Here is a 57,671-nt window from a genome sequence, read left to right on the forward strand (position 1 = left end):
TATTGATCGCCCGCACGGAAATTCAGATTTTCAGCATCCACTTCATGCCCTTTGGCACAGCGAATCCAGCCTGCCTCAGACAATACCACCGTAACGGGATCCGCTGGCAGCATTTCAGTTTCATCAATTGCAGCGGCTTCAGCGCGTTGCACGATTGGAGAACGGCGATCATCCCCAAATTTCTTGGCATCTTCTTTTAGTTCATTGATAATCAGAGTTTTTAAAGACTCAGGATTCGCCAACTGTTCACGAATCACCGCAGCTTTGGCTTCTAGTTCTTCCTGTTCGCGGCGCAGTTCCATTTCTTCGAGCTTGGCCAGATGACGCAGTTTAAGTTCCAGAATGGCTTCGGCCTGAATCTCATCGATGCCAAAACGTTCCATCAACACTGGTTTAGGTTGATCTTCCTCACGAATAATCTGAATGACTTCATCAATATTTAAGTAAGCAATGATCAAACCGCCAAGAATATGCAGGCGTTTTTCGATCTTGTTCAGATGGTATTGCAGACGGCGAGTGACGGTGGTTTTACGGATCTCGATCCATTCCAGCAGAATACGACGAATCGATTTCACCTGTGGACGGCCATCTGCGCCAATCATGTTCATATTGACACGATAGCTAGACTCAAGATCTGTAGTCGCAAACAGATGGCTCATTACCGCTTCTGCATCAATACGGTTCGAACGCAGTACCACCACTAAACGTGTTGGATTTTCATGGTCAGATTCATCACGAACATCAGTGACCAACGGCAGTTTTTTCGCCTGCATTTGATCCGCAATCTGGCTGATAATTTTTGAACCGGATACCTGATACGGCAATTCGGTGATCACGATTTCATTTTTATCAATGGTATATACCGCACGCATGCGGTAACTGCCACGACCTGTCATCTGAATTTTAAGCAGTTCGGAGGGTGGCGTAATAATTTCCGCTTTGGTCGGTAAATCCGGTCCCGGAATGTATTCTGCCATTTTGGCATCGGTCAGGTTCGGATTACGGATCAGGGCGATAGTACCTTTCACCACTTCGCGCAAGTTGTGAGGCGGAATATCAGTCGCCATCCCCACAGCAATCCCGGTGGTACCATTTAGTAGAATGTTAGGAACACGTGCCGGCAAGTTGATCGGTTCTTTCATCGAACCATCAAAGTTATCCTGCCAGTCACAGGTACCCTGTCCTAGCTCGGATAAAAGCAGTTCACTATATTGCGACAGCTTGGCTTCGGTATAACGCATCGCCGCGAAAGATTTAGGATCATCCGGTGAACCCCAGTTGCCCTGTCCCTCAATAAATGGATAGCGATAACTGAATGGCTGCGCCATCAGGACCATAGCTTCGTAACAGGCCGAGTCACCATGTGGATGGTATTTACCCAGTACATCCCCGACAGTACGTGCCGATTTTTTCGGTTTGCTGGTCCATTTCAGACCCAGTTCACTCATGGCATAGACAATACGGCGCTGTACCGGTTTCAAACCGTCACTGATATGTGGCAATGCACGATCCATAATCACGTACATGGCATAATTTAAATAAGCTTGTTCGGTAAATTCGGCTACGGAACGGTTTTCTGTCGCATGATGCGCAAGGCTTGTCATAACAACCTATAATCCTAAAATTCGTTTTTGTATCAATGTTTCTTATGCTAAGTCGCGGCTGTGTGCTGCACAAGGGCAGTAAACTACACAGCGCGACAAATCGTGTCTTATGGGCTAAAAATATCCACTTTATAGCAGCTGAGCAACTAAAAAATCATCAACCTTATAAACCCATAGATTCTAGTGTCTTGCCCTTGGTCTCTTCACCCAGGACTAAAATGACCACAGCCACTGCAATCAGCACCGCAGTAAACATGGTAAAGACGTAACTGAAACCGTTTGGCATCCCCATCAAATGGGTTACGGCAAAGGGTGCAGCAATCCCGCCAATACGGCCAATTGCACCCGCCCAGCCTGAACCAAAAGCACGGATATTGGTTGGGTATTGTTCTGGGGTATAAGTATAGAGAACGCCCCATGCTCCCAGATTAAAGAAGGACATCAGACACCCCCAGATCACAATTTCAGTAACACTGCCGGACTGTCCAAAGAAATAGGCTGAGATCGCGCACATGCCGATAAATCCAGCCAGAGTCGCCTTACGACCGAGTTTTTCCACTAGCCATGCTGCTGCAATATAACCCGGCAATTGCGCCAGAATCATAACCAGGACATATTCAAAAGACTGCACGATGGTATAGCCTTCCTTGACCAGAAGGCTTGGTAACCAGGTAAAAATACCATAGTAGGAGAAAACGATTCCAAACCAGATCAGCCACAGCATCAAGGTTCGGCGGGCAAAAATACCACTCCAGAGCTGGGTAAACGAGATATTCTGCTTGGCAGCCACAGGTTTAACTTCAAAGATTTCCATAACTTCGACGCCGCATTTGCGCTCAATCTTTTTAACCAGAGCCTGCGCTTCATCTACCCGGCCACGATTGATCAGATATGGTACCGACTCAGGTACCAGTTTCCAGATTACGATGGCATACAGTGCCGGTATCCCGCCAATCATGAATGCAGCTTGCCAGCCAAAATCAGGGATTACAAACCGCGAAACCAGCGCAGCCACCAGCCAGCCCAAGCCCCAGAAACTTTCCAACAGCACAATGAAACGACCACGTACCCGTGCCGGGATATATTCACTGACCAGTGTCACCGCAACCGGCAACTGACCACCTAATCCCAGACCGACAATAAAACGGAATACCAGTAACCAGGTCAGATTAGGCGCAAAGGCACAGGCAGCAGTCGCCAGACTATAAATCACCAGCGTACTGGCAAATACAGTTTTACGTCCCCAGCGATCTGCCAGTCCACCTGAGAAAATTGCCCCAATCGCCATACCGATAAAACCGATCGAAACCACCCAGCTTTTCTGGTCAGCGCTCATCTGCCAGTCTTCAGCCATTTTCGCCAGAATAAAGGAAATCAATCCCGTATCCATGGCATCAAACATCCAGCCAAGACCAATCACCCATAAAAGAGTGTAGTGGAACTTGCCGATCGGCAAGCGCTGTATCCGAGAAACTAAATCCATAACAAAAATCTCTGATCAGGTGAAACGGGAGATGCTGCTGTCCCAACAGGAAGTTTGATTTTTTATTTTTTTATACTATAAATACGTACGCCTGCGGGAAGTTTTCCCCTCCCGCAGTTACCATAATTCATATCAAGACTCGTCTTTGGATGAAGCGGACTGTTCGTCATCATCCTTATAAATAAACTTCGGCATTTCCAGACCGAAATAGATCGCAATCAAACGCAAACTAAAGCCAAAAATTAAGGTAGAAATAATGGTCAGTTCGAGTGATAGACCAAAATTGCTGCAGAGCCAATAGAAGATGACTGCAACAAAGGAAATACTGGCATAGAGTTCACGGCGGAAGACTAAGGGCACATCATTACATAAAATGTCACGTAAAATACCGCCCGATACCCCAGTTAGGACACCGGCGACCGCACTGACTACAAAGCCATGCCCCATTTCCAGCGCAATCTGGCAGCCAATGATAGTAAAGCCGATGAGGCCCAAGGCATCCAGTACCAGGAAGATATTGCGTAAATGGCGCATCCATTTGGCAATCAGGATGGTGACAAAGGCAGCACAGCAAGTCAGCACCAGATATTCCGGATGTTTGACCCAGGTCAAGGGATAATGGCCAAGCAGTACATCACGTACCGAACCACCACCGAGCGCCGTGACACAGGCAATAATCGTAACCCCGAACCAGTCCATACTACGCCGACCAGCGGACAAGGCTCCGGTCATGGCTTCAGCGGTAATTGCAATAATATAGATGACGGTCAGTAACATCGCCCTGCTTCCACCTGAGGCTTTGAGATGGCGGCTATTCTAAGCTAAATCTATGTGAAAATTATAAAAAATGCGCACAACATTGCTTAAATTTTTTCCCGGAGCCACAGATGCACGGCTGTTTCATTGTAAGCTGTTGATCTGTCGTTGGATCCAAAAAGTACCAGCGATTCTCGAACTTTACAAAATGTGAAATTTCATGATGAATCTGGGTCTGCTTGCCATCGTGATAATGTGCTTTGAACTCGACCAGCGCATGGGTCTTGTCCAGTTTTTCATTGGCCTGCACAATTTCCAGCTTCAGCCATTGATTGCTTCGGCTCCATTCAGCAATGGCTGGCATGTCCAAAGCCTGCTGTTGTCCAAGGGCGGTAGTCTGCTGGATATAATCAATTTCATGCTTGGCAAAGGCACTATACCGCGAGCGCATTAATTGCTCGGCGCTTTGAGCCAATTGCTGCCCCTGATGCAGTGGCTGGCAACAGCTTGCATATTCACCTTGTCCACATGGACATGCTTCTGACATTTCAATTCCATAAAAAATAGCCCGACAATGCGGACTATTTTAGCAAACTTTTAGCTGACCTCTTCGGGCGTTGAACTAGTCTTTCCGGTTCGCTGGAGCAATAATATGCACCTTATCAATCTTGTGGCCATCCATAGTAACCACCTCAAAGATATAATCATCTGCTTCGAGCTTTTCACCATTTTCCGGCAAGCGCCCCAGATGGAACAGAATATAACCCGACAATGTCGAATATTCTTCCGTTTCATTGACCAGATCGCGATCCAGAAGTAGTGACACATGGCGAATATCGGTTGAACCATCCAGAATCAGGCTGCCATCTTCCAGGCTCTCTACCGCTGCTTCTAACTGGTCTTCATCTGGGAATTCACCGGCAATCGCTTCCAGCACATCAATCGGTGTCGCCACCCCTTCAATGGAACCATATTCGTTCAATACCAATGCCATTTGTAGCGGTGCCTGACGTAGCTGATCCATGACCATCAAGACCTGAGCATTTTCATGCACAATCACTGGTTCACGCAGATGCTTTTCGAAGTCCAAAATGCCTGTTTCGATGTATTCATTCAGGACTTTATGGGTCAGCACGACCCCAGCAATATTGTCCAGTTCGCCACGCGCCACAATCAGGCGTGAATGGCTCATATGCAATAACTGCTCTTTGATGCTGGCATGATCATCTTCCAGATCAATCCATTCCAGTTCAGGACGTGGTGTCATCACCGATTTCACCGGACGTTCTGACAGGCCAAGTACACCTTGAACCATGACACTATGGTAGACCCCACTTTCGTCATCATCAAAGACTTCATCAGCAAAGGCACGAGTCGCCAGTACATCTTCCGGTTCAGAAGAATCATTGTCCTGAGCCGGTTTACCACCCAGCATACGCATTACGGCAGATGCAGTACGGTAACGCATATCAGTAGTGGTGACCATTTTTTCCTGATTGCGCTTCATGGTCTGGTTAATAAACTCGACAATCACCGAGAAACCAATCGCGGCATACAGATAGCCTTTCGGAATATGGAAACCGAAGCCTTCAACCACCAGCGAGAAACCGATCATCATCAGGAAGCCCAGACAGAGAATCACTACTGTCGGGTGCTTGTTAACGAAATCCATGAGGGCTTTAGAAGCCCACAACATGATACCGACCGCAATAATCACGGCAATCATCATCACAGACAGATCTTTGACCATACCGACTGCAGTAATCACGCTGTCGAGCGAGAACACGGCGTCCAGTACCACGATCTGAACAATCACCATCCAGAACACCGCCTGAACCGGATTTTCTTCCTTGGTCACAGGTTTGGCTTCCAGACGCTCATGCAGCTCCATGGTGCCTTTAAACAGCAGGAACACACCACCAAATAATAAAATCAGGTCGCGTCCTGAAAATGGATGCTCAAAGATATGGAATAGTGGTTCGGTAAGCGTCACCACCCAGGCAATCGACGCCAGCAACACCAGTCGCATTAATAGCGCCAAGCCCAGACCGGTAATACGCGCCGCATTACGCTGTTCGGGTGGAAGCTTTTCCGCCAGAATTGCAATAAAGACCAGGTTATCGATCCCGAGTACAATTTCAAGAACAATCAGTGTGAGTAAGCCAATCCAGGCAGAGGGATCTGACATCCATTCAAAAATCATCGCATCTGCTCCCCTAACCGAGGAGAAAGGCAAGTATTTGCATGATGAGATACAGGTTGATACCCGACTTGAATTAAAGACTTGATAATGTGACGTTTTATTAAATTAAAGCGCCAACTTCGACTACCCATGTGAGTTCTATTGTAGTAAGACAGACTTTCAGTATATCAAGAACACCATGAAATTCACCTGTTTTCATCCAGGATTATGGATGAATTTGAATGAAAGATTTTGTCCTAAAATGAGGCCAGCTCATGGAATTGTCATATTTGTTAACTAAGTTATAGTAAGTAGATAAAAAAATGATAAGGTGAAAAAAATAAATGCAAAGTGTAATGGAAATGACCGATTATTTTAATGATAATTCCCCAAAAACAACACGCCCGCTAGTGGCTTTATATTGTGGCTCTCGTGCCGGCAACAAACCGATTTATCTGGAAAAAGCGATTCAACTTTCTCAAGGTCTGGCCGAACATGGTTTTGGTCTGGTCTATGGCGGCGCCAGTATTGGCCTGATGGGCCAGGTGGCAGACACCATGATTCAGCATGGTGGTGAAGCGGTGGGCGTGATTCCGGAATTTATGCTGGATTATGAGATTGCCCATCCTCAACTGACTGAACTGCATATCGTCACCAGCATGCATCAACGTAAAGCCATGATGGCAGATCGAGCCTGTGCCTTTGTCGCCTTGCCGGGTGGATTGGGAACATTTGAAGAAATTCTGGAAATTGCGACCTGGGGTCAGCTGAACCAGCATCAAAAACCGATGATGCTGTATAACGTCAATGGCTTTTATAATCCCCTGATTGCCCAGCTTGATCTTGCGGTGCAGGAAGGCTTCTTGCCGCCCCAACATCGGGCTAAATTGATTGTCTGTGAACATGCAGATCAGATTTATACCACCTTGCTGAATCTGGATGCTCCGCAACGTTTTGTGGTTTAAATTTTCTTGTCTGCTTTAAATAGCAAATATTTAAAGCCATAAAAAAAGCGAGCTTGATGCTCGCTTTTTTTATTTATACATGCAAAGACATTAACCGGAAATCGTGTGATAGAACCATGGCAAAGTCGTCGCCAGAAATACACTAATGGCTAGACCAAACATCAGTTTCATGGCATCTTTGCTGACATTACGTGAAGTACGGTGCTTGTTGACTTCAGTCACCAGCATCGAAATGGCAAATTCACGACCGGCCAGTAACCCCAAGAATACCCAAGTGGTACTCATCGGGATGTTACTCCACTCTTTAAACACCAGCAGAATCAGCGCATAGATAAAGTCGATAATTGTAGCAGAACGGACATCGGTGACCCCAGTCTTGGTATCAACAATATTCTGGATAGCTCCACCACGCTGGTAAAGAATCATGCCTAGCAGTATCACAAAGACAGAAATGGCAAAGATCAGGAACTCAAACGGCACCTGACGCGGCACATAAACAAAGATATTGGCCAGATCCTGGATTAGCCACTGGCTCCACAGAAATGCCGTAGATAGCCATTGTAAAGCCATCCACATCGGAGAATGTTGCTGATCACGGGTTTCACTGAAATAGACCGCGAGTTTTTTCATGACCAGACGATAGATCACAATTGCCACAAAGAACGCGACGGCATAACCCATCATCGACTTGGTCAGCATGGAACCCAGACTGCTCGGGGAGAAAATCGTGAGCACCAAGAAAGTAGTACTGACCGGAATGCCATATTTGGTCAAAATGATCAGTAAAAGAGGCGGTACCACATATAGCCAGGTGACCCCATCTTCAGGGAAAGGAATGGTTTCCAGACGTCCATAAGAGGCATCCCCTACCCCAGAAGCAAACCAGCCATAAATTAACACCACAACCAGAATAGTACTGATGTAAATCCAGAGTACCCACCATGGGCGATGTGAGTTCGATGAAATAAATGTTCCTAATGTTTGCGGAACATCATTCCCCACGATGGAATAGGCGGCCAGACAGAAGCCAACTACCATCAGAATCTCGATGGTCATAAGTACAAAACCTTTTACTAGACAGTTCCCAGTACAGCAGTTCTGGAAGTTTGCCCCAGATTATGACGGTTTTATTTCATTTTCATGACATTTCCGTCATATTTTTTTGTAGCCTGCTCCTTAAAAAGAAGCTTGAAGTGTTCCAAAAATGACGTATTTATGAATCCGTATCAGTTTGAGATGTTCGCAGTATAGAAATATATCTTTTACCCTTTCTCTTCAATAACTGAAATCAGGCTGTCAGTTCATTAGCATTTCATCTACACGACTCCTATTCACAATCGTTTTTATTTCAGTCACACTGCTGCATAGATTTCTTTAAACTATTCAAAATAGATGATTTTTTAAATCCATGAATGTCACTCCTACGCATCAATCCCTACAACCTGAATTCAGACTGCTGGTCTTGCTGGTGTCGATTGGCTTTTTCATGCAGGGCCTCGATACCACCATTATCAATACCGCCTTGCCTGCGATTGCCAGCAATCTTCAGGAAGATCCACTACGGATGCATAGTGTGGTGGTGGCCTATGTACTTTCAGTAGCGGCCTGTATTCCCTTGAGTGGCTGGCTGGCCGATCGCTTTGGAGTTCGGAATATCTATTTTGCAGCGATCATTATTTTTGCTCTGGCCTCACTCGGCTGTGCCTGGTCTGAGAATCTGAATGAACTGCTGGTTTATCGGGTATTTCAAGGTATTGGCGGTGCTTTGCTGCTTCCAGTCGGACGACTGGCCATGCTGAAAATCATTCCTCGTACCCAGTTTCTATCCGCCATGAGCCTAATGAGTCTGGCTGGATTGATGGGCCCTCTGATCGGCCCGACCTTAGGTGGCTGGATGGTCGAGTATCTATCCTGGCACTGGATTTTTCTGATCAATCTGCCGATTGGTCTGCTGGGTGCATTAATTACCTTTAAAGCTATGCCGAATATCACTGAACCAACGGTACAGCGTTTTGATTTTGGCGGTTTTATTCTGCTGGTCATCGCAATGATCGGCCTGTGTCTGGGGATTGAAAACTTTGCTAATCCACAATATCCCCTCTGGTGGAGCTTAAGTCTGGTCGGAAGTGGTCTGATTGCCTCGCTCATCTATGCCTATCATTCGCATACTCATTTAAATGCGCTATTTCGTAGTAAATTATTTAAAAATAAGATTTATTCGATTGGCATTCTGGGTAATTTCTTTGCCCGGCTCGGCGGCAACTCGATTCCGTTTTTATTGCCTTTAATGTTGCAGGTCGCTTTTGGTTTTGAACCTTTTATTACCGGTTTACTGATGATTCCAACGGTACTCGGTTCTTTAGCATCTAAACCGATTATCCGCAAAATCATTCAGCGTTTTGGTTATCGTAGAGTCTTATTGATCAACACTTTGCTGGTCGGTTTATGTATCGCCAGTTTTGCCTTGACTACGGCGGAGACTCCGATCTGGTTACGTGCGATGCATTTCTTTGTGTTCGGAATTCTGAATTCGCTGCAATTTGTCTCGATGAATACGCTGACTTTAAAAGATTTAAGCCAGCAGGATGCCAGCAGTGGCAACAGTTTCCTGTCGATGATCATGATGCTGTCAATGAGTATCGGGGTGGCACTGGCAGGCACCTTAGTCAATATGTTTAGTGCCTATTTCGGCCCAGAACAGCTGGACAATGCCTTTCACGTTTCTCTGCTCTGTTTGGGCTGTATTAACATTATTGCTGCCTATATTTTCTGGCATATCCCCAAAAATACGCCAGTCTAGGGCAGAATATATACTCGATATGAATATCCGTAAATCAGGCCACCATTCACAATGAAAGCAGCTCCCACCTCTAGCAACTGGAAAAAATACTCAGTGATTGCAGTCGGGCTGCTGATTACACTTGTGGTGACGACTGTGCTTTATCTGCTGGTTTTCAAACAGCCATCAGCGCATGCAGCAGATTATCCGATTCATGGTTTTGATATTTCCCATCATCAGAAAGAAATAGACTGGAAGAAAATCCCGAAACAGAAATATAAATTTGTCTATTTAAAATCCACAGAAGGCGGTGATTTCAAAGATACCAAGTTTCAGGAATACTGGCTGCAGGCCCGCGAACAGGGCTTTCTGGTCGGTGCTTATCATTTTTACCGGCTTTGCCGTGATGGCAGCATTCAGGCTCAGAATTTTATAGAATCGGTTCCGCGTAAAACGGATGCCCTGCCTCCTGTCATGGATCTGGAATATGACAGCAAATGTATCAATCACTACTCCAAAGAGCAGCTGCTCAAGGAAATCCGGATCATGCATGATGCCTTAAAACACCATTATGGCAAGCAGCCGATCTTCTATGTGTCCAAATCTTTTTATAACATTGTGCTGGCGGGAGAGTTTGCTGACGTACCGCTCTGGGTACGTGAATACCAAGGTTTGCCAGATTTAAAAGGTCAGCCTAAATGGACTTTCTGGCAGCATAGCAGTCAGGGTGAAATTCCCGGCATTGCCCGTACTGTGGATCTGAATGTGTTTTATGGCTCGGAGCAGGACTGGATCAAATTTTTACAGCAGAACAGTATTCCCACCCCAGATCAGTCCCAGCCTCCGGCCAAGAAATAAATCCAATTTCTCCCTGATTCAACCATGAAATGGATATTGAATTATTTAGGCAGGATATGCTTCATATTGAATAATGCTTTAGCCTGTTTACTTATCAATCCGGTCTCTTCCCAATCCAACTAAAGCCACTTAAGATACTGGATATGCGCAAAATTATTCATATCGATATGGATGCTTTCTACGCCTCGGTCGAGCTGCGTGAACGTCCGGAGCTGAAAACTTTGCCTGTGGTGATTGCCTCACATCATCCCCGGGCAGTAGTGGCGGCTGCCTCCTATCCGGCCCGTGAGTTCGGACTGCGTTCTGCCATGCCGATGACTCAAGCACGTAAGCTCTGCCCTCAGGTCATCGTGATTGAACCGGATTTTGCCAAATACCGTCAGGTCTCTGGTCAGATTCATCAGATATTTCAAACTTATACCAAGGTCATCGAACCGCTTTCACTAGATGAAGCTTATCTGGATGTCACCGAAAATTTGCAGCAGATTCCGAGTGCCACTGAAGTGGCAATGCGCATTCGTGAAGATATTTTTCAAACTACTGGACTAACCGCTTCTGCTGGCGTGGCCCCGAATAAATTTCTCGCCAAGATTGCCTCTGACTGGCATAAACCAAATGGAATCTGTGTCATCAAACCTTCACAGGTACAGCGTTTTATTCAGGATCTTCCACTGAAGAAAATTCCCGGTGTAGGCAAAGTCACTCAAGAAAAACTAAAAAGTTTGAATCTGGAAACCTTGGGAGATTTACAGCAGATTGAAGAAGCGATCCTGATTCAACATTTTGGCAAATATGGACGGCGTCTTTTTCTTTATGCTCAAGGCATTGATGATCGACCAGTCGAAGCTGAACGGGAACGCCAGCAGATTTCCAAGGAAACGACTTTCGATGACGATCTGTATTTACCGCAATGCCAGCCTTACTGGCAGCCATTAATTGCCCAGCTTTGGCAGAGTCTGGAAAAAAAGCAGCTTTCTGCCCGCGGAGTTACTGTAAAACTGAGAATGAAGAATTTTCAGACCATGCAGCATAGTAAAAGTTTCAGCCAGCTGCTGCGTAGCCCGCAAGAACTGGAGCAGGCTTTATACTTACTGCTTCAAGAGATGCATATTACTCCTCAACTGCAATTCCGGCTGATTGGGCTTGGCGTTTATCAGCTCGTTGCACGTGAAACAGAAACACAATTGCCGCTGCTTTAGGCCTATTTTGTACAAGTATTAGACGTTAGTTTAAAAATACGGCAACTTTGTTTTTACATTTTGAATTTTTGGAGTACTCTATCTGCGCAATGCATTATCCATGTATGTGCTGAGATGCTGAAAATCACCTTTACTTTCAGCATACTGTCCTGTGATTGGCGTGACGATCAAATCCGAATATTACAGGGCAACTCTGATGTATCTCATGGAATCCCTCCCTGCATGTCCTCTGTAAATTCTTCTGTTATTCAAGAACGACGCGCGCGTAAAGCGGCGTTATCCAGTTTTGTTGGTGCTGTTGTCGATTGGTATGATTTTCTCCTTTACGGTATTGTTGCAGCCTTAATTTTTAAAGACCAGTTTTTCCCAAGCATTGGCGCCAATATGGGCACCTTGGCGGCGCTAGCGACCTTTGGTGTTGGCTTTCTGTTTCGCCCTCTAGGCGGTGTGGTATTTGGTCATTTCGGCGACAAGCTCGGCCGCAAGAAAATGCTGGTTCTGACTGTGGTCCTGATGGGGATTTCCACCGTCGGGATTGGTTTTTTACCTAATTTCGAAGCCATTGGCTGGTGGGCACCGGTTTTACTGGTGACCCTGCGTGCCATTCAAGGCTTTGCAGTCGGTGGTGAATGGGGTGGTGCTGCCCTAATGGCAGTAGAAAATGCCCCTAAAGGCAAAAAAGCCTTTTATAGCAGTGGTGTTCAGGTCGGCTATGGCGTAGGTCTGGTACTGGCAACGGGTGCAGTATCCATTATTATTGCCACACTGGGTGAAGAGGCTTTTGCTGAATGGGCTTGGCGGATTCCATTTATTGCCAGTATCGTACTAATCGGAATTGCGATGTGGATTCGCCGTGATCAGGATGAATCCCAAGAATTCGTAGAGAAAGTGATTAAGGCGGATCATCATCCAGAAAAACTGCCGATATTACAGGCGATCAGCAAACATCCGAAAGCTTTCTTTTATATTATTGCCTTGCGTTTGACCGAACTGCTGACCATGTATCTGGTCACCAACTTCGCCCTGAACTATTCCACCAATAACCTAGGCATGGACAAACAGTTCTTCCTGAATATCACCCTGATGGTCGGTGCGATCAGCTGTTTCAGTATTCCTTTCTTTGCTTGGCTATCCGATAAAATTCAACATAAAACCATGTGTGTCTGGGGTGGCCTGATCGGTGCACTGTCCGCCTTTCCGTTCTTTATGGCACTGGATGCACAAAATACCTGGACGATTATTGTTGGCGCCATTCTACTGGCTAATGTTGCACATGACATGGTGGTCAGCGTACATCAACCGATTTTTACCTCGCTATTTGGTACAGAATATCGCTATAGCGGTGCCGGAGTCGGTTATCAGGTTGCCAGTATTATTGGTGGTGGTTTTACCCCAATGATTGCAGCCTCCTTAGTGATTTGGGGTGATGGTTCATGGCATTATGTAGCCATCTATCTTGCGATAGGCTGCCTATTGACTGCATTAGTCGCAGCCTTGATGCCAAAAACCAAGGATTAAGCTAATGTCTGTTCAACGTTTGCATGTTTCACAACGCTTTTCTGAGATCGCCATTGCCGGCAATCTGGTTCATCTTGCCGGCCAACTGGCCACAGACCTGGATCTGGATATCAAAGGTCAAACCCAGCAAACACTGGATATCATCGACCAGTTCCTGGCGGATGCCGGTACCGATAAAAGCCAGATCATGTCGGTGACGATTTATCTCAAAGATATTGAAAAAGATTATGCAGCGTTTAATGAAGTCTGGGACGCCTGGGTATCGGATATTCAAGCCCTGCCCCGCACCTGTGTCGAAGCTAAACTGTATGATCCACGTGTGTTAGTGGAACTGACTGTCGTAGCCGTCAAACCTGAATAGACTTCTCAGGCCTAATTTCTACTCATGTAAAATAGAAAAAAGTATGCACCTGGCATACTTTTTTCGTTTAGGTTCTATCAGTTTAATGCTTTGACTTTACGTCGTTCCAGATCTGAATAAAGATGATATTTTTTGAGATCATTCACAGCGGTAAATCTCTGGTCTTTACTGGAATGCTCCTGCTCACGCAGGAAATCTCCTCGCAACTGATAATATTCCGGTACATCTTCATAGCGAATGACGCGATAACCGGCCATAGTCAACAAGGCATCCTGAAATTGCGCCTGCTGTGGACGTTTTAAAATCACCGGATCATCGACAGCTACAATGGCAACAATCTGGTATTGCTGATCCAGAATCACAAAATCTGCAATCAGATCACGATACTTGTGCCGGGTACGGCCAAATTTGGTGGTAAGTAGTGCGTCATAAGAAACATGGGCCAGTACAATATAATCTGGCAACACTTCTTTCAGGCGTGTAAACGTCAGTTGTTCATTTGGATTAAAAATAGCGCGCTGTTTTAAGGCGCTGTCTTGTGGTTTTGGGCTATTCCTTAGCTGCTTCCATGCCATGAGCACGACACAGAACACCAAGAAACTCCCTATAATCATATAGGTGGTCATGACTCAATCCTTGCATTCTTATAATCATTCTTGTTTTATTGTTATCCAGTATAAACCCATACTATTTTTAAAATTGCCCTGCTACTATTCTGTGTAGAGACCAATACAATTCGTAGCAAAACTTGATTGCCAGTTACTTAAAAACCGCTTTTTGCTATTTCAATAGAAATTAGGGTTAAATCCTTATACGCGACTGTAAAATAGTCTCCTGATAGATCGCAATATAAATCGGTTGAACTGTAAGACAATTCCGACAAAGTGTCATTTTTATATCATTTTTCAAAAATTTAAATCGACTAAAAATAAAATATTTTACATTTTAATTGAGAACCCGAAAGCTGCATCAATAAAGTCTGAACACAAAAAAAGACACCGAAGTGTCTTTTTTATCAGCTTAATCAAGCACGTGATTTTGGCTTTGATTTTCCTTTCGGTTTAGGGCCACCAAATGGCTTTTTCGCATCACCCGTTTCACGCGGTGGCAGACCGGTATGCTGGGTCAGAATCTGGCCTTTTTTCGGACGGTTATTTTGAGCCTGACTACGATTACCTGGGTTAGCAGTACGTTTCTGTGAATCGCCTGCAACCGTCGAATTCTTCTTACGTGCAGACTGGTATTGTCCATCTGTACCTGCAGGTTGATAGGTCGGAATCAGATGCTGCTTCGAGTTACCAATCAGATCCTGACGCCCCATTTCCTTTAAAGCCTCACGCAATAAAGGCCAGTTGTTTGGATCATGGTAACGCAAGAAAGCTTTATGCAGACGACGACGTTTCTCACCTTTTACGATGTCCACATCTTCAGTATAACGCGCGACTTTCGCCAGCGGATTTTTACCGGTGTAGTACATGGTGGTTGCAGTGGCCATTGGCGACGGATAGAAAGTCTGTACCTGATCGGCACGAAAACCGTTCTTTTTCAGCCAGATCGCCAGATTCATCATGTCGTAATCCGTAGTTCCCGGATGCGCTGCGATGAAATAAGGAATCAGATACTGTTCCTTGCCGGCTTCCTTACTGAAACGGTCAAACATCTGCTTGAAGCGGTCATATGTCCCGATGCCCGGTTTCATCATCTTCGATAATGGGCCTTTTTCGGTATGCTCTGGCGCAATCTTCAGATAACCACCCACATGATGGGTGACCAGCTCTCTGACATATTCCGGGTTCAATACGGCAAGGTCATAACGCAGACCTGAGCCGATCAGAATCTTTTTAATGCCCGGTAAAGCACGTGCCTTACGGTATAACTGAGTTAACGGTGCATGGTCGGTATGCAGGTTTTGACATACGCCCGGGAATACACATGAAGGTTTACGACAGTTCTTCTCAATCTCAGGATCTTTACATGCCAAACGGTACATATTGGCTGTTGGGCCACCCAAGTCTGAAATAATGCCGGTGAAACCTGGAGCCGTATCACGAATCTTTTCCACTTCACGCAGGATAGATTCTTCAGAACGGTTCTGAATGATACGACCTTCATGCTCGGTGATCGAACAGAAAGTACAGCCACCAAAACAGCCACGCATGATGTTCACCGAGAATTTAATCATGTCAAAAGCCGGGAAGCGTGCATTACCATAAGATGGATGTGGCAGACGTGCATAAGGCAGGTCAAACACATAATCCATTTCTTCGGTGGTCAATGGAATCGGTGGTGGATTGATCCACACATCACGTTCACCATGTTTTTGTACCAAGGCACGCGCATTGCCTGGATTGGTTTCCAGATGCAGAATACGGTTGGCATGCGCATACAGCACAGGATCATTTGCCACTTCTTCAAAAGAAGGCAAACGAATCACTGCTAATTCACGTGGTGGTAATTTATGTTTAATTGCTTTAGATGCCGGTTGTAGCTGCACAATTTGCGTATCTGGATCTAAATTGTCCCCTTCACGCACGATTGGATTGGCTACGACTTCTTTCTGGAAATTCTGGTATTGGCTTAAGCTGTTGCCTTTATCTTTTTCAATTTCACAGCCATCAATATCTTCGCTCATTACATAAGGATTGATGATCGGATCAACACGGCCAATGGTATCCACATCATTGGATGCAATTTCAACAAACTGAGCTTTCGCAGCACGGTTATGTTTATTAATAATGAATGCAGTACCACGGACATCAGTAATCTGATGAATCTTTTCACCTTTGGCTAGGCGATGCATGATTTCAATGATCGAGCGTTCGCCATTGCCATACATCAATAAATCTGCTTTAGAATCCATCAGAATCGAACGACGAACTTTATCTGACCAGTAGTCATAGTGCGCGATACGACGCAATGAACCTTCAATCCCACCAAGCAATACCGGCACATCCGGGAAAGCTTCACGACAACGTTGGCAATAGACTGTTGCGGCACGGTCTGGACGTTTATTCGGCTGGTTATCTGGTGAGTAAGCATCATCTGAACGAATCTTACGATCCGCCGTATAACGGTTGATCATCGAATCCATATTACCGGCAGACACACCCCAGGCAATATTCGGCTTACCGAGTACACGGAAGGCTTCTACATTGGTCCAGTCTGGCTGGGCAATAATCCCGACGCGGAAACCTTGTGCTTCGAGCACACGTCCAATGATCCCGGTCACAAATGACGGGTGGTCAATATAGGCATCACCGCAGACAAAAATAAAGTCACAACTGTCCCAACCGAGTTGGTCCATTTCCTCGCGTGACATCGGCAAAAAAGGCGCGGGTTCAAAACATGACGCCCAATATTTGTCGTAATCAAACAACGCTTTAGGCGCAGTCTGAGCGGTATAAGCAGTAGACATGGCTAGCAATTCTCGGCTGGCAGATGGAAGATCAGAAAAGTGATCAAAGATGAAAGCCGAGTATTTTAGCATGAATTCAGCTCAGGTTGCTTGATTATAATTTATACAATATTAGCTTTAAGCCCTTTATCAGGAATATATACTTATTCTATTTTTGAATGATCAGTTGCAGGTTTTAAATACTGTGTCATCCATAAGCCCAATCCTAAAATAATAGCAATAAATACACTTAGTCCTAACCATCCGGCATTTTCCCAGACCAGTCCACTTGAACTTCCGAGTAAACTTGAACCTAGGTAATAACAGAACAAATAAAGGGACGAACCTACCGCACGATACTGTAAGGATTGCACAGATACCCAGCTACTAGCAGTTGAATGAGCCGCAAAAAAGGAAAAGGTAAAAATCAGCAAACCACTAAAGACCAAAGCCAAGTTATTAATCAACATTAAGGCTAAGCCAAACAGCATGGTACAAAGCATGACGGCAAGCACCTTATAACGTCCAAACTTCCTGCTCCAAGCTGCGGCTCGTGGAGAGCTATAAATTCCGGCCAGATAAGTAATCGAAATCAACCCTATCCAGACATGAGACAGTTCAAATGGTGCTTGAATCAAACGATAACTTAGATAGTTAAATACCGAGACAAAGCCCCCCATCAGGATAAAGCCCTGTAAAAACAGAATTCTTAATTTAGGATCACTCAGATTCTGCTGAAATGCTCTGATAAAACGACTGAATTGTATTGGATAAGCTTTAAAATGCCTGGACTTCGGTAATAGAAAATAAAAAGTTGTCGCGATACATAGATTCAGCAATCCAATAATCAAAGTCGCGGATTGCCAGGAAATAAAATCGACCAATGTCCCAGCAATCAATCGACCACTCATACCACCAATCGCAGTTCCGGAAATATACAGCCCCATGGCAAAGCCCACATCCTGCTCCGCCACTTCCTCTCCGATATAAGTCATCGCCACGGCTGCCACGCCACTGACCGTGAGACCTATTAACACTCGTGTTGTTAAAAATATAGACCAGATAGGTAATAAAGCACTGAGTAATAATAAGACTGATACAGAGAATAAAGACCAAACCATAATTGGTTTACGGCCAAAACGGTCTGAAATAAGTCCTGTAAAAATCAGGCCAATAGCTAAGGCAATGGTAGAGAAGGAAAGTGGAAAACTACTTTGTGTTGGAGAGATATGAAAATAATCCGCCAGAATCGGCATCATCGGCTGGACACAATACAGCGATGAGAAAATCGCAAAACCCGCCAGAAATAAGGAGAATAAAATAGCTTTAAAAGCAGATGAACCATATGCGATATGGCTTGAAGATGAATTTGAGGACATATCCGCTCCATGAACCTGCCCAGTATACGCCTCTCAATTCGCCTTTTATGTGATGATTCAGTTTAAATAACCATCGAATAATTATTTTTATTAAATCCCACGCATAAAAAAAGCCCCCTGCTTCTGCAGAGGGCTTTTTAGGAATAATGAGCTGGCGATGACTTACTCTCACATGGGATACCCCACACTACCATCAGCGCTAAGAGGTTTCACTTCTGAGTTCGGGAAGGGATCAGGTGGTTCACTCTTGCTATGGTCGCCAGCACAACTGGTATGCTTACTCGCTATGGTCTTATTTACGTTGCTTGCGCTTCGTTTGCCTAGCTTTCTTCAAATAGAATGCATTAACAGATGTATCTGAGTCGCAGTAGTTTGTTCGATTAGCTTAACTAAATCAAGGCTTCGTCTGATCGTTAGATCAATATGAAATCAATTGATGCTTTATATACAACTGCTTGGGTGTTGTATAGTCAAGCCTCACGAGCAATTAGTATTGGTCAGCTTCATGCATCACTGCACTTCCACATCCAACCTATCAACGTCGTAGTCTTCAACGGCTCTTTAGAGGACATAAAGTCCTAGGGAAATCTTATCTTGAGGTAGGCTTCCCGCTTAGATGCTTTCAGCGGTTATCCCTTCCGAACATAGCTACCCGGCGATGCGACTGGCGTCACAACCGGTACACCAGAGGTTCGTCCACTCTGGTCCTCTCGTACTAGGAGCAGATCCTCTCAAATTTCCAGCGCCCACGGTAGATAGGGACCGAACTGTCTCACGACGTTCTAAACCCAGCTCGCGTACCTCTTTAAATGGCGAACAGCCATACCCTTGGGACCTGCTTCAGCCCCAGGATGAGATGAGCCGACATCGAGGTGCCAAACACCGCCGTCGATATGAACTCTTGGGCGGTATCAGCCTGTTATCCCCAGAGTACCTTTTATCCGTTGAGCGATGGCCCTTCCATACAGAACCACCGGATCACTAAGACCTACTTTCGTACCTGCTCGACTTGTGGGTCTCGCAGTTAAGCGCGCTTTTGCCTTTATACTCTACGCGTGATTTCCGACCACGCTGAGCGCACCTTCGTACTCCTCCGTTACTCTTTAGGAGGAGACCGCCCCAGTCAAACTACCCACCAGACATGGTCCTCGCTCCCGATCAGGGAGCAGAGTTAGAACCTCAATATTACCAGGGTGGTATTTCAAGGACGGCTCCATGGCAACTAGCGTCACCACTTCAAAGCCTCCCACCTATCCTACACAAGTAAGATCAAAGTTCAATGTCAAGCTGCAGTAAAGGTTCACGGGGTCTTTCCGTCTAGCCGCGGGTACACCGCATCTTCACGGCGAATTCGATTTCACTGAGCCTCTGCTGGAGACAGCGCCGCCATCATTATGCCATTCGTGCAGGTCGGAACTTACCCGACAAGGAATTTCGCTACCTTAGGACCGTTATAGTTACGGCCGCCGTTTACTGGGGCTTCGATCAAGAGCTTCGCTTACGCTAACCCCATCAATTAACCTTCCAGCACCGGGCAGGCATCACACCCTATACGTCCACTTTCGTGTTTGCAGAGTGCTATGTTTTTAATAAACAGTTGCAGCGGCCTGGTTTCTGAGGCTGCCAACAGCTCAAGGAGCAAGTCCTATCACCGCCGGCAGCGTACCTTCTCCCGAAGTTACGGTACCATTTTGCCTAGTTCCTTCAGCAGAGTTCTCTCAAGCGCTTTGGTCTACTCGACCTGACCACCTGTGTCGGTTTCGGGTACGATTCCAGTGTAACTGAAGCTTAGAGACTTTTCCTGGAAGTATGGTATCAGCCACTTCACCAGTAAACTGGCTTGCTATCAACTCTCAGCATAGAGCACCCCGGATTTGCCTAAGATGCATGCCTACTGTCTTCCACCTGGACAACCAACGCCAGGCTGACTTAACCTTCTCCGTCCTCTCATCGCATTACACTGAAGTATTGGAATATTAACCAATTTCCCATCGACTACGCCTCTCGGCCTCGCCTTAGGGGTCGACTCACCCAGCCCCGATTAACGTTGGACTGGAACCCTTGGTCTTTCAGCGAACGGGTTTTTCACCCGTTTTGTCGTTACTCACGTCAGCATTCGCACTTCTGATACCTCCAGCATGCTTCTCAACACACCTTCATCGGCTTACAGAACGCTCCCCTACCACTTGCAATAAATTGCAAATCCGCAGCTTCGGTACATAGTTTTAGCCCCGTTACATCTTCCGCGCAGGCCGACTCGACTAGTGAGCTATTACGCTTTCTTTAAAGGGTGGCTGCTTCTAAGCCAACCTCCTAGCTGTCTATGCCTTCCCACATCGTTTCCCACTTAACTATGATTTAGGGACCTTAGCTGGCGGTCTGGATTGTTTTCCTCTTGACTACGGACGTTAGCACCCGCAGTCTGTCTCCCGGATAGTACTCATTGGTATTCGGAGTTTGCATCGGTTTGGTAAGTCGGGATGACCCCCTAGCCGAAACAGTGCTCTACCCCCAATGGTATTCGTCCGAGGCGCTACCTAAATAGCTTTCGGGGAGAACCAGCTATCACCGAGTTTGATTAGCCTTTCACCCCTATCCACAAGTCATCCCCTGGCTTTTCAACGACAGTGGGTTCGGTCCTCCAGTTAGTGTTACCCAACCTTCAACCTGCTCATGGATAGATCACCCGGTTTCGGGTCTATACCCAGCAACTAAACGCCCTATTAAGACTCGATTTCTCTACGGCTCCCCTATTCGGTTAACCTCGCTACTGAATATAAGTCGCTGACCCATTATACAAAAGGTACGCAGTCACCACACAAAGTGGCTCCCACTGCTTGTATGCATGCGGTTTCAGGATCTATTTCACTCCCCTCACAGGGGTTCTTTTCGCCTTTCCCTCACGGTACTGGTTCACTATCGGTCAGTCAGGAGTATTTAGCCTTAGAGGATGGTCCCCCTATATTCAGACAAGGTTTCACGTGCCTCGCCCTACTCGACATCATCATATCAGCCCTTTCGTGTACAGGACTATCACCCACTATGGTTGCACTTCCCAGAGCATTCCACTAAAACTGATATGACTTAATGGGCTGTTCCCCTTTCGCTCGCCGCTACTGAGGGAATCTCAATTGATTTCTTTTCCTACGGATACTGAGATGTTTCACTTCTCCGCGTTCGCCTCATAAACCTATGTATTCAGTTTATGATACCGACCTTATAGCCGGTGGGTTTCCCCATTCAGACATCTCCGGATCACAGGATATTTGCCGCCTCCCCGGAGCTTTTCGCAGGCTATCACGTCTTTCTTCGCCTCTGACTGCCAAGGCATCCACCACATGCACTTAATTACTTGACTATACAACCCCAAACAGTCGTTCATCCCTACAAGTAGGATGAGCAACAGATTGTGATGATTACTCATCACTCTCATACAGTTGGCGTCTCGTAGATTTAACTACCGTACAGCTTCAATTAGATTCATATACCAAAACGCTTGATTCAGTTAATTTCGCTAGTTCTCATTCAATCACTTCAACTTCACAACCGAAGTCGTGTCGTTTCCGCTCTTGTATGAGTATGAACAAATTATTTCAACTCAAATATATTCTGTTAATGATTTAATGCATCCTCGTCGGACTGCATTACTGTGATAAATCACAGAGGTTAATAACAATGCCGCGCATTATACGCCGCTTTCTTACTAAGCTCTATAAGCTATCAAACCGTTTGCTTATTACGTATTCGAACGAATACGTGGTGGAGACTAGGAGAGTCGAACTCCTGACCTCCTGCGTGCAAAGCAGGCGCTCTACCAACTAAGCTAAGTCCCCAGCTTATCAATAAGTCAATGTATCGTTCCGTTTCTGTTCGCTCTGCAATTAACGCTTCGTCAGTAGTGGTGGGTCTGACAAGACTTGAACTTGTGACCCCACGCTTATCAAGCGTGTGCTCTAACCAACTGAGCTACAGACCCTCAGATACATCGTCATGAAGAACAACTTGTTGTGGATTCTTACCAATCGTCAATCTTTCGTTAAGGAGGTGATCCAGCCGCAGGTTCCCCTACGGCTACCTTGTTACGACTTCACCCCAGTCATCGGCCACACCGTGGTAAGCGTCCTCCCTAAGGTTAGACTACCTACTTCTGGTGCAACAAACTCCCATGGTGTGACGGGCGGTGTGTACAAGGCCCGGGAACGTATTCACCGCGGCATTCTGATCCGCGATTACTAGCGATTCCGACTTCACGCAGTCGAGTTGCAGACTGCGATCCGGACTACGATCGGCTTTTTGAGATTAGCATCTGCTCGCGCAGTAGCAACCCTTTGTACCGACCATTGTAGCACGTGTGTAGCCCTGGCCGTAAGGGCCATGATGACTTGACGTCGTCCCCGCCTTCCTCCAGTTTGTCACTGGCAGTATCCTTAAAGTTCCCACCCGAAGTGCTGGCAAATAAGGAAAAGGGTTGCGCTCGTTGCGGGACTTAACCCAACATCTCACGACACGAGCTGACGACAGCCATGCAGCACCTGTATCAGAGTTCCCGAAGGCACCAATCCATCTCTGGAAAGTTCTCTGTATGTCAAGGCCAGGTAAGGTTCTTCGCGTTGCATCGAATTAAACCACATGCTCCACCGCTTGTGCGGGCCCCCGTCAATTCATTTGAGTTTTAGTCTTGCGACCGTACTCCCCAGGCGGTCTACTTATCGCGTTAGCTGCGCCACTAAAGCCTCAAGGGCCCCAACGGCTAGTAGACATCGTTTACGGCATGGACTACCAGGGTATCTAATCCTGTTTGCTCCCCATGCTTTCGCACCTCAGTGTCAGTATTAGGCCAGATGGCTGCCTTCGCCATCGGTATTCCTCCAGATCTCTACGCATTTCACCGCTACACCTGGAATTCTACCATCCTCTCCCATACTCTAGCTAACCAGTATCGAATGCAATTCCCAAGTTAAGCTCGGGGATTTCACATTTGACTTAATTAGCCACCTACGCGCGCTTTACGCCCAGTAAATCCGATTAACGCTTGCACCCTCTGTATTACCGCGGCTGCTGGCACAGAGTTAGCCGGTGCTTATTCTGCGAGTAACGTCCACTTATCCCAGGTATTAACCAGGTAAGCCTCCTCCTCGCTTAAAGTGCTTTACAACCAAAAGGCCTTCTTCACACACGCGGCATGGCTGGATCAGGGTTGCCCCCATTGTCCAATATTCCCCACTGCTGCCTCCCGTAGGAGTCTGGGCCGTGTCTCAGTCCCAGTGTGGCGGATCATCCTCTCAGACCCGCTACAGATCGTCGCCTTGGTAGGCCTTTACCCCACCAACTAGCTAATCCGACTTAGGCTCATCTATTAGCGCAAGGTCCGAAGATCCCCTGCTTTCTCCCGTAGGACGTATGCGGTATTAGCGTCCCTTTCGGAACGTTGTCCCCCACTAATAGGCAGATTCCTAAGCATTACTCACCCGTCCGCCGCTAGGAATCAGGTGCAAGCACCCTATCCCCGCTCGACTTGCATGTGTTAAGCCTGCCGCCAGCGTTCAATCTGAGCCATGATCAAACTCTTCAGTTAAAATCATTTCGAGTTTTATAAGTAAAACTCTTAAACTTGGCTCATCAATTTTCTGACAAATATTTCTCAAATAAACTTCGAGTAATTTCTACCATTCAATCAATGAAAATAATTTCGATCAATCAACCAGTAAAAATCCACACAAGTTGTTCTTCATAATCTCTTAATGATCTTCTTGCTACTTCGTCAGTAGCAAGCTAGGTCGGCTATATTACTCTCTATCTCTAGAAAGTCAACCAGTAATGAAAATTATTTTTAAACTTTCTTTCTAAAACCTAACTCAACCATTTCATGCTAAGTTACTGTTTTATCAGAAGTTTTAATCTTCATCACCGCCGATGGATGTGCATTCTACAGTATTTCAGGGGGCTTGCAATACCTTTTTAGACTGATTTAATTCGGGTGTTTATTTTATAAACCAATAAATTCATAAATGACTGTTTTATATATTAAATTTATTTTAAGAAAAATATTCATTATTTTATTTAGAAATACTCAATAATATTAAGTTATTGTATTTAAATGTTTTTATAATTTTAAAAATATAAAAAGCAGAGCTTTCACCCTGCTTTTTGTATTTAATCTAATCAAATTAAAACTTCATACTGACACGTGCCCAGTAATTTCGTCCCATATTATTAAATTGCTCAGTAGCAGGTAGCCCCACTCCAGCATTGCCCATTTTATTCAAATGTTCTGTATAAGTCCGGTCGAAGACATTATCGACACCGACTGAAAGATCCACACCCTCATTCACACGATAGGTGCCATTTAAAGACAATGTACCAAAACCAGCACTCTGTTTATGATCATAACCGACAATATTGCCTTCACGTTCGCTAATACGGTTTTGACTATCCACTAAACGCCAGTAAGCACCTAAAGTGTAATTCTCCTGGATATAACGCAGATTCACCCGAGCTTCCAAAGGTGCAATTTGTGGCAACGGCGTATGATCAGTCGTGTTTTCACCCCAGGCATACATGGCACTAACATCAGCCTGAATGGCATCGGTAAACTGGTAGCCAATTCCAGCTTCTGCACCGGCAATAGCCGCATCAACATTTCTTGAATCTGCCCCATTCATTTTTGCTGACTGCATTCCTTCCATACCACTACCTATATGATGGTCATGACCTGAATTTGCAGTTTCAGGATAAGTCATCAGAATAAAATCCTGAACCATGCCAGCATAAGCCGATACCCATGAATTGAAGGCACCATGATGATGTTGATAGCCCAGATCAAGCTGTAAGGTTTTTTCAGTATTTAACTGTTTAAATGTATTTGCAGTTACCCCCTGATAATCGGTTTTAAATAATTCCCAATAATCCGGCACACGCTCGACGTATCCCAGACCAATATAAGTTTTACCGTCATCATGCTCAGGATGAGTATTTTCAAAACGGATAAAGGCGCTCGGCAAGGTTTCCTGACGGTTCTGTCCAGTTTTTAAGGCATCAATGTCCACTTGATCGACCCGCACACCAGTAACCAATTTGTTGTTATCACTGAGTTCATGACTTAACTCAGCAAACGCTCCATATGACTGGAATTTCATATCTGGCGTGAGCGGCATGTTCATATTGGTTGAAGTCATTCCCCCAGCATGCGTATTGTGCTGAGAATCCACACCCGCAATTAACTGGGTTTTATCCCATTCACTTGTTATCACCATACGGGAATTTAAAGTACGGCGTGTGACCTGCATAGCGGATGGATTGGCTTTCATGCTATGGGTGGCCATGTCATGGATCATCGGTACAGGCCGCAGACTAAAGTTATCCATGATGTGATCGTTATAGTTATAGTTAATCTGTGCCTCAACTTTCTGAATGACATCCGTCAGATTTCTCTTTTCAACACGTAAGCCGAGGCTTTCACGGGCAAACTGAGATCCATCCATATCACGGCCAGCATAAACCGCCTCGCCATCAGCTTTACCACCGGTCAGCTCGACCCAGGTATCTTCATCCGGTGTCCAGCCCAGTGCCAGATCTGCATTCCATCGTTCCCAATCTGAAGGTACAGTTTGACCATTACCATCTTTATAACTGCTTGATACCGAACGGTTGGTGTTCAGGCGGATATACTTTTTTTCATCACCAGCAGCTGCTTCAATATTCTGGTCCAGACGACCAAAAGATCCCATTAGTACACTGGCCTGACCGCGATAATGTTGATCTTCCCCAAACTGTTCAGGTGTACGTTCAAAAATGACGGTTGCTGCCGAACCGGTATTGGCATATTGAACCGTTTGCGGGCCTTTAATCACTGAAATACGATCATAACTTTCTGGAGAAATATATGAAGTGGGCGAATCCATCCGGCTTGGGCAGGCACCGAGGTTTTCAGTGCCATCAGTCAGGATTTTAATGCGTGAACCGAACATACCACGAAAGGTCACATCGCCATTGGTACCTGCTCCGCTATTGACCGAACTAAAACCTACAATACTTTGCAGATAATCTGCGCCATCAGTTGCTGGCACTGGCTGAATCGGCTGTTTCGGATCAGCACGAACAATCAGACCATTGGCATCATTACCGGCAGTTGAAGTCACCACAATCGGTGCCATGGTTTGTACAGGCATGCTTTCATTGGCCATAACCACTGATGAATAACAGGCAACACAAATCGCAGCCGCAAGGGGCTGTAAAGAAAATTTAGGCTGAGCCATTTTCTATCTCACTGAATACATAAATTAAACACGGCCCAAGTCATTCAAGACCCAGGCAAAACAACGTGGATTTATGCAAACAGTGGCGGTGCCCGTCCCTGCGGGATTAAAAAGAGTCGTTGAAGGATAAACCAGACATGCTTAAAGGCTTGTTCAAAAGCCAGGAGTCTGACCTGAATCCGGTCCAAGACTTCTTTCACCTCAAGCTCAGGCGGCAAAACCAGGTTGCCATAGACAGTACAGTACTGACACTGATGACTGGCATCGTGTTCATGCGCCATGGAGTCTGAGGAAATAGGATGCTGATCAAGGTGATGATGGGCAGACTGTTCAGAATGAACATGAGAAGAAACTAAAAGGGCGCGCGTGATGGTTTCACAGACCGGAGCAACCTGATATTGCTTCGGCAGCAAAGGCTGTAAGAACACAGCAATTTGTAGAAATACCGCTACAAAGGAAAGTAGCAGACCTCCCCGCAGAACCATAGGCAAACCCTTGAATTTGTCTAGGCTGAGTATAACAAAGCCCAATCAAAATTGGGCTTGTTGAATCATAAAAAATTGCTTGGGAAAATAATCCTAGCGTTTAACTGCAACTTTTTCTTTATTGCGCTGGCGAACCAGTTTTTCTACTTTTTCACGGGCACGCTGACGTTTCAATGGCGACAGATAATCTACAAAAAGTTTACCATTTAAGTGATCCATTTCATGTTGGATGCACACAGCGAGAAGTCCATCAGCCTCTTGTTCGAAGGGTTGACCATCCAGACCAATTGCCTCGATTTTTACGCGTGACGGACGCTCAACTTTATCGTATATTTGAGGAACTGATAGACAGCCCTCTTCATAAGGCTGTGTTTCTTCAGTCAATGGTGTGATTTTGGGGTTAATGAACACCATGGGTTGATCTTTGTTTTCAGACAGGTCCATCACAATCAGCTGAATATGACGATCGACTTGGGTCGCGGCGAGTCCGATGCCTGGCGCTTCATACATGGTTTCAAACATATCTGCAGCGAGCTGACGAATTTCACCAGTAACTTCTTCGACTGGTTGTGCAATGGTACGAAGACGGGGATCCGGGAAACTTAAAATAGGTAATAAGGCCATACTGCGTCCTCAATTATGCCATTGATCAAAAAACCAAATGAAGGGAATGCTTCATCAAAAAAATGTGTGTAAGATCGTTATTATAACGCAACTACGCACATAATTTTAGGAATTATGATAATGAAAAAGGTTTTGAAGGGCATGCCATTTTTTAGTGCCTTGGGGTTAAAAAATCAAATGCTCGCACTGGCAGTTTGTGTCGGAGTGAGTATGGGGACAATGTATTCAGCCGAGGCAGCTCCTGCCCGTAACGTCAATCCACCTGCTTTAAAAGCCAGTGCGCCCAATGTCTATGTGGTCAAAAAAGGCGATACATTGTGGGATATTTCAAAACGTTTCTTAAAAAATCCGGTGCGTTGGCCAGAAATCTGGGCCAGTAACAAGCACGTGAAAAATCCACATTGGATTTTTCCAGGTGATCGCCTGTTGATGTGTGACTATCAAGGTCGTCCAATTATCGGTAAAGACGAAGGTGATGGCTGTGAAGGTATCATCAGTCGTTATATCGGTAGTACTTCATTACAACCACAGGTTCGCGTTGAATCTTTAAATAATACGATTCCAGTGATTCCATTAGCGCATATCCAGCAATGGTTGGAACGCTATACCATAGTGGCAGCTGATTCAGTTCAGGGTACGCCTTACATTCTCGGCACTGCAGACCAGCGCGTACTGGCCGGTAAAGGCCAGAAGGTCTATGCACGCGGCAATGGTCTGGTGGTTGGTCAGCGTTATGCGGTGTATCGTGAAGCAGACCCTTATGTATTTACTGATGCCAATGGCAAGAAATACACAGCTGCTCTAGAGTTGCAACAGGTTGCTTCCGGAATCGCAGTACGTGGCGAAGGTGATGTCACCACGCTGGAATTGACAGATAGCTATAATGCAGAAGTGCGTCGCGGTGACCGTGTATTACCTGAATACGATCCGATGTTGCCTACCCTGTTCTATCCAGTGAATGCAGAAAATACGGTTGCTGGTGGTCAGATTGTGCGTGTACTGGGTTCAATTGGTACAGCAGCACGTCATAGTGTCGTAACGATTGACCGTGGTACAGCACATGGGGTTCAGACTGGTCATGTCTTCAGCGTAAACCAGAAAGGCGAAGTGGTGACTGATCCGAAAACCAAGGAACGCGTACAGCTTCCAGGTGAACGCATTGGCAATGTGATGGTCTTTAAAACTTTTGACCAGCTGAGCTATGCTTATGTGCTGGAAAGTGAATTACCAATCAAGGTGGGTGCCAATATTCAAGCGCCATTGTTAGATGAATAATAGATTGATCTAACTTTACAACTGAAAGAATAAGAAGACACAGATATAGGTCTCGATATGCTGAACTCGTTATCACGCGTGCAACTGGAAACACTGACGTTATGGTATCTGGTTCAGCATTCTCTTTCGAGCTTCTATAAAATCAGTCAGCATTATTCAAGTCTGACCACAGCCATACAGCCTGATCAGGTGCCTACCTGGCAGGCTCTTGGCATTCATACCAATCATGTCCAACGCTTAAAAGACTTCTCGCTTCCAGAATCACAGCAGAAATTTCAGCGCTGTCTGGAAAAAATTCAACGAGATAGTGATTTCATCCTGCTCTATCATGATCTGCACTATCCGCAGCAACTCAGCCACTATGTAGACAAACCACCAATTATTTTTGGTCAAGGTCAGCCGGATACATTGCTTCAGGCTCAAATTGCGGTTGTAGGAAGTCGCAAGCCGAGTCCTCACGGCCGGCAAGTAGCTTATGATTTCTCCTTTTATTTGAGTGAACAGGGTTTCTATATTAATAGTGGATTAGCACAAGGCATAGATGAAGCTGCTCATCGGGCAGGATTAAAACATCAGGGTACCATTGCAGTGATGGGGACTGGACTAGATCAGACCTACCCTTCTCAACATGCACAATTGCGCCAGGAGATTATTGCGCATGGTGGTGCCGTCATTACCGAGTTTCTACCAGAGACTCCACCCTTGCAGCATCACTTTCCACGGCGTAACAGGATTGTCAGTGGCTTAAGTCTCGGGGTCATTGTGGCTGAAGCAACCTTAAAAAGCGGCTCTCTGATTACGGCCAAACTGGCTGCCGAACAAGGCAAGACTGTATTTGCCATTCCGGGACATATTTATAGTGAATATCATAAAGGTTGCCATCAGCTGATTCGTGAAGGCGCGATTCTGATTGATCACCCGCAACAGGTGATTGAAGAACTGGCTCTGGCGACTCAATGGCAAGCCTTACAAAATGAAGTACAACATGACATGGCGGATGAACTTCCTGCACACATACCGCCTCATCTGCTCAGACTTTATAACCAGCTGGACTGGGTCGGACAGGATCTGGATCATCTCAGTCATCATCTGCAACAGGATGTGTCTTCTCTGACCAGTCAATTGATGGAACTGGAGCTACTTGGCTTTTGTACCCAGCAAGCTGGTATGTATCTACGTTGTCGTCCACATAAATAAGGTTCACAATAGACACTTCTTGTTTTGATAAGGTATACACATGATCACCACCTCTGTTGCCGAAGCAGCTGAATGTCTCAAAGCTGGACAGGTCTTGGCATACCCTACAGAGGCTGTTTGGGGCTTAGGTTGCGACCCCTACAATGAACAGGCATTTCACCAGATTTTAACCTTAAAACAGCGTCCGATTGAAAAAGGCGTGATTTTACTCGCAGCTCATATTTCACAAGTAGAACATTTACTTCAAGATCTAAGTGAAGAAATGCGTGAAAAAGTAATTGCGTCCTGGAGTAATGATCGACCTACAGACAGGGCAACCACCTGGTTACTCCCTGCCAATGACGATATTCCAGGCTGGATTAAAGGCAAACACCCTAAAGTGGCAGTGCGCGTGACCACTCATCCTCTTTGTGTAGCTTTGTGTCAGGCCTTTGGCGGTTTTATTGTTTCGACCAGTGCCAATCCTGCCGGCTTAGAACCTGCACGTTCTCTGCAAGATGCCATGCGTTATTTTGGTCAGGACCTGAATTATCTGAATGGCGATCTGGGACTGAGCCAGAAACCAAGCCGGATTATTGATGCGGTAACAGGTGAAATTATTCGTGACTGAGCCTTTGCTCAGTCATTTTTCTTTTCAAGCCGACTAAAGTTTTAAGACAAAAAAAAGCTCAACCATATAGGGATGGTTGAGCATAAAAAAGGATGTGTATTATCACATCCAGAGGGTCTGTAAATCTCTGGGAGTTTGATAAATCTAGGTTTTTTCTGATTCATCATTCTCGATGCGGGCATTATGCGAGAAATCCGTCACAACAGCAAATACAATAAAACAATGTATTAATACATTTTTTCTATTAAAAATATTTAAAATTTAATCAAAATTCAAAATATCTTGCTATTTTTGTTTCAGTTTTAAAATGAAGTTAATTTTTAATAATTTATTTTTATATCCATAAAAACTAAATTTCAGGAATAATACTGTAAAAATAATGTAATCATTTGTTCAAATATTAAACAAACAAAACTTCAGCCCTGTATTTAATAGCTTAAACCTTGGGTTTAGCAGGGTATTGCGCCAATAAAATACCTACTAGAATAATGGCACCACCAATGCTGTGGTAGATCGTCCAGGCTTCAGATAACCATAAATAAGCGATTAACGCCGTAAAGACCGGCATCAAATTCATAAAAATACTGCTGCGGTTTGGACCAAGTTGTTGTACAGCCATCATCCATAAGAATGGGGCAGCAATAGAAGGAAAAATTCCGGCATAAATAATACTTGCTGCGTTATTACTATTAATAGCATCCAGACCTGAGTACAACACTAAAGGAATGTGATAGAGAACGGCCAAAAAAATCTGCATATACAGACTAACCAATAGCGGAATCTGGATCTGCCATTTTTTGAGCAAAACGCCATAACAAGCATAGAAAAATACCGCAATCAGCATCAGCAGATCACCAATATAACGATCTCCTGCATCGAGTAAATGTGCCCATTGCCCCTGCCCCATCACATACATCAGACCAATAAAAGACAAAATACTGCCAATCACTGCCATTAAGGTGGGGCGAACATGTAAAACAAAGATCCCAACAATAATAGTAAAAATCGGAATAAAGGCATTAATCAGGCCCATATTGGTGGCACTGGTATAATGTGCTGAGGTATAAGCCAGCCCTTGATACAACACCATGCCCAATGCACTTAAGACAGCCAGATGCCCCAGATGTGGTCGAATTTCTGGCCAGGCTTTGCGAACCTTAGGCCACATTAACGGCGTTAAAATCAACAGAGCCAGAACCCAGCGATAAAAACTGATACTTAAGGGAGAAATATAATCCGCTACATAACGGTTAACGGTCATATTCAATGACCAGATCAGGACCGCAGTCAAGGGAAGCAGCATGGCCCACCACATTGTTTTTTGCTGCTGCGTCATAACTTCATCCCTGTCTCTATCTATTGTTAATCTATGCTTCTTGGCAAGTGCCTAAGCATAATTGATTTTTCAACTAAAATTAATGCTATTTGTAGCCGGCAAGTAAGCATTTCACTGATTCTGACTTGTACTGTATTTAAATACCCGTTAAAACAAATAGCCCTCATTCATTTAATAAAAAGGAAATCCGATGAGCACTTCTGTGTATGACATTCCGGTAAAAACGATTCAAGGAACGGACACGACGCTGAACCAGTATCAAGGCAAAGTCTTACTGCTGGTAAATGTGGCATCAAAATGCGGCCTCACTCCACAATACGAAGGCTTGCAAAAACTCTATGATGATAAAAAAGCCGAAGGACTGGAAATCTTAGGCTTCCCTTCCAATGATTTTCTGGAACAGGAACCTGGAAGTGAAAAGGAAATTCAGGAATTCTGTTCCCTGAACTATCAGGTGGATTTCCCGCTGTTTGCTAAAATTCCGGTCGTGGGTGAAGCTAAACATCCTTTGTATGCCACGCTGACCCAGGCTGTACCAGAACGTATTGGTGAAGGTCCATGGTGGAAAGATCTGGTCGACTATGGCCTGACTCCAAATGAACCGCCTGAAGTTCTCTGGAACTTTGAAAAATTCCTGGTGAACAAACAGGGGGAAGTCGTTGCACGTTTTGCACCAGATATCACGGCAGATGATCCCCGCATCGTAGAGGCCATTAATGCCGAACTGGCCAAATAATTTGTAACAGTAATGTAAGCATCTCTACAGCTGAGGGATGCTTATATTTTTAATTAAGATTCAAATGCTTAATATCATAAAAACCAAGTTAAACCTTCTACCAAATTTCTTCTTGATTTTAATATTTGCGCTACACTTCCTTCAATTTCAAATACATCTGCCGGCCTATGATGAGTTCATACCCAAACAAACCGCCATATTAAGGTGAAGTATGAAAACTCTAGTAAAAGCAATTGTTTTATCAATCTCAACTGCATTGATTGCTACATCTGCTATGGCTGCGCCGCAAGACCATCAGCCCCCTAAACCGCATGCTCAACAACAGCATAAAGCGCCGGCTCCACAGCATTATGCACCGCAGCCTAAACAGGCTTATAAAAAAGTTGACCCATCACGTGATTGGCGAGTAGGTCAAAAAGTTCCAAGCCAATACCAAAGCAAAATGTATAAAGTGGATCACAGCAAATATAAACGACTCAGCAAGCCTGGTAAAAACCAACAATGGATTAAAGTAAATGGTGACTATATCCTGACCAATGTAGTGAACCATAAAATCGTGAAAATTATCGCAGCTTAAACGCTGCCCTCCTCGGTGAAAAAAAGCGCTTCGGCACTGCTGTCCCATAGTTGAAGTGATTCAGTTTAAGCTACGCGCGTGTGGCAGGGATGCCACACATTACCCATCACGACAGGACGTCGTGTATGGGTAATAAAAGACTTTTGCCTACTTTGGGTCTTTCCAAAGTAGGGTGTTGCCTACACAAAGTCATTTAAACTTTTAAACAAAATATGAGGCTGTGTAATATTCAACTATAAATATTATTAAATTTCATATAGTTAAAGATATTTTTATTGCTTCATACAAATCTAGTTAAAATTGTGGGACAGTAGTGAGCGCTTTGGCGCTTTTTTTATATTTGAATATCTGTCCTCAGGCTTTTTTGTTATTCATTTGCAACTCTCCCTATTTTCTACAACTTTCATCCCTATATTAAAGTCTGTAAGCAGCGAACGATGAGCACCCCGATGAAATTTAAGCAAATTCTCCAAAATAGCGTATTACCTTTTGCCCTTTTTACCGGTGCATTGAGTTTGCTGGGCTGTGATCAGGTTGCTGCTCCTGCTTCCTATACTGAAAAACCTGACCAGCACAATGTAGAGGCTGAACAGACAGAAGTACTAAATACTGAAGTACAGCATTCTGCTGCAGACCTGAAAAGCGGCAATATGTTCTATATCGTACGTGATGTGGCCGACTTACAGTTAAAAGCTGGTGATTATGTGGCACAGCTAAAGCAAACCCAGACTGAACTGGAAACTGCAGTTAACGCCAAAGATAGCTCTCAATTACAGAGCGCCGCAATACAGTTACAGCAGCAGTTAAAAAGCTTTAACCAGACTTTAAATGGCTTGAATCTAAAGAGTCAGGAAGTCGATCAGGTACGTAGTAACCTGATAAGTGCTAACCAGCAGGCATTGGCATCGCCTTTCCTGAATGGCCAAATGGATTTAACTCAAGTGGATATTCAGAAAATTAAAAATCAAATGGGCAATATCCAACTGGAGATGGTGAAACTTGCCAGCATGATCATTTCAGATCATTCAGCTCAAGAAAAAACATCAGAAAGCTAATTTTCTCTTAGCTCTAAACATGCAAGACAGACCTTTCGATCATACTGAACTGGTCTGTCTTGATTTTGCTCTATGTTATGTTGCTGTGGGATTTTGCATTAAAGCCGCATATCAATCACGATACGGCCATCAATTTTACCTTTTTCCATACGATCAAAAATATCGTTGATATTTTCAAGCGGTTCAACATGAATATGTGCTTTGACTTTACCGCGCGCGGCAATATCTAGCGCTTCTTTTAAATCCAGACGTGTCCCAACAATTGAACCACGTACCGTAATTCCCTCCAGCACCATGTTAAAGATCGACAAGTCAAAAGTGCCGGGCGGCAAACCATTTAAGACCATCGTACCACCGCGACGTATAATCGACACGGCTTGTTCAAAGGCTTTCGGAGAAACCGCAGTCACCAAGACACCATGACAACCTTCACCCGTTGCCTGCAATACCGCCTCTTTCACATCGGTTTTTAAGGCATTAATGCCGACATCGGCGCCGAGATTTTTGGCCAACTCAAGTTTTGAGTCATCAACATCAATCGCCACGACATTAAAACCCATTGTTTTCGCATATTGCACCGCCACATGACCTAGACCGCCAATACCGGAAATGGCAACCCAATCCCCAGTTTTAGCCTCGGTCATTTTCAGTCCTTTATAAACGGTGACACCAGCACATAGAATAGGTGAGATTTCCAGTAGATCGACACCCTCAGGAATCACACCGACATAATCACCATCGGCTAAGCAATATTCTGCAAAACTGCCGTTGACCGAATAGCCTGAGTTCTGTTGTTGTTTACATAAGGTTTCCCAGCCCGCATAGCAATGATCACAATGCCCACACGCTGAATATAACCAAGGAATACCGACGATATCACCAACTTCTAAATGTTCAATTCCTTCACCAATTTCAACTACTTCACCCACCCCTTCATGCCCGGGGATAAAAGGTAAGGTTGGCTGAACAGGCCAATCGCCATGCATGGCATGTAAGTCGGTATGACAGACACCTGTCGCGATAATTTTGACCAAGACTTTGCCCGGCGTGACTTTAGGAATTTCGACTTGTTGTATTTGTAGTGGTTGATTAAATGCAGTCACTACGGCTGCTTTCATTGTTGCCATATTTATTCTCTCCATCTTATAAGTGTTGAGATTATTTTTTAAACAACCTTGTTCTACTATAGAGGAAGAATAAATAGGTCAGCATGATGAATTTGTAAGCAATTCTCTCGGTTTGCTACTTCTTGTGATTCACTGCCTGATGATCGGTTTATCGACTACACCTCACAAAATGTCATGCTGTAAATTTACAATATTTTTAATCTAAAATTTTCCGCATGTTGTTGATAGACCATATCCAAATCCATTGAAAAATTGAGAGTTTTTAAGCATGGGAAATCTCTCAACCAGAAAATAAACAACTGCCTCTTTTTCTTACTTTAAGATTGAGCAAATTCATAAGTATTACAGTTTTTATCTTGTCCGAGTGCACGTTGCACATCTTGCTTAAAACGGGCTTGAGCAAAATGATATTTGGCTGGCAGGAACAGGGTAATTCGAGTTTTGTCAGCTCCCATTCCCTCCACCAACATTTTATGCAGAAAAGCACCATTTTCTGTACGCGCCATCAGCGTGCCCTGCTCCAAATGTTCTTCCAGCCGATTGTCGGTATACACATAAGCTTCTGCTGAGGTGAACGCCACACAATGGTTATAGGCTTGTCTTAGGTTGCGAAAAGCGGATAAATAGGGAATTTCAAGTTCTGTACTGATGCCATTATCCACCGATTCTGCCACCAATGCGGCTTCAGTTGCGACATTCGGTGTGGTGACATATTGGCTTTGGCAGGCAAGCAGCGGCATTGCCAGCAATAAGCAGAAACATAATCGAAGTGTATACATAAAAAGTCCTGACCTATTTTGTTGTTATTGGTAGTGCAGAAATTGTAGCAAAAGCCTGTAGCTGCTTTAATATGCAATATAAGGCCTACAGATTTTTTCATCCACTATGCAACTGATTATTTTTACCGGCGTACAAGCATCGGGTAAATCCACATTTTATATGTTGAATTTATACCACAGTCATTTGCGTATTAATCTTGATATGCTGAAAACTCGACATCGTGAAAATATAATTTTTGAAGCTGGTTTAGTGTCTAAAACCAAAATGGTGATTGATAATACCAACCCGACACGTATGGATCGTGCACGTTATATTCAACGTGCGCGAGATGCTGGCTTTGACGTGATTGCTTATTATTTTGACACTGATTTGGCCAGTACTTTAGAGCGTAATAGTTATAGAGAAGGTAAGGCCAATATTCCTGAAATTGGGATTCGAGCCACCTATAAAAAATTAGAAATTCCCTGCTATGCAGAAGGTTTTACTGAAATTTTTAAGCTTAAAATTATTGCCAATGGCGAGTTTTCAATCTTACCGATGAACCCATAACCGCATAAACCAGTTATTCAGCTTGCTGCTGTTGCCATGTTTTAAACGCAGCTTGCATGGCTTGTCGTTCATACGGTTTCACCAAGCGACTTTCCAAAGAACTAAAATCACCTCTATAGGTTGCAGCCACCATCTCTTTTGCCAGTTCTTGAATACTGACACGACCACGATGCTCATATTGCTGCACTTCTTCATGCGTCAATTCCACATCCCAACAAGACACCACCGAACTCATATCGACTGCAATACTTAAATAATATTGATCAAAGTCTTGGTAAAGTTCCCAAAAGTGAGGTTCAAAAGCGATGAGATTCATAAGGCAGTATTAGGCAGTTGAATTGAATGAGAATAAATTAAAACATGAATAAAATACATGCAACTTTAGATTGATCAGTTTTTTCAAATACCTTAGGCATAAAAAAAACCACCCTTTCGGGTGGTTTCTTCAATCTTAAACCAGCAATTACATTGCACGGTTTTTGATTTTGCGGATCGTTTCCAGCTGAGCAGCAGTTTCTGCAAGAGCAGCCAAAGCAGCAGCAGAGTCCAAATCGCTCTTTTGATTTGCGAGCAATTGTTCAGCGTGTTTACGCGCTTCAATAATTGCCGCTTCATCCAAGTTTTCTGCACGGACTGCTGTATCAGCAAGAACCGTAACAACATGCGGTTGAACTTCTAGAACACCACCAGATACATAGATTAATTCTTCTGTACCGTTTTCCAAAATAACGCGGATCGCGCCAGGTTGGAGCAAAGTTACCAGCGGAGCATGACCAGGCATAATACCTAACTCACCGCCAGCACCTTTAGCAATTAGCATAGTTACAGTGCCTGAGTACAAAGACTCTTGAACACTTACAACGTCACATTGCATAGTCGCCATGAGAATCTCCTAAATTAGGGAACTAATTAAAGTTTCTCAGCTTTAGCAATCACTTCGTCAATACCACCAACCATGTAGAACGCTTGTTCTGGGATGTGATCGTATTCACCAGCTAGAAGACCTTTAAAGCCACGAATCGTTTCTTTAAGCGGTACAAGTTTACCAGGAGCACCAGTAAACACTTCAGCTACGTGGAACGGTTGAGAGAAGAAACGTTGGATCTTACGTGCACGGTATACAGTAAGTTTGTCTTCTTCTGACAATTCGTCCATACCAAGAATTGCGATAATGTCTTTCAATTCTTTATAACGTTGAAGAACGTTTTGAACTGAACGAGCGATTTCGTAATGCTCAGTACCAACTACAAGTGGATCTAGCTGACGTGAAGTAGAGTCAAGTGGATCGATCGCAGGGTAAATACCTTGAGAAGCGATGTCACGGCTCAATACAACAGTTGCGTCCAAGTGAGCGAACGTAGTTGCAGGCGATGGATCTGTTAAGTCATCGGCAGGTACGTATACCGCTTGGATTGACGTAATAGAACCAGACTTAGTCGATGTAATACGTTCTTGAAGAACACCCATCTCTTCTGCAAGAGTCGGTTGGTAACCTACTGCAGATGGCATACGGCCTAGAAGTGCTGATACTTCAGTACCTGCTAGTGTATAACGATAGATGTTATCTACGAACAATAGTACGTCACGGCCTTTACCGTTTTCGTCTTTTTGATCACGGAAGTACTCAGCCATAGTCAAACCAGTCAACGCTACGCGTAAACGGTTACCTGGTGGCTCGTTCATCTGACCGTAGACCATTGCTACTTTGTCAAGAACGTTAGAGTCTTTCATTTCGTGATAGAAGTCATTACCTTCACGAGTACGTTCACCAACACCAGCAAACACAGATAAACCTGAGTGCGCTTTCGCGATGTTGTTGATCAACTCCATCATGTTTACAGTTTTACCAACACCGGCACCACCGAACAGACCAACTTTACCACCTTTCGCGAACGGGCATAGTAAGTCGATGACTTTAATACCAGTTTCTAGAAGGTCAGTAGAAGCCGCTTGTTCTGCATAAGAAGGCGCTTGACGGTGAATTGGTAAACGCTCTTCAGTCGCAACAGGACCAGCTTCGTCGATCGGGCGACCAAGAACGTCCATGATACGGCCAAGAGTCGCTGTACCTACTGGTACAGAGATCGGAGCGTTAGTGTTAGTTACGTTCAAACCACGCTTAAGGCCTTCAGTAGAACCCATTGCAATAGTACGAACTACGCCATCACCAAGTTGTTGCTGAACTTCTAAAGTAGTTTCAGTACCGTCAACTTGGAGAGCGTCATAGATCTTAGGAACGCTGTTACGTTCAAACTCGACGTCGATAACCGCGCCGATGATCTGAATGATACGACCGCTACTCATTGCTGTCTCCTCAATTCAAACTAATATATGTTAAACGGCAGCGGCACCACCAACGATCTCAGAAATTTCCTGAGTAATCGCGGCTTGACGCAGCTTGTTATAAATAAGTTGCAGGTTCTTGATCAATTCACCCGCGTTATCAGTTGCAGCTTTCATTGCAACCATACGAGCAGACTGCTCACACGCGATATTTTCGATCACACCTTGATACACCACAGACTCGATGTAACGAACCAACAAGCCATTTAAAAGCTCTTCAGCTTCAGGCTCGTAGATGTAGTCCCAACCGTATTGACGGTTAAGCGTCTTGTCTTCTTCAGCAGCTGCCAAAGGAACAAGCTGTTCGATCTTTTGGTTTTGAGTCATGGCGTTGACAAAGCCGTTAGAAACCAGATAAATACGATCTAATTCGCCTTTATCATAAGCGTCTAACATCACCTGTACAGAACCAGATAACTGTTCAAGACTTGGAGTGTCGCCCACTTGAGTGGTCGCACCAAGCACTTTACCGCCGTAGTTTTTAAAAAACGAAACCGCTTTTTGACCAATCAAAGCAAATTGAACTTCAATTGACTGCTCTTGTTGCTGCTGAACGTGTTTTACCACTTTCTTGAACAGGTTAATGTTCAAACCACCAGCAAGGCCACGATCTGAAGACACAATGATATAGCCAACGCGCTTAACAGGACGTTCAACCATATAACGGTGTTTATATTCAGGATTCGCTTGTACCAAATGAGCAATTACACGGTGCATATTTTCGGCATACGGACGGCCTTGAGCCATGCGCTCTTGCGCACGACGCATCTTAGAAGCTGCTACCATCTGCATCGCGCGAGTAATTTTCTGCGTGCTTTTGATACTAGCTACTTTGGCGCGAATTTCTTTTAAATTTGCCATACGCTTAACCTAGTATTCGAAGGCCCTTACGAGCCCTCGAAGGTTGATTCCGTGAACCAAACCAACACCAATCTAGCAAGTTGCTAAATTAGTAAGTTTGAGTCGCTTTGAATTTTTCAATACCAGCTTTGAATTCAGCTTCGATATCTTTATCCCAAGCACCAGTCTCGTCAATTTTTTGCATTAACGCAGCGTGTTCTGAACGGAAGTAAGCAATTAACGCAGCGTCAAAGTCTACGATTTTCTTAACTTCTACGTCAGCCATGTAGCCTTCGTTAGATGCATAAACTGATACAGCTTGGTCAGCGATTGAGTATGGAGCATATTGTTTTTGCTTCATCAACTCAGTTACGCGTTGACCGTGTTCAAGCTGTTTACGAGTTGCTTCGTCAAGGTCAGAAGCGAACTGAGCAAACGCTGCCAATTCACGGTACTGTGCAAGTGCAGTACGGATACCACCAGACAATTTCTTGATGACTTTAGTCTGCGCAGAACCACCAACACGAGATACAGAGATACCCGCGTTCACAGCAGGACGAATACCTGCGTTGAACAATGATGTTTCAAGGAAGATCTGACCGTCAGTAATCGAAATTACGTTGGTTGGTACGAATGCAGATACGTCACCTGCTTGAGTTTCAATAATCGGCAATGCAGTTAATGAACCAGTTTGGCCTTTAACTTCACCGTTAGTGAATTTCTCAACGTAGTCAGCAGATACACGAGAAGCACGTTCAAGTAGACGTGAATGTAGATAGAACACGTCACCTGGATAAGCTTCACGACCTGGTGGACGACGAAGAAGCAATGAAATTTGACGGTAAGCAACAGCTTGTTTAGACAAGTCATCATAGATGATCAGAGCGTCTTCACCGCGGTCACGGAAGTATTCACCCATTGTACAGCCAGAGTATGGAGCCAAGAACAGCATTGCTGCTGGATCGGCTGCAGCTGCTGCTACAACAGTTGTATACGCCATAGCGCCAGTTTCTTCTAGCTTACGTACTACGTTTGCGATAGTTGATTGTTTTTGACCAACTGCAACGTAGATACATTTAATGCCAGAGTTTTTCTGAGCGATGATCGCGTCGATCGCCATAGCTGTTTTACCAGTCTGACGGTCACCAATGATCAACTCACGTTGACCACGGCCTACTGGGATCATGGTATCAACTGATTTATAACCAGTTTGTACAGGTTGATCCACTGATTGACGCCAAATTACACCTGGTGCTACTTTTTCAACAGCATCAGAAAGTTTTGCATCAATAGGGCCTTTACCATCAATCGGGTTACCCAAAGCATCTACGACACGGCCAAGAAGTTCAGGACCAACCGGAACTTCTAATACACGACCTGTACAACGAGCTTTTTGACCTTCTTGAAGGCTTAAGTAGTTACCTAAAACAACGACGCCCACTGAATCCTGTTCTAGGTTCAGTGCCATACCGTATAAGCCGCCGTCGAATTCGATCATTTCACCGTACATTGCATCAGCAAGGCCGTGAATGCGCACAATACCGTCGGATACCATAACAATGGTACCTTCGTTTTTAGCGGTCGCGCTGGTGTCCAGATCGCCGATACGCTGTTTAATGAGCGCACTGATCTCGGATGGATTCAGTTGTTGCATTGCGCTATACCTCAATCTTTTTAAAGTTCAGTCTTCTTATTTATTAAGCAAGAAGACGAGTACGCATTTTTTCAAGCTTATTAAGCGCAGAATCATCTATCACTTGGTCGCCTGCACGAATAACCACACCCGCGATTAACGCTGGGTTAACTTCTACAGAAACATTTACGGCAGCTTCGAATTTTTTCTCTAATGCATGCGCAAGTAATTGTTCTTGAACAGAAGTTAATGGGAATGCAGATTCAATCACTACATCCACAGTATTGTTATTCTGTGATTTAAGCTGCTCAAATTCTGCTGCAATCTCAGGAAGAAGAACCAAACGATCGTTTTCAGCAAGCAATGTCAAAAAGTTTGACACTGATGCAGTTTGGTCTTCACCTAAAACTTTAGCGAAAAGAGCCACCTGCTCAGCAGGTGTAAGCTCAGGGCGATTTAGATAAGCTGAAAATGCTTCGTCTTGCACCGCAGCACTAAGCAATTCAAGTACAGTTGACCAAGTGTCAGCTGCACTTTGCTCAGAAGCGTAAGCAAATGCTGCTTTTGCGTAAGGGCGTGCCAACGTCAAGAGTTCAGCCATAATCCGCCTCTCTTAAAGTTTAGCAGCCAGCTGAGTCAGCATGGCATTGTGAGCTTCTGCGTCAACTTGTTGGCTAAGAATTTTCTCAGCGCCAGCTACTGCAAGAGCAGCCACTTGTTGACGTAATTCTTCGCGAGCAGCATTGATTTCAGTATCAACAGCATCTTTCGCTTGTTGACGAATACGTTCACCTTCAGCAGATGCTTGAGTGCGCGCTTCTTCTACCAATTGTGCTGCACGACGGTTCGCTTGTTCGATCAATTGAGCCGCTTGAGCTTTTGCCGCGTCTAGTTCAGCTTTCACTTGTGCTTGCGCATCTGCAAGGTCAGCCTTCGCTTTTTCAGCAGCATTTAAGCCATCAGCGATTTTACGCTGACGTTCACTAATCGCATTGATTAGTGGTGGCCATACAAACTTCATGCAGAATGCGACAAAAATCGCAAACGCAATCGCTTGGCCAAACAATGTGAGGTTGATATTCATTGCAAATTCCTCAAATAGTGAATTTCGGAATTAAGCTGATTAACCTACAAATGGATTAGCGAAGATGAAGAACAAGCCAATACCAACACCGATCATAGGCACAGCATCAAGAAGACCCGCGATTAAGAACATACGAGTTTGAAGTTGTGGAGCCAATTCTGGTTGACGAGCTACAGCTTCAAGGAAACGGCCGCCTAGAAGACCAAAACCAATCGCAGTACCTAAAGCACCGAAAGCGATCAAGATAGCAGATGCAATTGCAACTAGACCTAAAGTGAGTTCCATGAAAAATTCCTCAGAGGTTAGGTTTTATACCAAATTAAGTTAAAAAATTGTGTGCCCAACCGCCCGATGACAGTTAGGCCATACCATTAATGCTTTTCGCTTGCCATGCTCATGTACACGATTGTCAACATCATGAAAATGAATGCTTGTAGCGTAATAATCAAAATGTGGAAAATCGCCCAAGGCACAGACAATGCCCACTGGATCCAGAACGGTAATAACGCGATAAGAATGAAGATTAACTCACCCGCATACATGTTACCGAACAGTCGTAGAGCCAATGAAACTGGTCGCGCCAAGAAAGTAGTCAATTCCAACAATAAGTTGAATGGAATTAAAAGCACTTTAGCAACTGGATTACTTGGGTTAAATGGGTTAAGTGCCAACTCACCAACGAAGCCGCCAACACCTTTCTCACGAATACTATAGAAAATAATTAAGAAGAATACAGAAATAGACATACCTAAGGTAATGTTTGGATCTGTAGTCGGAACAATTTTAAAGTAAACCTGATGAGGGTCCACACCCAGCATAGATGCAATCGCCTGTTGAGCTACATAAGGAATAAAGTCAACAGGGATTAAATCCATCAAGTTCATGAGGAAAATCCACACGAAAATGGTTAATGCTAAGGGTGCAATTAATCGAGACTTCCCATGGAAGGTATCACGTACACTTGAATCTACAAACTCGATAATCACTTCAATTACTGACTGGAATTTACCAGGCACGCCTGAATTTGCAGCTTTCGCGACAATCCAGAACAATAAACAGAAGATCAGACCAAGTCCGATAGACCAACCCATTGAATCCAAGTGAATAGCAGTGAACCCCATCTGTTGAGCTTCAGCACCGTTCTCGGCCAATTTCCATGTACCGTCTGGCATTTTGCCATAGGTCATATTGGTCAAGTGATGCTTGATATACTCGGTCGAAGTAAGGGCATGTTCTTCAGCAGCCATAAATCACACCTGGTCAATGTCAAAAAACTATAGAACAAACGAATATCGCGTGCTGCTTGATATCTCGCCTGCTCCTAAAAAAACTTTTCAATTTTTTGTTGTGTTTAAACTCGTTTTTGTAGACGTGACACCCAAAAAGGAGCGACCCACGACATGGCTTGAACGAGCATAAAACCACAAAACAACGCAACCGGGGATAACGGCTTGACATTGCTTAAAATTAAAATGAAACCAACAATCACAATTGCAAACTTGCCCATCAGGCCTTTATACATGTTCGAAAGAACCTGCTTAGATGCCCGCGCTCCTGCCGCTCGAAATGATTGCCATGAAAAATAACAACTCGCAAGCCAGCAGACGAACGCCCCCAAAGCGGCACTCAAGGCTACGGTTGAGTCTTTCACGACCCAGCCAATCAAGGCTGAAACAGGAATCATTAATGCTTGTAAGAGGACTAAAGCTTTCGCTAATCGTCGGTCAATCAAGCGACTAGTTCGGCTCATTATTTATTCACTCACAGCAAGCATGCTTGACAAGTTTAGCTGATGATTATTTTTAATCGCAGGCATTATAGAGTTACACCCCTGAACATGCAATCTTTTCCCGACCTTAGTCGTGTTTTTTTCAACAGATCAAATGCTGGCAAACTAATCAAAACTTGATTATTTTTAAATCATTGATGAGCATTTAACACACATTTACGGGTTTGCTCGGCCAATTTCTGCCAGGCCTGGATAAAGTCCCCTGCCCCACTCATGCTTTCATCGACACTCTGGAATACAATCGGTTTCAGTTTACGGTACTGATTTTCACCAGCATGTGCTTCTGCCAGCAGACACATTTTGCTCTGCACACGACTGTCTTGCAGATACTTGATTTGCGCCACGGTTGGTGACACATGTGGATCATCAGTCAAAGCCCCCATGAACTTCAGGTTCAATGGGCGTTCCAGATATTGATAGGCATCATGATAGGACCAGTAAGGTTGAGCTTTACTTGTAGAACTATAACGCTGTGCAGTCAAAAACATGGTTTGGGCAAAGTCACGCGCATTTTTCCAATAGGCCTCCCGATGCTCAGGCAGCTGCTGAGAACGTAGGGCTGCAATAAAGAAACCGATACGTACTGCATTGTTGGGATCAAGCCAGACATGGGTATCGACAGTATCTTTTAAGGCCTGCCCACGTGGATTACGCATTGGCAAAGTGGTCAGAATACCCGAATCTAAAATCGCGATACTTTTATTGTTATTGTTCAACACTTTTGCCAACGGTGCTTCATGTGCCTGTCCTAACCAGATCACCAGGCCGGCATCCTGAATCGTTTTACGGTGTGCCGGGGTGAGGCTGACATCATGACCGCTTTGATTGGCCAATAATAAAGTCGGCTGTTCCACGCCTTGAGTAATGGTCTTGGCAATCAGATAAATCGGCTGCGTTGAAACCACCAGACTTTGCGACCAGCTAAGGGTACTGAACAAAGCCAGGCTACACAGGGCAAGGAAACGGAACATGAAGAGAAATCGCTATATAAGGACAAATTTAATAGTGTTATAATATAACAAAATTATAAAAATACCTATGCCCAATCGAAACTCTGGGCGCTTCATGTTAAGATTTGAAATCTTTTAATTTTCAGTTTCGCACCTGAGGTGAACTATGGGTTCATGTTCGCACGAACACCACAATGCATTGCACGGCGTACACGACCATCCAAATGTCGCGCAACGCCTGGCCGAAGCAGAGAGTCTTTGTGCGGCAAGTGGCGCACGCCTCACTCCTTTGCGTAAAGAGGTACTGGAACTGATTCTGAATGCAAGCGGCCCGATGGGTGCGTATGATCTGCTGGCACAAATGAAAAATGCCAGCGACCGTCCCGCTGCCCCACCGACCGTGTACCGTACACTCGACTTTTTATTAGAAAAAGGCTTTATTCACCGCCTGACCTCTATTAATGCCTATATTCCCTGCTGCCATCCGCGTGAAGGCCATCAGGCGGCATTCTTGATTTGTACTGAATGTAAAGCAGTCAAAGAAGCATCTGCACAAGGTTTATTAGAACAACTGGATGCCTTGGCGGCTTCAGACGATTTTAGTGCACACCACAGCATTATCGAAATTTCAGGAATCTGTCAGCAGTGTCGCAACAAAGCTTGAATGCATCACCCTTGATCCAGCTTTGCAAGATCTGGGTCAATATTGATGATCGTGACATTTTAAAGGCTATTGATTTCTCGCTACAGGAGAAAGAGATTGTTACGCTGATTGGTCCGAACGGTGCCGGTAAGTCGACCTTAATAAAGGTCATGCTTGGGATCGTCAAACCGAAATCCGGTGAAATCAAAACGGCGCGTAAGCTGAAATTTTCTTATGTGCCACAAAAATTCAATCCGTCACATAGTCTGCCGCTACGGGTTAAAGATCTGCTGGCACTAGAAAAATGCCCTTCAGCTATTAAAGCTGAAATCATTCGGGATACTGGCATTGCCAAGCTGGAAAATTCCAAAGTTCAACAGCTTTCTGGCGGTGAACGTCAACGTGTGTTGTTGGCTCGTGCCTTATTACGTCAGCCGGATATTCTAGTACTGGATGAACCGATGCAGGGTCTAGATATTCAGTCTGAGGCTGAACTGTATGAATATGTGCGTAGCCTGCCGGAAAAATATGGCTGTGCCATTTTAATGGTCTCGCATGACCTGCAATGGGTGATGCAAGGTACGCATCGTGTGGTATGTCTCAACAAACATATCTGCTGTAGCGGGCTACCGGAAAGTGTGCAGCAACATCCAGAATATCAGGCCATTTTTGGTACCAACCGGGTGTTCTACCAGCATCATCATGACCATTGTGCGCATGGCGATTCAGCCACACCATGCCAGCACGATTCACGTCCCCACATTCACCCCGAGCCGGAAGCTTAAGCCATGATGGATTGGTTATCTCTCCTATTACCTGCATGGATTATGGGAACACTCTTGGTGTTCCTGACCGCACCGCTCGGCTGTCTGATGCTGTGGCGTCGTATGTCTTTCTTTGCAGATACGATGGCACATGGCACTTTGCTTGGCGTTGCCATTGCTGGCGCCATGAGTCTTCCGCTGTGGATGGGGGTCAGCTTTATCGCAGTCTTATTGGTCGCTGTACTTTGGGTACTGTATGACCCACGCTTGCCAAATGATGCATTGTTGGCACTCTGCTCAGCGACCCTACTCTGTTCAGGCCTGTTATTTATTCAACATTTACCGAGTTTAAGACCGGAACTGCTTAGCTATTTGTTTGGTGATCTACTCACCATTTCATGGACAGATCTTCCTACTTTTGCCGTTGTGATTATCTTGGCATTGGCCGTTCTGTATAAAAGTTGGCAGGCGCAAATCCAAATTGCGATTGATCCTGATATGGCAATCAGTGAAGGCGTGAATGCAAAACTGCAACGTCTGATCTTCATGTTGTTACTGGCACTATTCACTGTTTTAGCATTACGTGCAGTCGGTTCACTCTTGATGGGGGCATTGCTGGTGATTCCAGCACTCACTGCTCGCCTACTGGCAAATTCCCCTCGTCAAATGGTGATCTGGGCTTTTGTGATTGCACAAATTGGTGTGACAGTCGGACTCTGGTCAAGTGCAGGTCTGAATACGTCAACAGGTCTGACCATTGTCCTAACCATGTCAGTGTTGTTTACCGCTATTTTTATTCTACAGAAGTTTAAAAAACTGACTTAAGGCATGGCAGACAAATTTTACCTGATCAGTGCCTGCTTGCTCGGACACAAGGTTCGTTATGATGGTCGCGACTGTCTGGTAAAAGAGTTGGTCGATCATTTGCTACCAGATCAATATGTCACAATTTGCCCTGAAGTCAGTGGTAGTTTGCCTATCCCCCGACCCGCCGCAGAAATTCAAGGCGGGACAGGATTAGAAGTTCTTAAAGGTTTAGCTCAAGTAACAGATATTCAAGGACAAGATATATCTACTGCTTTTATACAGGGAGCTTATGCTGCTCTGAAGCTGGCACAGAAATTTCAAGTCACCCATGCAGTCTTAAAAGCCAATAGTCCATCTTGCGGCAGCAAGCTGATTTATGATGGTTCATTTACTGGCAATAAAATTCAGGGTGATGGCGTAACGGCTGCATTATTTAAACAGCATGATATTAAGGTCATGACTGAAGATGAATTTTTACAGATGATTCTTTAAGAGATCGTTGAATTCCATCTCCTTTAAGGAGAGGTTTCCCTACTGATGCACCAAACTCAATAAAAACGCAGCTCCAGCGAACAAGCTGGCAAAAGTTCGATTCATGACTTTCTGCTGTTTTGGCGATTTCAGAAGACGCAGAACCTTGGCAGCCAGACCGGTATAACCTGCCATCACAATCAGATCAATCGTTACCATAGTCGCGGCCATAATCACATACTGAATCCATTGCGGTTTAGATAAGTCCAGAAATTGCGGCAATACTGCCAGCAAAAATACAATTGCCTTGGGATTACTCATATTGACCAAAAAACCGTGGATGACGAGTTTCCCAGCTGATTTTCGTGCGAGTTCATGTTTAATTTCAATCGACTGCGCCGGTGCTTTCCACTGTAAAAAAGCCAAATACAGTAAATAAGCAACTCCAAACCATTTCACAGCAAGAAATGCCCAAGGTGTAGTCGCGAACAATACCCCTGCCCCGGCAGCCACAATGGCAATTTGAACCAATAGGGCGAGTTGCAGGCCGAGCGCATTCCAATATCCATGTCGGAAGCCATAATTTAGTCCGCTCGACATCGAAGCAATAGCACCCGCACCTGGGGAAATACTGATCACCCAACAGGCTAACATATAAGCAAACCAGACTTGATAGGACATGGAGATTTAACTCATTCAAATTCAGGATCTAATTATATGACTTTTCCAATATTTTCAGCCAAAAAAATTGCTTAAAGATCAGACTGCATACTATTCACTCTATAGCGCTTCAGGCACAATAGCAGGATTGGATACAGAAATTTATTACAGGAGCCATGAATGACAGCCCAATCTGTAATTTTGCCATTACCTTCAGATCATGCTCGCTTTATTGTTTTACGTCTGAAAGATCTCAGTATTGAAGATTTTAAGGAACGATTAGCACAGCTCTTTACCACACGCGATCGCCTGATTACTCAACATCCGAATGCGCAAATTAAAACGGCTGTCGCTTTTGGTCCTGAGCTCTGGTCAAAACTGTATGAACAGGCACCTGCTGGTTTTAAACAATTAGAGCCAATTCAAGGTTCATTTAATATGCCTGTGGTTCCCGCTGATGTACTGATTCATATTGCCAGTGCGCGTGCTGATATCTGTTTCGCCTTGAGTCAGTCTTTCTTCGAAGGTATCCGCGATCAGGTTGAAGTATTAGATGAGCGTGTTTGCTTCCGTTACTTTGATGGCCGTGATATTACCGGTTTCATCGATGGGACTGAAAATCCGCAATTCCCGGATGATCGCGCTGAAGTGGCTTTACTGGGTGAAGATGCTGGTATTTTCCAGGATGGTTCATTCATTTTTGCACAGCGTTATGCGCACAACCTGGATAAATGGAAGAAACTCAAAGTCGATGCTCAAGAACAAGTCATGGGTCGTACCAAACTTGAATCGATTGAGCTCGAGGATGAGGTAAAACCTGCCAATGCACATATCGCTCGTACTGTCGTTGAAGATGAGGAAGGCGAGGAAATGGAAATTCTACGTCACTCTCTACCTTATGGAGATGGTCGTGGTGACCAAGGTCTATTCTTCATTGCTTATACCAAAGACCTGAAAATCATTGATACCATGTTAGTGCGTATGTTTGGTACATCAGGCGATGGGATCCATGACCGCTTGCTACACTTCGTGACTCCAATGGATGGTGCGTATTACTTTGCACCGAGTGAGGAGTTGTTGGAAGAGATTTTGGAAGGGTAAAAAACAAAAAAGCAGCTATCTTTAGCTGCTTTTTTTTGTTTTTTAAACTATTTATAATTTTCTAAAAATTTTACTCTTTTGTAGTTTTCCTGAGCATAACAATCTATTAAATAAATCGGTGCTTCACGTCCTCCTTCTGCAGCTGAATATTCAGAGGTACATTTATATTTTCTATTCTTTAACCACAATCTCTGACTTCCTAATAATTTTTCTTTTTTAGTTCCTTTTAATAGTTTCATTCTTTTTTTATATTCTATATTTAATTTCTTATCTGAATCTAAATAACTTCTTGAAACACAATACATTAAGTCCTCTTGTATAGGACTTCCATCTTTACACTCTACCTCTAAGGCATCTGGATATAAGAAGTCTTCAGGAATTACTGCATAAGAATTTAAAGAAATAAATAAAAGATTCAGAATAAATAGTTTACTTATAACATTCACATTTTAATCCTTTTTCAAAAATTTTTGCTTCTTCTTCCCTTCTAGCTTGCAATCCTCTATTAGCTTTTGTAGTCCATAATCGTTTCATACTTCTTAACAACGAAGGAACCTTTTTTCCATTACTTTTAAGATCATCTTGGATTTCTTTCATTTCTTTACGACGATCTCCTTTTAAGCCTATATACCTGTTGTACACAAGAGATAAAATAGCTCCTTGGCAATGAGGATGATATTTCAAAATATCTGGATAAACTTTTAATGTATCTTCCGCATACCTTTTTTTTACTATCATTACCATTTGATAAGCTTTATCTTTAGTGATGGTAATATCAGAAAGGCTATCTACTAATTTTTGTGCTGCTATTCCCTTTTTTCCTTGAGCTTTGAGTAATCTTTGAATCTGACTTGAAGTATAATAGGAAGCTAAATCTTTTTTAATTTGGTCTCCACTTTGGTGACCTAAATCATAGCCATATCCTAAAGTTACACCACTTTTACCATCTTGCCCTTTACTAGGCACATAAGGCTTAGATTCATATTTTTCCCATTTTAAAATTGCATCAAGGGCTTCTTTTGAAATAATCATTTCTCCTAAAGAAGTTTCAAAAGTATAAGTTTCTACCACACATTCTGGAGGACAAATTTTCTTAATATTCTTGTTTATGATCGGTTCATTAGACCTTGTACTTCCCTCAGTTATATCGACATCTAATTCCAATTTATTAGAATCTTCTTTCATTCTTTTAGAGTAATAATTATTGGCTTCTAAAGGCTTTCCATCTGGCTTAAATACTGTAATCTTTACTTTTTCTCCAACCATACTTTGAAGTGAAAATTTTCCACTAGAAGTATTTAAAACCTTCTTTATTCCATTTTCCAAATAAAATATTTCAATTTTCGTATTTTCAATACGATAGTCATTGATCCTAGACAAAATAATGGACAGCACGTCCCTCTAAAGATAACGTAACTTTAATCTTTGGAGATTCAAGAAATGGCTAAACGTTTTAGTCCTGAATTTAAACAGCAAGCAATTGATTATGCACTTTCAAACTCGCACGAATCTTTAGCTGCAATCGCCCAGAAATTAGGTGTTGGTTATTCAACATTGGATAAATGGATTCGTGAAATCAATCCGGCGGGTTCAAGCAAACGCCAACTTTCACCAGAACAACAGCGGATTTTAGAATTAGAGAAAGAAGTCAAACAGCTCAGGGAAGCCAATGACATCTTAAAAAAAGCGCATGTGTACTTTCTGACAGATCATGCCAAGAAAAGTACACGGTAATTCAAGATCTGGATGTGAATGAAGTCACTGTATCTTCTGCCTGTAAATGCCTGGGTGTCAGCACTTCAGGCTATTATGCCTGGCGAAAACGCCAGGCCAATCCAGCGCAGAAATATAATGATTTAAAAGCCGTATATTGGCAGCATCATGCACGATTGGGTGCACCTTCATTAGTACATGACATGCATGATTTAGGGTACACCATGAGCGAACGAACCGTTGGAAGAATGTTAAAAAAACTTGGTCTACGGAGCAAGATTGCACGTAAATACAAGCATACGACTGATTCAAAGCATCGTTTGCCTACAGCACCAAACTTGTTAGATCGCCAATTTACAGTCATGCAGCCTAACAAGGTTTGGACAACGGATATTACCTATATCCGTACCAAGCAAGGTTGGCTGTATTTATGTGTGATGCTGGATCTATTTAGTCGTCGTATCGTGGGATGGCAAACCAGCCATCGAATAGACCGCCAATTGGTGTGTGATGCGTTTCATTATTCAATGGCTCGTCAGGGCTATCCAACAGGTGTTATGGTTCATTCGGACCAAGGCAGTCAGTACTGTAGTCGTGATTTTAGAGCACTCTTGCTGACAAATGATTGTATTCAAAGTATGTCTAGACGAGGAAACTGTTGGGATAATGCCGTGACTGAAAGCTTCTTTCATACATTGAAAGGCCAAGTGGTGCATGGCAGTGTGTTTGTCACTCGAAAAGAGGCGAATGCGGTCTTGTTTGACTATATTGAGATTTATTACAATCGGGTCAGAAGGCATTCTGCAAACGGTTGGTTAAGTCCAGAAGCCTTTGAACAGAAATATATTAAAAGTTTAGAGGGATCGATTGTCCACGATACTGTCTAGGATCACATTTCCTAATCTGTCTACAATTTTGAAACTTGAGACACTTTTGAAGTTTTCATAAGGTTCATCCAGTTTAATTATTATTGGTGTTTGGGATCCATTCCCAGAGTTAACAGAACTTTTTAAAGTAAATTCATCATTCGAAGTTAAAACCAAAATTTCAATATCTCGATTAGGTGAAGATAAAACTTCTACAATACCCTGTTCATTTGAATTACGTTCAAATGACTTTTGACTTCCTTTAGGACGAGAGGTTACTGGGAAATTTATCAGGATTTTCTCTTTACTATCTATAATTTTAAATAAAGTTGTCACTATCCCTTTTGAAGTAGTGGTAACTTTTTTCTGTTGATATTCTTCTATACTTTTTGGTAAAGGTACTTTTACAGGGTCTTTTCTAGAAGAAACTATTGAAGAATTAATAGTTTTAACAACAATATAATCTTTGGTATTAGGTGGTTGAGCTAGAATTTCTACAGTTCGATTCGGTGAAGCATGAAAGATAAATAGACCGTCTTGATCTGTCTTATTGATGTTCTCTCTAGATGAACCTTTATAGCGTGATTTTACTTTTAAATTGATGACATACTTCCCTGATGCATCATAAAGTTTGGATGTAATAGTGACTAACTGACTCATTATTCAGTATCCTCTTTAGTGTATACCTCATCCTCAATTTCCTCGTTTTCTAGGTCCTCCAATAACTCATCAATATCCTCACTATTTAATTCTTGACGTAGATATGTTTGACAAGAATTAAACCCAAAAGCTATAAAATCTGTTTTTTGAGAGGTATAAAACCGTAGAGTACTTATTTGATTTACTTCATTTAGCAGGGATTTTTTGCTTTTAATTAATGTTCCCTCCTTCTTATCAACAATGAAAATTTCTTTTTCTCCTTTACAGGCAGAATTCCATTGATAATTAATTCGATTACTAAACAAAGTTTCCATTTTTGGTAGACTTATTTTTTGTTCAATAATATTTTGACCTTCTTTAAATATATGCTGACCCGCTTTACACTCAAACTTCCCACCTGTTACTCCAAATACACCTTGTCCATTAATCTTTAACTGAGAACCACCAGCAGTAAGCACAATTTCTTTAGGGCTTATAATTTCAATTCGTTCTTCAGTCGAAATAATTTTTATTTTTTGACGAGCAATTGTTTCTATTGCGTCATCTTGTGCCTGGAGTTCGACCTTCCCCTTTGCCGCAATGGCTTTTAATCCTTGTTGGGCTGCAAATAAACTGATCTTGTCCTGAGAGTGAGCAATCAAAGATTTCTGTGTGGAAAAATTAATATTATCTGCAGCACTGTGGTTAATCTGCTGATCAGCTGAAAGATACAGATCTTCATTAGTTGAGAGTGCAATTGAATTCGGTGCACACAGCAGCATTAAAGCCTGTTTAAAGGTTTCAGCCTTGCTTTGATCTTGCTGTTCAATCTGATCCAGAAATTTTTTCAGATGATCTAACCCTTCTAAGGGATCTGTTTGCTGATTTTTGGCAATCTCACTTAAGGCTTTACTATGATTCAAACTAGATTCAAGCTGGCTTTTCGCAGGACTGGCATTTAAGTGATTGGCATTGGCATTTTCTTGTTTATAGGTAGAGAGAAGCAAGCCAGCTCCCGCTCTAAGTGCTCCCCATTGATCTGTTCTTAACTCAAAGCCCTCACCACGCCCGTCGCTAGCCTCATCTTCTTTTGGATGACTTAGATTTCCTAAATTTAGCTGACTGGCCCCATGACTACTTTGCAGCTGTGCACTAATCTGTCCAGTTGTATCATCGAAGCGAAGCTGGTTAAAACCTTCACCCTCCACCTCTTGAGAACGGATACCACTTAGTTTTTTAGTGAATGGCAACTGCCCCTTCTTATCAAACATAGTTTGATAACGTTCAGCTTCATGAATACGTCCAACAATAAAGGGACGATCAATATCCCCTTCGAAGAAATCAATCACCACAATTTCCCCGATACGCGGATGGAATCGGGCGCCATAACCTTCGCCTGCCCATGGCGTTAGCACATCTACCCAGACCGAATCAGTGTCATTATCATTGGCGCCAGCACCACCATCATGCTGATGATCTTCACTACGGGTAAACAAAAAACGAACCTTCACGCGTCCCCATTCATCGACATAAATAGTCTCACCTTCAGGCCCTACCACTTTCGCCCGTTGTGGATAGGCCATTGGCCGATGTTGTAGTGGATGATATTCAGGTATCACCAGAATATCTCGACGAATTAAATACAGCTCATTGCCTTGTCTCTCGTCATCCAGAACTTTCCAGCGACTGGACAGCATGAGCTGATCCACCTGTAGCAAAATGTCTTTTGGTAAATTATTCTGGTTATAGAAGTGTTTGCCCAAAATTAAAAATTCACGCTCATTGCACGGATGTTGATCAATTTCGGGATGATCATGCAGCTCAAACCAGTAACCCACTTGGGCATCACGAACACTACTGCTGGCCTTAAAATATTTGGACTGCATGGCATGAAAGTGACTAAGTTGCTGACTGAGTTGATCCAGTTGAGCTGGACTGGATGATGTAGCCTGATCTTCTCTATTTAGGTCACTGGTCCAAGCTGGGCTAATGTTCCAGACATCTTCCAGACTTAAACTGGTATGATCCTGAACACTGCTCTGCTGAATATTCACTAACTGCTGGTTTTGTTCCTGCTCCAGATCTATAGCTTGCCAGCGTTGCAATGCAACACTGTTTGGTACAAGTTGTCGCTCAGCAATTAGGCTGGTGATAGTATCGAATTGCTCAGTTGCATGACTGCGATGAAAGCGGATGGAACGGCGCTTTAAGGCTTGAAAATATTGCTGCTCATCAACAAGACGCAGGACTTGTGGTTGAATGTTTTGGGCGGATATTGAAACGATTAATTCCTTTTCATCAATCAGCCAGTTAATGCCCTCACTACGCCATAAGCGGGTCAGAAAGTCATAATCACTTTCATTGGACTGTATAACCAATGGCCGTACATCATATTCACGATTTAGTCCGGAAAGATCCAAACTTAAACTTTTCGCAAATAAGCCACTTCGCTTTTGCCATTCGGCAAACAGAATTTCACTAATCGCTTTGACACTTTTATTCAAAAACACACGACTATTACGGCGTTTATGCCAAAGTGAAGTCGCATCTTCGAGAGTCAGCTGATAGACACTTAAAGCACCATCGCTATGCCCCTGTTTAGCTGCGGTAATGATACCTGTAGTCCGGAAAAGCTCACCTTGATCAGTGACCTGATCAACAGCAACCTGACAGCCAATAAACTGTTTTAAGGCAATATAAGGATGGGTGGATAGACAAAGTAATTCAGCATGTAGCCCCTCATTGATCCAGTGCCTGCCTTCAATACGCTGAATCAGAACCTGAGAATTTAAAATTTCATTGGAAAATCGGAGATGAAGTGCACGCTTCTGTGAGCTTAGACCCAAGCCCTCAAGCACCGTATAAATACTCTGTAGCATTTTATAATTATTATTTGAGGTTATTTTTATCGCACTGATTTTAGGGAATAAGCTTAGAACAATCCATCTTGGTATTTATTTCACATGAATTAACCACAAATAGCCTTATCCTGACCTTATATTCTCTATGCTTATGAAATAGAAGATGTATTCTGTTTCAACCTTTTCGATTTTTCTGATTATTTGCTGATTCACTTACTGCTACACTGAAAGCCGAATACTTTATATCTCCTACATCATCCTCGATTACAGGATAAGCCAGAGGCCAAGGATATGCTTGAATTACATTCCAAACTTCCCAATCTGGGCGTCACCATTTTTAGCACCATGTCGGCCTTGGCACAAAAACTCGGGGCAATTAACCTGTCACAAGGTTTTCCGGATTTTCCTGCTCCACCGCAATTGATTGAAGCCCTCAGTCGGGCGGCTGAAAATGGTTTTAACCAATATGCACCGGGTGATGGTTTACTAGTATTACGTGGGCTGGTCGCTGATCTTTATCAGCATCGTGACCAGCTCACTTTAGATCCGGTAGAGGAAATCACCATTACCCCTGGCGCAACGATTGCAATCTTCTGTGCAATTCAGGCAACGGTACGGGCGGGTGAAGAAGTCATTATTTTTGATCCCAGTTATGATAGTTATGCGCCAAGCGTGAAGCTGGTCGGTGCCAAACCGGTACATATCGCTCTGGAATATCCTGGTTTTTCTGTGGACTGGAATAAGGTCAAAGATGCAATCAATGACCGTACCCGCATGATTGTAGTGAATACACCGCATAACCCCACCGGAACGGTATGGACAGAGCAAGACTGGCAACAGCTGATTGAACTGATTCGTGATCGCAATATTGTAGTTCTGTCCGATGAAGTTTATGAACATCTGGTATTTGATGAAATTCGTCATCATTCCGCAGCATCATTTCCGGAACTCCGTGAACGCAGTTTTGTGATTGGTTCTTTTGGTAAAACCTTTCATGTGACCGGCTGGAAAACTGGTTTCTGTGTTGCACCGCCAGCTTTAATGCAGATGTTCAGACAGATTTACCAGTTTGTCAGCTTCTGTGGCGTAACCCCAATTCAGGTGGCTCTGACCGAATATATGCAGCTGCATTCTGAACATATTCATGAGCTGTCCGGTTTTTATCAGGCCAAACGGGATTTGTTTAATCATGCACTTACAGATTCCCGTTTTCACTGGACGCCGTCACAAGGCACCTATTTCCAGAATCTGGATTACAGTGAAATTCGTCCTGATCTGGATGCACTGTCTATGTGCCATTATCTGGCGGAACAACACGGTGTTGTGGCGATTCCGGTATCAGCGTTTTATCAGGAACCGCCTAAAGATTTACACTTATTACGCTTCTGCTTCGCCAAAAAGGATGAAACCTTAATAGAAGCAG

The 57,671-nt window shown here is 43.9% G+C and carries 50 protein-coding genes, 2 tRNA genes, 3 rRNA genes and 1 pseudogene (2 of these 56 running past the window's edge); 20 read left to right on the top strand and 36 right to left on the bottom strand.

Annotation, left to right across the window (positions count from 1 at the left end; all coding sequences use genetic code 11):
* The 5 genes from parC to AC4MBN_RS13480 form a co-directional block, all read right to left on the bottom strand.
* Positions 1-1,604: the 5' portion of a DNA topoisomerase IV subunit A gene (gene parC, locus AC4MBN_RS13460; protein WP_491880356.1), read on the bottom strand. 616 nt of this gene lie to the left of the window's left edge; only the first 1,604 of its 2,220 coding nucleotides appear in the window; its start codon is at positions 1,602-1,604; its stop codon lies beyond the left edge, outside the window.
* A 163-nt stretch (positions 1,605-1,767) separates the two neighbouring features.
* The gene (niaP, locus tag AC4MBN_RS13465; RefSeq protein ID WP_419374569.1) at positions 1,768-3,087 is read right to left on the bottom strand and encodes a niacin transporter NiaP; all 1,320 of its coding nucleotides are present in this window, start codon (positions 3,085-3,087) and stop codon (positions 1,768-1,770) included.
* Between the two features lie 132 nt (positions 3,088-3,219).
* Positions 3,220-3,864 (bottom strand): trimeric intracellular cation channel family protein, encoded by a 645-nt coding sequence (locus AC4MBN_RS13470; protein ID WP_034169794.1) that lies wholly within the window; start codon positions 3,862-3,864, stop codon positions 3,220-3,222.
* A 61-nt stretch (positions 3,865-3,925) separates the two neighbouring features.
* Positions 3,926-4,390: a YchJ family protein gene (locus AC4MBN_RS13475; RefSeq protein WP_491880357.1), complete on the bottom strand. Its 465-nt coding sequence runs from the start codon at positions 4,388-4,390 to the stop codon at positions 3,926-3,928.
* Positions 4,391-4,465: 75 nt separating this feature from the next.
* Positions 4,466-6,046, bottom strand: a complete 1,581-nt coding sequence (locus AC4MBN_RS13480) for a TerC family protein (RefSeq protein ID WP_104426943.1) — start codon at positions 6,044-6,046, stop codon at positions 4,466-4,468.
* Positions 6,047-6,369: 323 nt separating this feature from the next.
* Between AC4MBN_RS13480 and AC4MBN_RS13485 the strand changes: the two genes are divergently transcribed.
* Entirely contained in the window at positions 6,370-6,990 is a 621-nt protein-coding gene (locus AC4MBN_RS13485) for an LOG family protein (protein WP_166136525.1), read from the top strand.
* Positions 6,991-7,080: 90 nt separating this feature from the next.
* On the opposite strand, the gene AC4MBN_RS13490 is transcribed toward AC4MBN_RS13485, so the two are convergent.
* Positions 7,081-8,046 (bottom strand): hypothetical protein, encoded by a 966-nt coding sequence (locus AC4MBN_RS13490; RefSeq protein WP_034169797.1) that lies wholly within the window; start codon positions 8,044-8,046, stop codon positions 7,081-7,083.
* 352 nt (positions 8,047-8,398) lie between these two features.
* Here AC4MBN_RS13490 and mdtD point away from each other — a divergent pair, with 352 nt between their 5' ends.
* From mdtD to AC4MBN_RS13515, 5 genes are all read left to right on the top strand, one after another.
* Positions 8,399-9,790 (top strand): multidrug transporter subunit MdtD, encoded by a 1,392-nt coding sequence (gene mdtD / locus AC4MBN_RS13495; RefSeq protein ID WP_125279418.1) that lies wholly within the window; start codon positions 8,399-8,401, stop codon positions 9,788-9,790.
* A 51-nt stretch (positions 9,791-9,841) separates the two neighbouring features.
* Positions 9,842-10,627 (top strand): glycoside hydrolase family 25 protein, encoded by a 786-nt coding sequence (locus AC4MBN_RS13500; protein ID WP_491880358.1) that lies wholly within the window; start codon positions 9,842-9,844, stop codon positions 10,625-10,627.
* Positions 10,628-10,770: 143 nt separating this feature from the next.
* Positions 10,771-11,826 carry a DNA polymerase IV gene (gene dinB / locus AC4MBN_RS13505; RefSeq protein WP_491880359.1) on the top strand — a complete coding sequence of 352 codons (1,056 nt, stop codon included), beginning with the start codon at positions 10,771-10,773 and terminating at the stop codon, positions 11,824-11,826.
* Between the two features lie 222 nt (positions 11,827-12,048).
* Entirely contained in the window at positions 12,049-13,344 is a 1,296-nt protein-coding gene (shiA, locus tag AC4MBN_RS13510) for a shikimate transporter (RefSeq protein WP_491880360.1), read from the top strand.
* 4 nt (positions 13,345-13,348) lie between these two features.
* Positions 13,349-13,705 carry a RidA family protein gene (locus AC4MBN_RS13515; RefSeq protein ID WP_005233436.1) on the top strand — a complete coding sequence of 119 codons (357 nt, stop codon included), beginning with the start codon at positions 13,349-13,351 and terminating at the stop codon, positions 13,703-13,705.
* Positions 13,706-13,782: 77 nt separating this feature from the next.
* Here the strand turns inward: AC4MBN_RS13515 and AC4MBN_RS13520 are convergent, their stop codons facing one another.
* The 11 genes from AC4MBN_RS13520 to def form a co-directional block, all read right to left on the bottom strand.
* Entirely contained in the window at positions 13,783-14,331 is a 549-nt protein-coding gene (locus tag AC4MBN_RS13520; protein ID WP_166136543.1) for a DUF2726 domain-containing protein, read from the bottom strand.
* A gap of 398 nt (positions 14,332-14,729) precedes the next feature.
* Positions 14,730-17,120 carry a YgiQ family radical SAM protein gene (locus tag AC4MBN_RS13525; protein WP_491880966.1) on the bottom strand — a complete coding sequence of 797 codons (2,391 nt, stop codon included), beginning with the start codon at positions 17,118-17,120 and terminating at the stop codon, positions 14,730-14,732.
* Between the two features lie 143 nt (positions 17,121-17,263).
* On the bottom strand, positions 17,264-18,478 hold the full coding sequence (locus AC4MBN_RS13530) for an MFS transporter (RefSeq protein WP_419374575.1): 1,215 nt from the start codon (positions 18,476-18,478) through the stop codon (positions 17,264-17,266).
* A gap of 149 nt (positions 18,479-18,627) precedes the next feature.
* A 5S ribosomal RNA gene (gene rrf, locus AC4MBN_RS13535) occupies positions 18,628-18,742 on the bottom strand.
* A 202-nt stretch (positions 18,743-18,944) separates the two neighbouring features.
* Positions 18,945-21,836: ribosomal RNA gene (locus tag AC4MBN_RS13540) — 23S ribosomal RNA — on the bottom strand.
* A gap of 399 nt (positions 21,837-22,235) precedes the next feature.
* A tRNA-Ala gene (locus AC4MBN_RS13545) sits at positions 22,236-22,311 on the bottom strand.
* 66 nt (positions 22,312-22,377) lie between these two features.
* Positions 22,378-22,454, bottom strand: a tRNA-Ile gene (locus AC4MBN_RS13550).
* Between the two features lie 61 nt (positions 22,455-22,515).
* A 16S ribosomal RNA gene (locus AC4MBN_RS13555) occupies positions 22,516-24,053 on the bottom strand.
* Together the 16S, 23S and 5S rRNA genes with 2 tRNA genes alongside form the textbook arrangement of a ribosomal RNA operon.
* Positions 24,054-24,645: 592 nt before the next feature.
* Entirely contained in the window at positions 24,646-26,733 is a 2,088-nt protein-coding gene (locus AC4MBN_RS13560) for a TonB-dependent copper receptor (protein WP_419364962.1), read from the bottom strand.
* 71 nt (positions 26,734-26,804) lie between these two features.
* Positions 26,805-27,218: a DUF2946 family protein gene (locus AC4MBN_RS13565; RefSeq protein ID WP_491880361.1), complete on the bottom strand. Its 414-nt coding sequence runs from the start codon at positions 27,216-27,218 to the stop codon at positions 26,805-26,807.
* A 93-nt stretch (positions 27,219-27,311) separates the two neighbouring features.
* Positions 27,312-27,842, bottom strand: coding sequence for a peptide deformylase (def, locus tag AC4MBN_RS13570; RefSeq protein WP_491880362.1), 531 nt, complete (start codon positions 27,840-27,842; stop codon positions 27,312-27,314).
* A gap of 120 nt (positions 27,843-27,962) precedes the next feature.
* Between def and AC4MBN_RS13575 the strand changes: the two genes are divergently transcribed.
* The 3 genes from AC4MBN_RS13575 to tsaC are packed head-to-tail and all read left to right on the top strand — an operon-like array spanning position 27,963 to position 30,924.
* Positions 27,963-29,117 (top strand): LysM peptidoglycan-binding domain-containing protein, encoded by a 1,155-nt coding sequence (locus tag AC4MBN_RS13575; protein ID WP_104426934.1) that lies wholly within the window; start codon positions 27,963-27,965, stop codon positions 29,115-29,117.
* A gap of 57 nt (positions 29,118-29,174) precedes the next feature.
* Positions 29,175-30,314 carry a DNA-processing protein DprA gene (dprA, locus tag AC4MBN_RS13580; RefSeq protein ID WP_491880363.1) on the top strand — a complete coding sequence of 380 codons (1,140 nt, stop codon included), beginning with the start codon at positions 29,175-29,177 and terminating at the stop codon, positions 30,312-30,314.
* A gap of 40 nt (positions 30,315-30,354) precedes the next feature.
* Positions 30,355-30,924, top strand: a complete 570-nt coding sequence (tsaC, locus tag AC4MBN_RS13585; protein ID WP_419364968.1) for an L-threonylcarbamoyladenylate synthase type 1 TsaC — start codon at positions 30,355-30,357, stop codon at positions 30,922-30,924.
* Between the two features lie 436 nt (positions 30,925-31,360).
* Here tsaC and AC4MBN_RS13590 read toward each other — a convergent pair whose 3' ends face one another.
* Complete coding sequence (locus AC4MBN_RS13590; RefSeq protein WP_180011628.1) at positions 31,361-32,260, bottom strand: DMT family transporter; 900 nt, start codon at positions 32,258-32,260, stop codon at positions 31,361-31,363.
* Between the two features lie 190 nt (positions 32,261-32,450).
* Here AC4MBN_RS13590 and AC4MBN_RS13595 point away from each other — a divergent pair, with 190 nt between their 5' ends.
* The 3 genes from AC4MBN_RS13595 (at position 32,451) to AC4MBN_RS13605 (ending at position 34,628) form a co-directional block, all read left to right on the top strand.
* Positions 32,451-32,996: a glutathione peroxidase gene (locus tag AC4MBN_RS13595; RefSeq protein WP_491880364.1), complete on the top strand. Its 546-nt coding sequence runs from the start codon at positions 32,451-32,453 to the stop codon at positions 32,994-32,996.
* Between the two features lie 211 nt (positions 32,997-33,207).
* The gene (locus AC4MBN_RS13600; RefSeq protein WP_491880365.1) at positions 33,208-33,573 is read left to right on the top strand and encodes an RcnB family protein; all 366 of its coding nucleotides are present in this window, start codon (positions 33,208-33,210) and stop codon (positions 33,571-33,573) included.
* Positions 33,574-34,022: 449 nt separating this feature from the next.
* Positions 34,023-34,628 carry a PM1805 family lipoprotein gene (locus tag AC4MBN_RS13605; RefSeq protein ID WP_438114208.1) on the top strand — a complete coding sequence of 202 codons (606 nt, stop codon included), beginning with the start codon at positions 34,023-34,025 and terminating at the stop codon, positions 34,626-34,628.
* A 98-nt stretch (positions 34,629-34,726) separates the two neighbouring features.
* Here the strand turns inward: AC4MBN_RS13605 and adhP are convergent, their stop codons facing one another.
* Together adhP and AC4MBN_RS13615 are read right to left on the bottom strand one after the other, a co-directional pair.
* On the bottom strand, positions 34,727-35,755 hold the full coding sequence (gene adhP, locus AC4MBN_RS13610) for an alcohol dehydrogenase AdhP (RefSeq protein ID WP_067762726.1): 1,029 nt from the start codon (positions 35,753-35,755) through the stop codon (positions 34,727-34,729).
* A 317-nt stretch (positions 35,756-36,072) separates the two neighbouring features.
* Positions 36,073-36,534: a hypothetical protein gene (locus tag AC4MBN_RS13615; protein ID WP_067762727.1), complete on the bottom strand. Its 462-nt coding sequence runs from the start codon at positions 36,532-36,534 to the stop codon at positions 36,073-36,075.
* A gap of 106 nt (positions 36,535-36,640) precedes the next feature.
* Between AC4MBN_RS13615 and AC4MBN_RS13620 the strand changes: the two genes are divergently transcribed.
* Positions 36,641-37,084 (top strand): AAA family ATPase, encoded by a 444-nt coding sequence (locus AC4MBN_RS13620; RefSeq protein ID WP_067762728.1) that lies wholly within the window; start codon positions 36,641-36,643, stop codon positions 37,082-37,084.
* A gap of 13 nt (positions 37,085-37,097) precedes the next feature.
* Here the strand turns inward: AC4MBN_RS13620 and AC4MBN_RS13625 are convergent, their stop codons facing one another.
* The 11 genes from AC4MBN_RS13625 to AC4MBN_RS13675 all read right to left on the bottom strand — a co-directional run bounded on the left by AC4MBN_RS13625 (position 37,098) and on the right by AC4MBN_RS13675 (position 45,744).
* Complete coding sequence (locus AC4MBN_RS13625; protein WP_067762729.1) at positions 37,098-37,400, bottom strand: hypothetical protein; 303 nt, start codon at positions 37,398-37,400, stop codon at positions 37,098-37,100.
* A 147-nt stretch (positions 37,401-37,547) separates the two neighbouring features.
* Positions 37,548-37,967, bottom strand: coding sequence for a F0F1 ATP synthase subunit epsilon (locus AC4MBN_RS13630; RefSeq protein WP_004780711.1), 420 nt, complete (start codon positions 37,965-37,967; stop codon positions 37,548-37,550).
* A 26-nt stretch (positions 37,968-37,993) separates the two neighbouring features.
* Complete coding sequence (gene atpD / locus AC4MBN_RS13635) at positions 37,994-39,388, bottom strand: F0F1 ATP synthase subunit beta (protein ID WP_004780710.1); 1,395 nt, start codon at positions 39,386-39,388, stop codon at positions 37,994-37,996.
* Between the two features lie 30 nt (positions 39,389-39,418).
* Complete coding sequence (gene atpG, locus AC4MBN_RS13640) at positions 39,419-40,288, bottom strand: F0F1 ATP synthase subunit gamma (RefSeq protein WP_004780708.1); 870 nt, start codon at positions 40,286-40,288, stop codon at positions 39,419-39,421.
* An 88-nt stretch (positions 40,289-40,376) separates the two neighbouring features.
* Entirely contained in the window at positions 40,377-41,921 is a 1,545-nt protein-coding gene (gene atpA / locus AC4MBN_RS13645; RefSeq protein WP_004780707.1) for a F0F1 ATP synthase subunit alpha, read from the bottom strand.
* 43 nt (positions 41,922-41,964) lie between these two features.
* Entirely contained in the window at positions 41,965-42,501 is a 537-nt protein-coding gene (locus AC4MBN_RS13650; RefSeq protein ID WP_419364982.1) for a F0F1 ATP synthase subunit delta, read from the bottom strand.
* Between the two features lie 12 nt (positions 42,502-42,513).
* Positions 42,514-42,984, bottom strand: coding sequence for a F0F1 ATP synthase subunit B (locus AC4MBN_RS13655; RefSeq protein ID WP_067731406.1), 471 nt, complete (start codon positions 42,982-42,984; stop codon positions 42,514-42,516).
* 39 nt (positions 42,985-43,023) lie between these two features.
* Positions 43,024-43,269: a F0F1 ATP synthase subunit C gene (gene atpE / locus AC4MBN_RS13660; RefSeq protein ID WP_000424060.1), complete on the bottom strand. Its 246-nt coding sequence runs from the start codon at positions 43,267-43,269 to the stop codon at positions 43,024-43,026.
* An 86-nt stretch (positions 43,270-43,355) separates the two neighbouring features.
* Positions 43,356-44,231: a F0F1 ATP synthase subunit A gene (gene atpB, locus AC4MBN_RS13665; protein WP_419364984.1), complete on the bottom strand. Its 876-nt coding sequence runs from the start codon at positions 44,229-44,231 to the stop codon at positions 43,356-43,358.
* 104 nt (positions 44,232-44,335) lie between these two features.
* The gene (locus tag AC4MBN_RS13670) at positions 44,336-44,734 is read right to left on the bottom strand and encodes an ATP synthase subunit I (RefSeq protein WP_166139355.1); all 399 of its coding nucleotides are present in this window, start codon (positions 44,732-44,734) and stop codon (positions 44,336-44,338) included.
* A gap of 170 nt (positions 44,735-44,904) precedes the next feature.
* Complete coding sequence (locus AC4MBN_RS13675; RefSeq protein ID WP_200229247.1) at positions 44,905-45,744, bottom strand: metal ABC transporter solute-binding protein, Zn/Mn family; 840 nt, start codon at positions 45,742-45,744, stop codon at positions 44,905-44,907.
* A gap of 145 nt (positions 45,745-45,889) precedes the next feature.
* On the opposite strand from AC4MBN_RS13675, the gene AC4MBN_RS13680 reads away from it, so the two are divergent.
* From AC4MBN_RS13680 to AC4MBN_RS13695, 4 genes are read left to right on the top strand one after another with little or no spacing between them, the layout of a single operon-like run.
* Positions 45,890-46,387, top strand: a complete 498-nt coding sequence (locus AC4MBN_RS13680) for a transcriptional repressor (RefSeq protein WP_005233384.1) — start codon at positions 45,890-45,892, stop codon at positions 46,385-46,387.
* Positions 46,369-47,151: a zinc ABC transporter ATP-binding protein ZnuC gene (znuC, locus tag AC4MBN_RS13685; protein WP_419364987.1), complete on the top strand. Its 783-nt coding sequence runs from the start codon at positions 46,369-46,371 to the stop codon at positions 47,149-47,151. Before AC4MBN_RS13680 ends, znuC begins: the two co-directional genes overlap by 19 nt.
* Positions 47,152-47,154: 3 nt before the next feature.
* A complete protein-coding gene (gene znuB, locus AC4MBN_RS13690) occupies positions 47,155-47,955 on the top strand; it encodes a zinc ABC transporter permease subunit ZnuB (protein WP_491880366.1) in 801 nt (266 codons plus the stop codon).
* 3 nt (positions 47,956-47,958) lie between these two features.
* Positions 47,959-48,429: a 2-thiouracil desulfurase family protein gene (locus AC4MBN_RS13695; protein ID WP_491880367.1), complete on the top strand. Its 471-nt coding sequence runs from the start codon at positions 47,959-47,961 to the stop codon at positions 48,427-48,429.
* A 39-nt stretch (positions 48,430-48,468) separates the two neighbouring features.
* Here the strand turns inward: AC4MBN_RS13695 and AC4MBN_RS13700 are convergent, their stop codons facing one another.
* Entirely contained in the window at positions 48,469-49,089 is a 621-nt protein-coding gene (locus AC4MBN_RS13700; RefSeq protein ID WP_125279444.1) for a LysE family transporter, read from the bottom strand.
* 159 nt (positions 49,090-49,248) lie between these two features.
* Between AC4MBN_RS13700 and AC4MBN_RS13705 the strand changes: the two genes are divergently transcribed.
* Complete coding sequence (locus tag AC4MBN_RS13705) at positions 49,249-50,169, top strand: Dyp-type peroxidase (RefSeq protein ID WP_491880368.1); 921 nt, start codon at positions 49,249-49,251, stop codon at positions 50,167-50,169.
* 47 nt (positions 50,170-50,216) lie between these two features.
* On the opposite strand, the gene AC4MBN_RS13710 is transcribed toward AC4MBN_RS13705, so the two are convergent.
* Both AC4MBN_RS13710 and AC4MBN_RS13715 read right to left on the bottom strand, forming a co-directional pair.
* A complete protein-coding gene (locus tag AC4MBN_RS13710; RefSeq protein ID WP_491880369.1) occupies positions 50,217-50,615 on the bottom strand; it encodes a lysozyme inhibitor LprI family protein in 399 nt (132 codons plus the stop codon).
* A complete protein-coding gene (locus tag AC4MBN_RS13715; protein ID WP_491880370.1) occupies positions 50,599-51,564 on the bottom strand; it encodes a pesticin C-terminus-like muramidase in 966 nt (321 codons plus the stop codon). The genes AC4MBN_RS13710 and AC4MBN_RS13715 overlap by 17 nt, the downstream gene beginning before the upstream one ends.
* 45 nt (positions 51,565-51,609) lie before the next feature.
* On the opposite strand from AC4MBN_RS13715, the gene AC4MBN_RS13720 reads away from it, so the two are divergent.
* Positions 51,610-52,769 (top strand): IS3 family transposase gene (locus AC4MBN_RS13720; protein ID WP_491880371.1). Its coding sequence is split into 2 segments (ribosomal slippage): positions 51,610-51,844 and positions 51,844-52,769, totalling 1,161 coding nucleotides; the frame shifts between segments, so codons are not numbered across the junction.
* On the opposite strand, the pseudogene AC4MBN_RS13725 reads toward AC4MBN_RS13720, so the two are convergent.
* A pseudogene (locus AC4MBN_RS13725) lies at positions 52,740-53,408 on the bottom strand (hypothetical protein); the annotation flags it as partial. The gene AC4MBN_RS13720 and the pseudogene AC4MBN_RS13725 overlap by 30 nt on opposite strands.
* Positions 53,408-56,266: a type VI secretion system Vgr family protein gene (locus AC4MBN_RS13730; RefSeq protein ID WP_491880372.1), complete on the bottom strand. Its 2,859-nt coding sequence runs from the start codon at positions 56,264-56,266 to the stop codon at positions 53,408-53,410. The pseudogene AC4MBN_RS13725 and the gene AC4MBN_RS13730, both read right to left, overlap by 1 nt.
* A gap of 273 nt (positions 56,267-56,539) precedes the next feature.
* Here AC4MBN_RS13730 and AC4MBN_RS13735 point away from each other — a divergent pair, with 273 nt between their 5' ends.
* A protein-coding gene (locus AC4MBN_RS13735; RefSeq protein WP_419365001.1) for a methionine aminotransferase crosses the window boundary here: on the top strand, positions 56,540-57,671 show its 5' portion. Its footprint extends 23 nt past the window's final position; 1,132 of the gene's 1,155 nt are visible here — the first part of the coding sequence; its start codon is at positions 56,540-56,542; the stop codon falls past the right edge of the window.

This window comes from Acinetobacter sp. CAU_H_60, from assembly GCF_058599385.1.

Bases quoted from the DNA above. Each gene is read 5' to 3' on its own strand.
- niaP (WP_419374569.1), bottom strand. From the start codon at position 3,087: ATGGATTTAGTTTCTCGGATACAGCGCTTGCCGATCGGCAAGTTCCAC.
- AC4MBN_RS13470 (WP_034169794.1), bottom strand. From the start codon at position 3,864: ATGTTACTGACCGTCATCTATATTATTGCAATTACCGCTGAAGCCATG.
- AC4MBN_RS13475 (WP_491880357.1), bottom strand. From the start codon at position 4,390: ATGTCAGAAGCATGTCCATGTGGACAAGGTGAATATGCAAGCTGTTGC.
- AC4MBN_RS13480 (WP_104426943.1), bottom strand. From the start codon at position 6,046: ATGATTTTTGAATGGATGTCAGATCCCTCTGCCTGGATTGGCTTACTC.
- AC4MBN_RS13485 (WP_166136525.1), top strand. From the start codon at position 6,370: ATGCAAAGTGTAATGGAAATGACCGATTATTTTAATGATAATTCCCCA.
- AC4MBN_RS13490 (WP_034169797.1), bottom strand. From the start codon at position 8,046: ATGACCATCGAGATTCTGATGGTAGTTGGCTTCTGTCTGGCCGCCTAT.
- mdtD (WP_125279418.1), top strand. From the start codon at position 8,399: ATGAATGTCACTCCTACGCATCAATCCCTACAACCTGAATTCAGACTG.
- AC4MBN_RS13500 (WP_491880358.1), top strand. From the start codon at position 9,842: ATGAAAGCAGCTCCCACCTCTAGCAACTGGAAAAAATACTCAGTGATT.
- dinB (WP_491880359.1), top strand. From the start codon at position 10,771: ATGCGCAAAATTATTCATATCGATATGGATGCTTTCTACGCCTCGGTC.
- shiA (WP_491880360.1), top strand. From the start codon at position 12,049: ATGTCCTCTGTAAATTCTTCTGTTATTCAAGAACGACGCGCGCGTAAA.
- AC4MBN_RS13515 (WP_005233436.1), top strand. From the start codon at position 13,349: ATGTCTGTTCAACGTTTGCATGTTTCACAACGCTTTTCTGAGATCGCC.
- AC4MBN_RS13520 (WP_166136543.1), bottom strand. From the start codon at position 14,331: ATGACCACCTATATGATTATAGGGAGTTTCTTGGTGTTCTGTGTCGTG.
- AC4MBN_RS13525 (WP_491880966.1), bottom strand. From the start codon at position 17,120: ATGTCTACTGCTTATACCGCTCAGACTGCGCCTAAAGCGTTGTTTGAT.
- AC4MBN_RS13530 (WP_419374575.1), bottom strand. From the start codon at position 18,478: ATGTCCTCAAATTCATCTTCAAGCCATATCGCATATGGTTCATCTGCT.
- AC4MBN_RS13560 (WP_419364962.1), bottom strand. From the start codon at position 26,733: ATGGCTCAGCCTAAATTTTCTTTACAGCCCCTTGCGGCTGCGATTTGT.
- AC4MBN_RS13565 (WP_491880361.1), bottom strand. From the start codon at position 27,218: ATGGTTCTGCGGGGAGGTCTGCTACTTTCCTTTGTAGCGGTATTTCTA.
- def (WP_491880362.1), bottom strand. From the start codon at position 27,842: ATGGCCTTATTACCTATTTTAAGTTTCCCGGATCCCCGTCTTCGTACC.
- AC4MBN_RS13575 (WP_104426934.1), top strand. From the start codon at position 27,963: ATGAAAAAGGTTTTGAAGGGCATGCCATTTTTTAGTGCCTTGGGGTTA.
- dprA (WP_491880363.1), top strand. From the start codon at position 29,175: ATGCTGAACTCGTTATCACGCGTGCAACTGGAAACACTGACGTTATGG.
- tsaC (WP_419364968.1), top strand. From the start codon at position 30,355: ATGATCACCACCTCTGTTGCCGAAGCAGCTGAATGTCTCAAAGCTGGA.
- AC4MBN_RS13590 (WP_180011628.1), bottom strand. From the start codon at position 32,260: ATGACGCAGCAGCAAAAAACAATGTGGTGGGCCATGCTGCTTCCCTTG.
- AC4MBN_RS13595 (WP_491880364.1), top strand. From the start codon at position 32,451: ATGAGCACTTCTGTGTATGACATTCCGGTAAAAACGATTCAAGGAACG.
- AC4MBN_RS13600 (WP_491880365.1), top strand. From the start codon at position 33,208: ATGAAAACTCTAGTAAAAGCAATTGTTTTATCAATCTCAACTGCATTG.
- AC4MBN_RS13605 (WP_438114208.1), top strand. From the start codon at position 34,023: ATGAAATTTAAGCAAATTCTCCAAAATAGCGTATTACCTTTTGCCCTT.
- adhP (WP_067762726.1), bottom strand. From the start codon at position 35,755: ATGGCAACAATGAAAGCAGCCGTAGTGACTGCATTTAATCAACCACTA.
- AC4MBN_RS13615 (WP_067762727.1), bottom strand. From the start codon at position 36,534: ATGTATACACTTCGATTATGTTTCTGCTTATTGCTGGCAATGCCGCTG.
- AC4MBN_RS13620 (WP_067762728.1), top strand. From the start codon at position 36,641: ATGCAACTGATTATTTTTACCGGCGTACAAGCATCGGGTAAATCCACA.
- AC4MBN_RS13625 (WP_067762729.1), bottom strand. From the start codon at position 37,400: ATGAATCTCATCGCTTTTGAACCTCACTTTTGGGAACTTTACCAAGAC.
- AC4MBN_RS13630 (WP_004780711.1), bottom strand. From the start codon at position 37,967: ATGGCGACTATGCAATGTGACGTTGTAAGTGTTCAAGAGTCTTTGTAC.
- atpD (WP_004780710.1), bottom strand. From the start codon at position 39,388: ATGAGTAGCGGTCGTATCATTCAGATCATCGGCGCGGTTATCGACGTC.
- atpG (WP_004780708.1), bottom strand. From the start codon at position 40,288: ATGGCAAATTTAAAAGAAATTCGCGCCAAAGTAGCTAGTATCAAAAGC.
- atpA (WP_004780707.1), bottom strand. From the start codon at position 41,921: ATGCAACAACTGAATCCATCCGAGATCAGTGCGCTCATTAAACAGCGT.
- AC4MBN_RS13650 (WP_419364982.1), bottom strand. From the start codon at position 42,501: ATGGCTGAACTCTTGACGTTGGCACGCCCTTACGCAAAAGCAGCATTT.
- AC4MBN_RS13655 (WP_067731406.1), bottom strand. From the start codon at position 42,984: ATGAATATCAACCTCACATTGTTTGGCCAAGCGATTGCGTTTGCGATT.
- atpE (WP_000424060.1), bottom strand. From the start codon at position 43,269: ATGGAACTCACTTTAGGTCTAGTTGCAATTGCATCTGCTATCTTGATC.
- atpB (WP_419364984.1), bottom strand. From the start codon at position 44,231: ATGGCTGCTGAAGAACATGCCCTTACTTCGACCGAGTATATCAAGCAT.
- AC4MBN_RS13670 (WP_166139355.1), bottom strand. From the start codon at position 44,734: ATGAGCCGAACTAGTCGCTTGATTGACCGACGATTAGCGAAAGCTTTA.
- AC4MBN_RS13675 (WP_200229247.1), bottom strand. From the start codon at position 45,744: ATGTTCCGTTTCCTTGCCCTGTGTAGCCTGGCTTTGTTCAGTACCCTT.
- AC4MBN_RS13680 (WP_005233384.1), top strand. From the start codon at position 45,890: ATGGGTTCATGTTCGCACGAACACCACAATGCATTGCACGGCGTACAC.
- znuB (WP_491880366.1), top strand. From the start codon at position 47,155: ATGATGGATTGGTTATCTCTCCTATTACCTGCATGGATTATGGGAACA.
- AC4MBN_RS13695 (WP_491880367.1), top strand. From the start codon at position 47,959: ATGGCAGACAAATTTTACCTGATCAGTGCCTGCTTGCTCGGACACAAG.
- AC4MBN_RS13700 (WP_125279444.1), bottom strand. From the start codon at position 49,089: ATGTCCTATCAAGTCTGGTTTGCTTATATGTTAGCCTGTTGGGTGATC.
- AC4MBN_RS13705 (WP_491880368.1), top strand. From the start codon at position 49,249: ATGACAGCCCAATCTGTAATTTTGCCATTACCTTCAGATCATGCTCGC.
- AC4MBN_RS13730 (WP_491880372.1), bottom strand. From the start codon at position 56,266: ATGCTACAGAGTATTTATACGGTGCTTGAGGGCTTGGGTCTAAGCTCA.